Consider the following 55,505-nt stretch of genomic DNA (forward strand, 5'->3'; position numbering starts at 1 on the left):
CGCCGTCATCACGGGCGGCGCCGGATTCGTCGGCTCCCACCTGTGCGCCGCCCGTGATGACGGCGTGTTCCCAGCTCCGTGAGAGGGCGGTGGTCATCTCGGTCTCTCCTCCGTCAGCGGCGTCACGGCCCGGCGCGACGGTGTACGCCTCGCGCCGCGGAAGGTGGCCGGAGGCCGTCGAGCCCACGCTCAGCGTCCGCCGCCGGTGCGACCACGGCACGACCGCGTACGGCAAACCGGTGAGTCACGGAGGGTGAGGGGTTGGGGTTACCAGCTGTTAACGCAGGTCGGGGCAGAGGGAGCCGCGGGGAGTCGGCAATGGGGCGGGCCTGCGGGCAGCGCTCAGGGCCGACGGCCGAACCGCGTCGGGGCCGCGGCCACCGCGGGCGTACGGACCGGCACCTCCGCGCGGACGGACACCGCCGAAGGCCGGCGGACCGAGGCCGCCGGGAGCCGGCGGCGCTGGGCCGTCAGGGGCGGGGCCCCGTGTCAGGCGATCAGTGTGCGGCCCGGGTGCAGGCGGGCGAGGAGTTGTGCCTGGTGGAGGCCGGCCACGGGGGCGAGCAGGTCGGGGTGGCGCAGGAGGGCGGCGGCGCGCTGGTCGCTGTCGTCGGGTGCGACGAGCCGGCGGAACTCGGCCGGTGTGCCGGTGCTGTGGCTGCCCTCGGCGAGCGCGGCCACCGCCAGGGCGGCCAGCTCCGGGTCGGTGAGCAGACTGGCCGCCCAGCTCGCCACGACCTCGTCCACCCAGGTGCGCCAGGCGTGCGCGTCGACGTCGTCGCCGAGGGACGCGTCCGCGCCGGTGAGCCAGTCCAGCCGCGCGGAGCCCCCGGGGCCCGCCATGCCGACCAGCGCGGCGTCCATCTCCGTCGGGTACCTGAGCCACGCCGCGACCGTCACGGCCTGCCGGGCCTGCACCTCGCACAGCGCGGAGGCGAGCGCGCCGCCGGAGGCGGGGAAGGCGCGGGTCAGCCACTGGGCGGTCGCCGCTATGACAGGAGAGAGATCTGCTTGCACTGCCGGGCCGTCCGAAAGGGGGTGGGAAGCGGGGGGATCTGCCCGTAGACGGTAGCCGCCGCTCCGCGTACCCGGACGTGATCGGGGCCTCGTCCAGGATGTGTCCTCGGCCACATCGAAAACGGGACGAATGGGCAGGGCCGGTGATCCCGTTTCGCCGGGAGGGGCCCGGGCACTCGCCACGCATCGTCTTCCGCAAGCCGGCGGTCGGGGCAGGGCCGGAGCAGGACAGGAGCAGTGCCATGACGGAACAGCGAACGGATCCGCCGGGCGCCCAGCGTGCTGCCGCCACCGACATGTCGCTGCTGGGCGTCTACCTCAACGACCATCTCGCCGGCGCCACCGCCGGGACGGCGCGGATACGTCACCTGGTGCGCTCGTGCCGGGGTACGGCGCTCGCCGACACCCTGGCCCCGGTCGCCGCCGAGATCGCCGAGGACCGGGCGAGCCTGCTCCACATCATGCGGCGGCTCGACGTCCCGGTGCGGCGCTACAAGGTCTACGCGGGCCGGGCGGCGGAGCAGGTGGGCCGGCTGAAGAGCAACGGCAGCCTGGTACGCCGGTCCCCGCTGAGCACACTGTGGGAGCTGGAGGCGCTGGGTCTGGGGGTGGAGGGCAAGTCGGCCGGCTGGCAGACGCTCCGCGACCTGGCCGCCACCGACACGCGTCTCGATCCGCGGCACCTCGACGACCTCATCGAACGGGCCCGGCGGCAGCGCGCCACGCTGGCGGAACTGCGCCACGGTCAGGTTCAGGTCGCCTTCCGCGAGTCCTGACGCGCAGGTCCCGCCGCCGGACCCGATTCACCAGAACCTGCTGCTGAGGGCCGGCTGATGCGACAGTTCCACGGCGTCCCGCAGCCGCAGCGCGACGCTGATGGTGGCCCGCAGGGCGGAGGGCCGTACGCTCTGGGCGGTCTCCGTGGCCAGGACCAGCAGGCAGGCCGCCGCCTGCTCGACGACCGACGCGGGGAGGACGAAGTCGGTGTCGGCGGCCGCGCGGAACGCCTTCAGGGGGACCGCGGCCCCGTCGATGGACCGGTGTGCGGCCTGCTCCAGATGCTGTGCGGCCTGTTCGCACACGGGGGCGGGCAGGGCGATGGTGCGCTGGAACGGTGAGCTCGTCATACCCCGACTGGTCCCCCGCCGGTGGCCGGTTCTGTCGGCGGGCGGCGCGATTTCACCGTCCCGCGTGACCGGGGGGTGGCGAATGTCCCGGAATCGAAACGGCCGCCGGGCGGGGCACAACGGCGGCCGGGAACGAGAGGTCTACACCTGCGATCGGCTTCCCGCGCCAACGGTCCGCCGCGGCGCGGGGAGCACGCAGAAGAGACCACAACGGGGGTATCCAGAATGTTCCGCAACGTTGCGCGCCCGACCCGCTGGCGCCTGTTCGCAGTCGGTTGTGTCGCCGCCCTGGGCATCGGCGCGGCGGCCGTTCCGGCCGCTGCCGCGTCCGCCGTCGACGCCAACGACCGGTACACCGCCCAGGAGATCCACACGTTCCTCGAGGACTTCTACGGGGAGCAGGGGCCCGGGGACTTCGCCCGTAAGTACGGGATCTCGCCGCAGTTGAAGGAGAAGGTCGCCGCCAACCCGGAGTTCGATGTCCTGCTGTGCGCGCAGAACATCCCGGTGTCCATCGACGTCGGTGCGGTGACCACGGCCCAGTCGGCACGGGTCGGCTGGGCGACGGTGAGCACGTACTGGAACGGCGGGTCCGACAAGGCCGACTTCAGGGCGTACGTCGACCTCGACGCGACGCGCCCGATCCAGTTGCTGGACGTCGATTGCGGGTCCGAGGGCTGAGTTCCGGGCCTCTGGGGGTGCGGTCGTACTCTGGGTGTTCGATCAAGCTCGAACCCGAGGGAGGAGCGCGAATGACCGCCCCTGCGGATGTCGTGGCCCGGCTCACCGGGCGGGCGGTCACCGGGGAACGGCCGCTGTCCGGGGGCCTCGCCGAGGTCACGCTCGACGACGGGCGGGTGGTGATCGTCAAGCGCGCCGAGGGTCCTGGGGCGGTGCGGGCCGAGGCGGCCGGGCTGCGCTGGCTGGCCGGCGCCGGCACGGTGCGGGTACCGGCCGTGCACGGCCACGACGGGAACTGGCTGGTCATCGACCGGGTGACGCAGGGGCGGCCGAGCCGGGAGGCGGCGGTCCGCTTCGGCCGCGACCTGGCCGCCCTGCATGCCGCCGGGGCGCCCGCGTTCGGCGCGCCGCCGCCGGACGGGCCGGCGGACGCGTACATCGGGCTGGCCCCGATGCGCAACGAGCCCGGCACGGCCTGGCCGGGCTGGTACGCCGAGCATCGCGTGCTGCCCTATCTGCGGCGCGCGGTCGACCAGGGCACCGTCCGCCCCGGCGAGGCGGCCGACGTGGAGCGGCTGTGCGAGCGACTGCCGGAGCTGGCGGGGCCCGCCGAGCCGCCCGCGCGGCTGCACGGCGACCTGTGGAACGGCAACGTGCTGTGGGCGGCCGACGGGGACGTCCGGCTGATCGACCCGGCCGCGCACGGCGGGCACCGCGAGACCGATCTGGCGATGCTGCGACTGTTCGGCTGCCCGCACCTGGAGCAGGTGCTGGACGGCTACCAGGAGGAGGCGCCGCTCGCCGAGGGCTGGGCGGACCGCGTCGGCGTACACCAGCTGTTCCCGCTGCTGGTGCACGCCGTGCTGTTCGGCCGGAGCTACGCGGAACAGGCCCTCGCGATGGCCCGTACCGCCCTGTCGAAGTGACCGGTCAACGGATCACGACGTGCCGTTCGTCCGGCACGCAGTGGGTCATGGTGAGGCCCTCGACGTCCCGTGGCGGGTTCTTGCCCAGGTTGGCCAGGCGTTCGCGGTCCTCGTCCGTGAGGTCCTGGCTCGCCAGCGGCTCCAGACCGGCGACGTCCTCCGGGCCGATGCCCAGCCCCTCGCCGACGCTCAGCCCCAGGTCGTTCTCGACCAGCAGGAAGTGCCAGACCATGCGCTCCTGCACGGCGCGGTCGCACTGGGACAATTGACCGATGAAGTTCTTCACCAGGTCGTCCCGCTCCCAGTCCTCCAGCAGCAGGTAGCGCTGCCCGGCCTGCAGGTAGTCGTTGGTGCGGGGGATGCGCTTGCGGGTGAGCCGCCCCTCGATCACGGGTCCCTGCTCGTCGTGGGTCGGATAGCGGGCCTCGCGCAGACCGCCGGTGATCGACGGCTCGTAGTTGACCTGCGGGTTCTCACCACCGCCGTCGACGTGGTACGCCATCTGGCCGTCGCGCTGGTTGGTGCGCACGTCCGCGTTCTTGGCCTGGTTGACGGGCAGTTGCAGATAGTTCGGGCCGACCCGGTAGCGCTGGGTGTCGCTGTAGGAGAAGGTCCGGCCGACGAGCATCTTGTCGTCGGAGAAGTCCAGGCCGTCGACGAGGACGCCGGTGCCGAAGGAGATCTGCTCGTTCTCGGCGAAGAAGTCCCGCGGCATCCGGTCGAGCACCATCCGGCCCACCGGCTTCGGCGGGAAGTCCTGCTCGGGCCAGGTCTTGGTGTCGTCCAGCGGGTCGAAGTCGAGCTCGGGGTGGTCGTGGTCGTCCATCATCTGGACGAGCAGCTCCCACTCCGGGTAGTCGCCGCGGGCCACCGACTCGTACAGGTCCTTGGTGGCGTGGCCGAGGGAGTCGGCCTGGACGCCCGCCGCGTCCTCCTCGGTCATGCTGCGCACGCCCTGCTTGGGCATCCAGTGGTACTTGACCAGTTTGGTGTCGCCGTCGGCGTTGACCCACTTGTACGTGTTGACGCCGAAGCCCTGCATATGGCGGTAGTCCGCGGGGATGCCGCGCGGGCTGAACAGGTTGACCAGCATGTGCATCGCCTCGGGCGTCTGCGACATGAAGTCGAAGATGCGGCGGGGCTGCTGCTCGAAGGTGACCGGGTCCGGCTTGAGGGCGTGGATGACGTCCGGGAACTTGATGGCGTCACGGATGAAGAAGACGCCGAGGTTGTTGCCGACCAGGTCCCAGTTGCCGTCCTCCGTGTAGAACTTGACCGCGAAACCACGTGGGTCGCGGGCGGCCTCGGAGGAGTCGCGTCCGCCGATGACGGTGGAGAAGCGGACGGCCACGTCGGTGCGTTTGCCGCGTTCCTGGAAGAGTTTGGCCCGGGTGTAGCGGCTGATCGGCTCGTCGCCCCAGGTGCCGTAGGTCTCGAAGTGACCGTAGGCGGTGACGCCGCGGGCGTGCACGACGCGCTCGGGGATGCGTTCCCGGTCGAAGTGGCTGATCTTCTCGAGGAACTGGTAGTTCTCCAGCGTGGCGGGGCCTCGGGCGCCGATGGTGCGCTGGTTCTGGTTGTCGTAGACCGGATGGCCCTGGCGGTTGGTGAGGACCTCGCGGTCGTCGCCCGGAGCGGGACCGGTACCGGATACGTCCGTCATATGCGTGGGCTCCTTCGGCTCATGGCCGGCGGCCGACCGGGGCGGCGCCGCGAGCGGCCGCCCGGCCGGTCATGGCGGAACGCCCGGGTACCCGGCGGAGCAGGGTCAGTCACGTGCCGAAGGTTCCAGGGCCTGCCCTCTTGGGGATGCACGATCAGGGCGTGAACCGGGGCCCGGTCAGGGGCCGCTCACGCGTGCCGTCCCGCGCACCACGGACCAGACCTCCGCGAGGAGGGCCCGATGGTTCTCGCCGTACGCGGCGACGGCCGCGAACACCGCGTCGAGAGCCGCCCGGAGCGGGTCGGGTTCGGCGGCGCCGCTCACCGCGGGGAGGGCCATGTGCGGCTGCGACATCCGCACGGACGGGTCCGGCGGGCCGAAGGTGACCGCCATGGCGTACGGGCCGGAGCCGGATCCCTGCGCTGACGCCACGGCGCACGGGCCGGAGCCGGATCCCTGCGCTGCCGCCACGGCGTACGGGCCGGAGCCGGATCCCTGTGCTGTCGCCACGGTGTACGCGCCGGAGCCGGATCCCTGCGGCGTCACCTCGGCGCACGGGCCGGGCCCCGGGACCCGAGGCGTCACCTCGGCGCACGGACCGGAGTCGGACGCCTGCGCTGACGCCACACCGTACGCACCGGAGCCGGACGCCCGCGGCGTCACCTCGGCGCACGGGCCAGACCCCGAGACCCGCGGCGTCACCTCGGCGCACGGACCGGAGTCGGAGACCTGCGCTGACGCCACAGCGCACGCACCGGAGCCGGACGCCCGCGGCGTCACCTCGGCGCACGGGCCAGACCCCGAGACCCGCGGCGTCACCTCGGCGCACCGGCCTGAGTCGGACGCCTGCCAGTTCGCCACGGCGGTCGCCGGGCCCACCACGGCCTGTGCGGCCTGTGCGGCGTCCAGGGGTTGCGGCACGGGCGTGCCCGGGGACGCGGGCCGGCGGAAGGGCGGCCGCTCGGGCGGGACGGCCCGGCCCACCGTCCTGTCCGGGACCCGCGGGTCGGTGGCCAGGGTCTCCCACATGCGGGCGTCGTCGTCGAACGGCGGCGGCAGCGGACGGCCTTCGGACAGGGCCGTCAGCGCGCCCGCGACCCAGTCGAGGGCGGTGAGACCGGCCGCTTCACACGCCCGGCGGGCCGCGAACAGGGCCACCGCGCGCTGAGTGGCGGGGCCGGACGCGTCGATCGCATGGACCAGGGCGGGGTCGAATTCGAGCAGGCCGCGGACGTTGCCGCCGACGTCACGCAGAGCCTGGCTCGGTGACTGTCCGCCCCACTCCCATCGTTCGAAGGCGAGCCGGTGTTCCCGCTCCGCCGTTTCCTCGGCGAGGCGGGCCTGGCGTTCGGCTTCGGCGCGTTCGGCCGGGGTGGGTGGCGGCGGCAGTTCGCGGGCGTAGCGGTGCCAGTAGGCGGCGACCTGCGAGGTCTGTTTCAGGACGCGGTCCGGTGCGGGCGGGGCGGGCCAGAACTGGAGGAGGTAGCAGTCGAGTCGGGGCTCGCCGTCCATCCGGGTGTCCCGCTCGCTCGCCTGGTCCATGCCCTGGGCGCAGTACCGCACCCGGTAGTCGGTCTCCTCCTCGAGATCGAGCTGCCAGGAGTCTCCCCCTCCCCATTCCACCAACGCGCTGTCCGCCGACACCGGGCGGAAGGACACCTCCACCACGTCCTCCCAGGCCGGATCCAGCGGCGGCGCCTGCTCGTGCACCTCGACCGTGAAGCCCACCGAGCCGGTGTGCAGACCGGTGTTCAGCCACAGAGCACCCGGTGTCGCCGCCCCGCACAGTCCCGCACGCTGCCCGGCGAACGCCTCCGCGAGGCCCGGCCCGAAGCAGTCCGGATCGGTCTCGACGTAGATCTGGCCGTAGTGCACATGGACCTCTCCCTCGACCGGTCTGCGCACGATCAGCTCCTCCTCGTTTGGGGATGGGATGGTGAGCTGTCGGCATCGTGGCATCCACCACTGACAATCAGAGCGCGATCAGGGGAGAACGGGAGAGCGGAAGCATGCGGCACGTCTACTGGATCGGGGGCGGGAGCGGCGCGGGCAAGTCCACGATCGCCCGCCGGCTCGCCGCTCGGCACGGCTGGCGCCTCTACGCGACGGACGATGTGATGGGGGATCACGCCCGCCGGACCACGCCCGAAGAGGCGCCGCTGCTGCACGAGTTCATGGCCATGGACATGGACGAACGCTGGGTGAACCGGTCTCCGGAGACCATGCTCGAGACGTTCCACTGGTTTGGCGGCGAGGGCTTCGGGCTGATCGTCGAGGACCTGCTGCGCATGCCGCCGGACGCCTGTGTCGTCGTCGAGGGCTTCCGGCTGCTGCCGCACCTCGTGCAACCCCTGCTCCCCGGGCCGGGGCACGCCGTCTGGCTCCTGCCCACACCGGAGTTCCGGCAGGCCGCGTTCACGAGCCGGGCCACGCCGGGCGGAGGGTTCACGGAGCGGACCAGTGACCCGGAGCGGGCGAGCCGCAACATCGCCGTGCGGGACCACCTGTTCACGGAACGCCTCCGCGAGGAGACCGCACGCCTCCAACTGCCCACCGTCACGGTCGACCTGACGATGTCGGAGGACGAACTCACCGAACGGGTGAGCGGGATTTTCCGGCTCTGATCCCGTACAACTTCCGGTCGGCGCCGGGTGTCTTCATCACCGAACGGAACAACTCCGTCCCGAATCGTTCCAACGGGGGAACACATGAGCCTGGCCCGCAGCCTGACCCGCCGCGGCACGACCGCAGTCCTCACCGTCGCGATGGCGGCCGCCCTCGGCGCCGCCGGCGCCGGGGCGTCCAGCGCGGACTCCGCCGCACCGCAGACCCGGCAGATCGCCTCGTCCGTCCTCGGCTCCGACTACAAGATCACTCTCACCGCGCTGCGTTCGACGCAGGACGAGTACGCCGCCTCGGTGCGTCTCCAGGTGTACACGCAGTCCGACGGCGCCTGGAAGGAGTCGGACCGTGTGACCGTGGGCGACGTGGACGGCTGGTTCTGGTACCCGCTCACCGGCAAGGGCGCCGTCTGTGAGTTCTCGGCCGCGAGCACCGAGCCCGCGCCGCTGACGGTGAGCCTGCTGCGCACGCCGTCCCTCGGCTGCTCCGAGCCGGCCGAGTACGTCGTGAAGGAGGGCAAGGTCTACGCCGGCTGAACCCTGCCGGACACGACAGGGCCCGGACGCCGCCGACCGGCGGAGTCCGGGCCGCGTTGCCCCGGTAGGGCCTCAGCCGCCGTTGAGGCGTGCGCGCAGGAGGTTCTTGCCCAGTTCGGCACCCTTGCGGCTGTCCGCCTGCGCCTTGCGGAACAGGTCCGCGACCTCGGTGTCCTTGGCGCGCTCCGCGTCCTGGATGTAGCTCTCCAGACGCAGGGCGTTGTTCAGGCACGCCTCGACGTACCAGATCAGGTTGTAGTCCTTGTCCTGCGTACCGGTCACGCCGCCGGTCTCCGTCTCGCTGGTCATTCGAGCCTCCTTCTTGCGGAGCGGACCTCTTCAGGCGCCGGACGGGTACCCGTCCTCCGGTCGGACACACAGCCCGCATGCGTCACGTTGCGTGACCGTTCGGTCACGTCCTCGCCGGACGGGCGGCCGACCCGACGGTCAGACCCGTACGGACCACCAACTCCCCTCCTCCGTACGGCAATACCGACAGTTGTCACAGAAGCGAACAGACACTGGTCAGTTTCAGAACGAAGTGCCGTTCCACCGTGCGAAAGCGGTCGATGACAGTGTGTACTGTGCTGCGGGTGGCTCGTGAGAGCACCTCGGACTCCGCCCTGCCCGACTCTCCCTGGACTCGACTCGATGATCGAATTACCGGACCTGGTCGTCGGCGGTCTCGCCGTCGGCACACTGTCCGCGTTCGCCCTCGGCGGCGGGTTGCTGCGCTCACGGCGGCAACTGGCCGCACAGCGCGCGAAGACGGCCGCCCTGCGGGCACAACTCGACGGCACCACACGGGCGTTCACGGCCGAGGTCGAGCACCTGGCGGCGCGGCGCGTGCCCGCCGCCGCCCGGCAGGCGGCCCATCCGCACGTCGCGGTGCCCGGCCCGCTCGGTCCGCAGCTCTCCGGTTCGCCCCTGGGTCTCGCGCTGGAGCAGGTGCTGAAGGGGCTGCACGCCGAACTCGCCGCGCAGCGCACCCGGATCGACGCCGCCGCGCAGGCCGGGATGCGTGGCGCCACGCGGGAGATCCAGGCGGCGCTGTACCGGTTGCAGGACGCCCTGCGGGGTCTGCAACAGCGCTATGACGACCCGGAGTTGGCGCAGACGCTGTTCGAGCTGGACCACGAGAACGAGCAGTCGCTGCGGCGCGCGCAGATCGCCGCGGTGGTGTGCGGGGCCTGGGTGGGGCTGGCCCGGGAGGAGTCCCACCTCGTGGACGCGGTGACGGGCGGTCAGGCCCGGCTCGCGGGCTACCAGCGCGTCCGGATCCACAACCACCTTCAGGCCGGGACGGCCCTGGTGTCGCACGCCGTCGAACCGGTCGCCATCATCGTCGCCGAGCTGCTCGACAACGCGCTGCGGCACTCCGCGCCCGACACCGACGTCGTGGTCAACCTGGAGGCGGTCCACCACGGTGTCTGCGTCACCGTCGACGACGCCGGGCTGGGGATGACGCAGGACGAACGGGCCCGCGCCCAGCGGATGGTGGCCGGCTCGGAACCGATCCTGCTCACGGAGCTCGGCGATCCGCCGCGCATGGGACTCGCCGCCATCGGCCAGCTGACCCGGCAGTTCGAGCTGAGCGTGGACCTGTCCTCCCCGTCCCCGTACGGCGGCGTGCGGGCGGTGCTGCGGGTCGACAGCCACCTGCTGACCCGCATCGATCCCGACGAAGTGCCTCCCGCGGCCAGCGCCCCGCGCTCGACACGCAGGGCGGGGCGGGACACGGCGGACGGTGCCGCCTCGTCCCCCGGTGGCGCGTCGTCCCCCAGCGACGCGCCGGGCGCAGCCGCCCCTGCCGCCCCGGCCTGCGAACCCGATCCGGCCCCGGCCTCCGCCGCCAGGAAGCCCGGGCAGCCGTCCGCCCCCACCTCACCCGACGATCACGGCTACGGCACGGACCAGGACGACGAGGACTCCGCCCCGGCCCCGGGCCACCACGGCCCCCGTGACAACGGCGGACTCCCCCAGCGGCGTCGCCGCAGCCGGGCCACGCCCCTGCCGGGCACCCCGGCCGCCGCGCCCGCACCCGCACCGCAGCGCCGCCCGCGGCGTCCCGAGGAGTCCGCCGCCGCCCTCGGCGCCCTCCAGTCCGGCACGGCGGCCGCACGTTTCGCCGCGCGGCCGAACACCGGCGCCCCTCCAGCCGTATCTGAGGGTGCCCCGGCCGCGACCACGGCCGACGGGCCCGACGAGACCGGCCGAGACCAAAACGACCACGAAGGGGGAACGGCTCGATGACCAGCCGCGCAACGGGGGACACGGCCTGGGTGCTCGAACCGGTTCTGGAGGTGCCGCACGTCGTGGCCGCCGTCCTGCTCACCCGGGACGGGCTCGTGACCGGCTACACCGACGCGCTGTCGCAGCCGTCGGCCGAGCGGGTCGCCGCCATCACCAGCACCGTGCAGGGCGCCTGCCGTACCGCGGCGGCGGCGTTCGCCGACACCGACCGGGCCGACATCCGGCAGGTCGTCATCGAGTCGGACCACGGCTATGTGCTCATCGTCCCGACGGACCACGGCACCTGCGTGGCCGCGTACGGCGACCCCGAGGTGCGTCTGGACCTGCTCGCGCACCGGGTGCACTCGCAGGTCGCGCGGCTGGGTGAGAAGGCGATGGCCGCCGGGCCCCGAGGCGCCGACGGCGGCACGCCGGCATGACCGGCCGCCGAGGCGGCCGTCCCCTGGTTCCCGCGTATCTGTCGACCGGCGGTGTGGCCCGGCCCAGCCGTGCGCATCTGGAGCGGCTGTCGGTCCTCACCGGCAGCGGCGAGCCGGCTCCCGCCGATCTGCCCGCCGCGCAGGCGGCCCTGCTGGAGGAGCTGGAGTACGGGTCGCTGACGGTGGTGGAGGCCGCGGCCCTGCTGCGGCTGCCCGTCTCCGCCGTGCTGGTGCTGGCCGCCGACCTCGTCGACCGCGACCTGGTGCTGGCCCGCGCGCCGATCCCGCCCGCCCGGCGCTTCGACCCCGACCTGCTGAAGAGAGTGGCCGATGGCCTCCGCGACCTCAAGCACCGTTGACGCCGCCTCCGGCGGCGACGGCATCCATCTCCCGGACACCGCCCGCGACCTGGTGAAGATCCTGGTCACGGGGCCTTTCGGGGTGGGCAAGACCACCCTGATCGACTCGGTCTCGGAGATCCGCCCGCTGCACACCGAGGAGCAGCTCACCGAGGCGTCCGCGCAGGTGGACGATCTCGCCGGGGTCCGGGACAAGTCGACCACCACGGTCGCCATCGACTTCGGCCGGATCAGCCTGCCGGGCGGGATCGTGCTGTATCTGTTCGGCACGCCCGGCCAGGAGCGGTTCCGGTCGCTGTGGGGCGACATCGCCCATGGTGCGCTCGGCGCGCTCGTGCTGGTCGACGCCCGCCGGATCGACGCCTCGTTCGACGTGCTCGGGCTGGTCGAGGAGACAGGGCTGCCGTACGCGGTCGCCTTCAACACCTTCCCGGACGCGCCGCGGCACCACACGCCCGAGCAGTTGCGCGCCGCCCTGGACCTGGAGCCGACGACCCCCATGGTGACCTGCGACGCGCGGGAGGCGAACTCCTCGATCGACGCCCTGCTCGCCCTGGTCCAGCACCTGATCGACCACCGACCCGCGGAGTACCGGTGACCCACCCGTCCCCTGCCGAGCAGGCCTTCTCCCGCGCGGTGCCCGTCCGCCTGTGGGAGGACGGCTTCGCCCACGACCCCCGCCCGTACTACGCCGCCCTGCGCGCCCAGGGCCCGGTCGGCTGGGCGGAACTCGCGCCCGGTGTGCCGGCGTACGTCGTCACGGACCGGCGGGCGGCGCTGGACCTGCTGCACGACACGCAGAACTTCTCGCACGATCCCCGGCCGTGGCAGGCGACCGTTCCCGACGACTCCCCCGTGCTCGGGATGATGCGCTGGCGGCCCAACACCCTGTTCGCCGACGGTGCCGCGCACATCCGCTACCGCACCACCCTGATCGACGCCTTCGACCTGGTGGAGCCGCACGACCTGCGGGAGCGCGTGCACCGGGCGGTGCATCTGCTGGTGAGCCGGATCGGGCCGCGGGGCGAGGCCGACCTGGTCGGCGAGTTCACCCGGCCGTTGATGGCGCTGGTGTTCAACAGCCTGTTCGGCCTGCCGGACAGCGCCAGCGACCGGCTCGACGCCGCGCTGGGCAAGCTGATCGAGGGCGGCGCACAGTCGGCGGAGGGCGAGGCGGAGTTCGCCGGGTACGTGCTGGAGCTGATCGCGGCCAAGACCGAGCGGCGCGGCGACGACCTGCCGAGCTGGCTGCTGGACCATCCGGCGGGGCTGACCCCCGAGGAGGTCACCTGGCAGGTGTTCCTCACGCTCGGCGCGGGACACGAGCCGACGGCCAACCTGGTGTCCAACGCGCTGTCCAGGATCCTCGGCAACCCGGCCTACTACTCGACGCTCACCAGCGGCGCCCGCCCGGTGACGGACGCGGTGCTGGAGGTGCTGCACCACGAGACGCCGCTCGCCAACTACGGCATCCACTACGCCCGCACGCCGGTCACCTTCCACGGCGTGTGGATCAGGGCCGCGGTGCCGGTGGTGATCTCGTACGGGGCGCTGGCGCAGGCCACCGAGCAGGAGCGCGGCGCGGACCGGCACCCGGGCGACGCCTCCCACCTGTCCTGGTCGGCGGGCCCGCACGCCTGCCCGGTCAAGCAGCACACGCTGCTCATCGCCACCGAGGCGATCGAACGGCTCACGCAGTGGCTGCCCGACCTGGAACCCGTGCTGCCCCGCGAGCGTCTCACCTGGCGGCCCGGCCCGTTCCACCGCTCGCTGACGGCGCTGCCCGTCCGTTTCACTCCCCGCTCCCCCGATCAGCCAGGAGGACGAACGTGACCGTGACCGACCGCATCGCACTCGACCCGTTCGGCGCGGACATCGCGGGCGAGTGCGCCCGGCTGCGCGCCCTCGGCCCGATCGTGCCCGTGGAGCTGCCCGGCGGGATCCCCGCCTGGGCGCCCACGCGCTACGACACGCTGAAGGAACTCATCCTCGACCCGCGGGTCAGCAAGGACCCGCGGCTGCACTGGCGGCTGTGGCCCGAGATCGGCGAGCACCCGTCCTGGGGCTGGATCGTGGGCTGGGTAGGCGTGGTGAACATGCTCTCCACCTACGGCGCGGACCACACGCGGCTGCGCAAGCTGGTGGCGCCCAGCTTCACGCACCGGCGCACCGAGGCGCTGCGGCCCCGGGTGGAGGCGATCACCGCGGAGCTGCTGGACGCGCTCGACGCGGCCGACGGCGAGGTCGTGGACATCAGGGAGGGATTAGCCCATCCGCTGCCGATGCGGATCATCTGCGAACTGTTCGGTGTCCCCGACGAGTTGCGCCAGGACACCGCCCGGATGATCGCGGCCCTGATGGACACCACCGACCCGAGTCCGGAGCACGCGGCGTCCGTCCAGCGGCAGATCGGCACGGTGCTGCCCGCGCTGATCGCGCACAAGACCGCGCACCCCGGTGACGACATGACCACGGAGCTGATCCGGGTCCGGGACGAGGACGGCGGCCGGCTCAGCGACGAGGAGTTGCTGTACACACTGCTGCTGGTCATCGGGGCCGGTTTCGAGACCACCGTCAATCTCGTCGGCAACGCGGTCGTGGCCCTGCTCCGCCACCCCGAGCAGCTCGCCGCCGTACGGTCCGGGGAGATCGGCTGGGACGCCGTCGTCGACGAGACGCTGCGCGCCCACCCGTCGGTCGCCTCGCTGCCGCTCCGGTTCGCCGTCACGGACCTCACCGTCGGCGACGTCACGATCCCGGCCGGAGACGCCATCCTCACGACGTACGCCGCCGCGGGGCTCGACCCCGAGCACTACGGGCCGGACGCCGGCGTCTTCGACGCCACGCGCGCCGCAGACGACCATCTGTCGTTCGGGATCGGGGTCCACCGCTGCATCGGGGCACCGCTGGCCCGCCTGGAGGCGCTGACCGCGCTGCCGGCGTTGTTCGACCGGTTCCCCGGCCTGAGCCTGGCCGCCGGTGACGAGGGCCTGCGGCAGGTGGCGTCCTTCATCGCATTCGGCTGGCAGGAGATTCCCGTGCGGCTGCGCGGCTGAGGCAAGCGAAGGGCTGCCGCCCCGCGGGCAGCGCGCGAGAGCGCGACCGGTCCCCCGTTCCGGTCGAGCCCCCGCGGTTCGTCGAACCTACGTCGCCGGCCGAGGCCCTGTGAATCGTGTCGATGCCCGTTGCGCGCTCAACAGGGCTCACCCGTGCACAGCGGAGTCCGGATGGCCCGGTTTCGTCCCGTCGGGACCTGGCCAACCGGTTGCCCATGCGGCACAGACGGTCAGTCGTGGCGGCGGAAAGCCGGCAGATCGAGGTCACCGACGGCCAGGTGGGCCAGCACGACCTCGTACAGGTCGGTGCCCGCGGCGAGCAGTTGGCGTTCGAGGACGGGCTCGGCGCTGCGGACGTGCTCGCGCACGGTCTGCGGGTGCATGCCCAGGATCTGCGCGGCCCGTTCGGCGTTGCCGCCGGCGGTGATCCAGGTGCGCAGCGTCCGGCGCGGGTTCCTGGCGTCCGCGTCCAGCCGGCCGAGCAGGTCCTGGGCCCAGGTGCGTACGGCGGGACCGGACAGCAGGTCGGAGAGCCGGAGCGTGGAGTTCCCGGTGTCGTCGGGGTACTGGGCGTCGGGCAGGCCGATCTGGGTGTTGAGCGCCAGGTGGACGACGGCCCGGACCGTGAGGTCGGCGAAGTCGGTGCCGAGCAGGGTCTCCACGCGTTCCATGCGGGCGCGGACGGTGTTGCGGCTGACGCCGAGGACCTTGGCGGCGCTGACGGCCGTGAACTCCAGGCCCAGGCGGGTGGTGGCGAGGAGTTCGGCGCGGGTGTGGTGCGGCAGGGTGTCGAGCGGGCGCAGCACCCGGGCCGTCCAGCCGCGCAGCGCCCCCGGGTCCATGAGGCGCTCGGGACGGGTGCGCTCGGCGTAGACCGCCGTCTTGTCGGGCCGGAAGTGGGCGACCGCGAGGGCGCTGACGGCCTGTCCGTACGCGGTGGCGGTCCGGGCGAGGCTCTGCCGGACGCTGCCGCCGAGGAAGATGTCCGGGTGCCGGCCGACCAGGGACCGCAGGGTCTCGCCGGTGCTGTCGCGGGGGCTGACGACGATCACATGGCCGTCCATGGCCGGACAGCGCACGACCAGGGCGTCCTCGCCGGTGCCGTCCAGGCACTCCTCGGCGATGCGGTCGCGTACGGCGGCGTCGGACTCGACGACGTACACGCACGCCGTGTCGGCGTCGAGCAGTCCGGGCCAGAGCCCGGCGGCGACGCGGCGGGCGGCGATGGTGTCCTCGACCATCAGCAGTTGCAGGATGGCCAGGCGCAGGTCGGAGGTGGCCCGGCGGAGCCGGTGCCCGGCCGCGGTCGACTCGCGCGCGGTCAGCAGGAGCTCGATCACCTGGGCGGTGTGGGTGACGACGTCGGCGGCCCGGCGGTCGAAGGGGGTCTCGCGGGAGACGGCCAGGACGCAGGTGTGGGACGGGTGTTCCACCCTGACCAGGCGCTGGTGGCGCTCCTGGCTCTCCCAGGCGGCGGAGGCGATCCGGCCGGCGGTGATGTCCGTGACGAGGCCCTCGTCCAGCGGGAGCCGGGTTCCGGCGATGAGGTTGCCGGCGGCGTCCTGGAGGGCCACGGATCCGCGCACGGTGCCGGCGAGCCAGCCCACGACCCGGCGCACGTCGCGCCCCGCCGGGCGCAGGTGGTCGAGCAGTTCCTCCGCCCACGCCGGGCCCTGCCCGGCCGGTGTCCGCTGCTGCCGGTTCCCGTCCTCTCGGCCAGCCACCTCGGCCTTCCCCTCGTTGCCCGCGCCGCCTCCGGCGCACCGGTCGGGGACGTTACCCCACACGTCCCGCGCTCTCGTCCCGGGCATCCCGGGCGGACCCGCCCGGCGCCCTCCCGCAGGCCGGCACCCCGCCCTGCGCCACCGCACCGCGCGGGCGGCATAAGCTCGACGGATGGCGAAGTACTACGACGTGCACCCCGACAACCCCCAGCCCCGCACCATCGGCCAGATCGCCGACAGCATCCGTGCGGACGCTCTTGTCGCCTACCCCACGGACTCCTGTTACGCACTGGGCTGCCGTCTGGGCAGCCGTGACGGCATCGAGCGGATCCGTACGATCCGCAAGCTGGACGACCGGCACCACTTCACTCTCGTGTGCCAGGACTTCGCGCAGCTCGGCCAGTTCGTGCGGATCGACAACGACGTGTTCCGCGCGATCAAGGCGTCGACGCCCGGCAGCTACACGTTCATCCTGCCCGCGACGAAGGAGGTGCCGCGCATGCTGCAGCACCCCAAGAAGAAGACGGTCGGCGTGCGGATCCCCGACCATGTCGTCACCCAGGCCCTGCTCGCCGAGCTCGGTGAGCCGCTGCTGTCCAGCACCCTGCTGCTGCCCGGCGAGGACGAGCCGATGACACAGGGCTGGGAGATCAAGGACCTGCTCGACCACGTGCTGGACGGGGTGGTCGACTCCGGTGACTGCGGGACCGAGCCGACGACGGTGATCGACTTCTCCGGCGGGGAGGCCGAGATCGTGCGGCACGGCGCGGGCGACACGTCACGGTTCGAGTAAAGCGCGCGCCAAGGGGCGTGCACACCCTGCCGTGTGCCGGGGGGTGGGCGAAATGCCCCGCGAAGCGGCGTGTCACGATGCCCGTGATCCGCCCGGCTCACGCGGACGGGTTCCTGGCCGACACCGCAGAGAGGCAGCCCACTCATGACCGCCGTACAGGGAACCGCTGTCGACATCCCCACCGAGGACGGCACCGCCGACGCGTATCTGGCACATCCCGCCGACGGGGCCGCCCACCCGGGGGTCCTGCTCTACATGGACGCCTTCGGACTGCGTCCGCGGCTGCGGTCGATGGCCGACCGGCTGGCCGGCGAGGGCTACACGGTGCTGGTGCCCAACGTGTTCTACCGGCACGGCCGCGCCCCGCTGTTCGATCTGCCCGAGTTCATCGACCCGGGGGCGCGGCCGGAGATCTTCGAGCGCATCATGCCGGTCATGCAGGCCCTGACGCCCGAGCGGGCGATGCGGGACGCCGGTGCCTATCTGCGCCTGCTGGCCGAGTCCTCCGCGGTGGCCGACGGTCCGGTCGCGCTGACCGGTTACTGCATGGGGGCGCGCCTGTCGCTGCTCACGGCCGGGACCTACCCGGAGCGGGTCGCGGCCGCGGCCGGCTTCCACGGCGGGCGGCTGGCGACGGACACACCGGACAGCCCGCACCTGGTGGCCGGCAATGTCACCGCCGAACTGTACTTCGGCCACGCCGACCAGGACCCCTCGCTGCCCCGGGAGCAGATCGAGCGCCTGGAGGAGGCCCTGACCGCGGCGGGCGTCCGCCACCGGTGCGAGGTGTACACGGGCGCGCCGCACGGTTTCACGCAGTCCGACACCGCGTCGTACCACAAGGAGGCCGACGAGCGGCACTGGGCGGCGCTGCTCGACCTGCTGAAGCGCACATTCTGACCTCAATCGGCCCCTGTTCGACAGGACTTGCCGCCCTACCGGCGGTAAGGGCTTGCTCTCCCGCGATCCCTGCGCGTAGACCTTGCGGAACATCAGGCATGACTCGGGGGGAGTTGGGCCCATGGAGGGCACGGTCGACGGGTTCCGCTACGGTGCGGTGACCCCGGTGGCGGCGTATCTGATGGCCTGTCTGGGAGGGGCGCTGGGGCTGCGGTGCATCGTGCGCTCACTGCTGAACTCGCGGTCCTGGAAGCCGGGTTGGCTGGCGTTAGGCGCCGCCTCCATCGGATGCGGGATCTGGACGATGCACTTCATCGCCATGACCGGCTTCCACGTGGAGGAGACCCGGGTCCGTTATGACGCGGCCACGACGGTGCTCAGTCTCGTCGTGGCCGTCGCCGTCGTGGGCATCGGCGTGTTCATCGTCGGCTACCGCGGCCCGGGCCGAGGCACCCTGGCGGTCGCGGGTGTCGTCACCGGACTGGGGGTGGCGGCCATGCACTACCTGGGCATGGCGGCGCTGCGGCTGCACGGCGACGTCGGCTACGACCCGGTCGGCGTGGTGCTGTCCGTGCTGATCGCCATCGCCGCCGCGACCGCCGCGCTGTGGTCGGCCGTCACGGTCCGCGGTCTGGTGACGAGCCTCGGGGCGAGCCTGGTGATGGGCGTGGCGGTGTCCGGGATGCACTACACGGGCATGGCCGCCGTCAGCGTCCATGTGCACGACACGACCGGCGGGACGTGGGAGGGCGACTCGGCCCTGTCGCTGCTGCTGCCGATGCTGCTGGGGCCGGTCGTCTTCCTGCTGCTGGCCGGGGTCGTGATCATGTTCGACCCGCTGCTGGTCCACGGCGAGCGGGCCGGGAACCGGAACCCCGCCCCGCCTCCGAGCGGCTCCGCGGGCATCCGGGCCGCCCGCGCCGTTCCCGGGCCGCGTACGTCGTGGCACGACACGGACTCGCCCGCCCGCGGCCGGTGAACGACCCGCCTGCGGACGGCTCGAAGATCATTGTTACGGTGCAGCGGTGTCCGACTCCTCACGCCACACTGCCGAGGGCGCCGGCTGGGGCACCGGTGAACGCGGCGCGTACCGGCAGTTGATGCCCCGGCAGGTCGAGAAGATCTCCTGGCTGGACCCGAGAATGCTGTGGGCCGCCCGCAACGGCGTGCTGGCCTCCTGGTTCGGGGATCCGACCGGCCGCACCCGCGGCCGGTGGGTGGCACAGCGCGCGGCCGCCGGCGCACCGGCCGACAAGGTGATCCGGCGCGACGACCCGGACCGCTTCTCGTTCCTGGTCATCGGCGACACCGGCGAGGGCGACGACCCCCAGTACGCCGTCGTGCCGGGCCTTCTGAAGACCGGTCAGGACACCAGCTTCGCCGTGCTGGCCAGTGACGTGATCTACCCGGTGGGCAGCGCGGACGACTACGGCACCAAGTTCTTCCGCCCGTACCAGGACTACCAGGCGCCGATCTACGCGATACCCGGCAACCACGACTGGTACGAGGACCTCGGCGGCTTCATGCGTGTCTTCTGCGACGACGCCCCGCCGCTGCCGCCCGAGCCCCGGCCCCGCCCGCTGACCCGTGCCTGGCTGCGGTCCCTGCTGTGGCACCGGCCGCGACCGGACGACGGTCACGACCTCGCCGAGGCCCGGAAGTTGCGCCCGGCACCCGCCCAGCAGGCCGTCCAGCCGGGCCCGTACTGGGCGATCGACGCCGGACCGGTGCGGATCATAGGCATCGACACGGGCCTGCTGGGCACCCTCGACGCCGAGCAGGGCGCCTGGCTGCGCGAGGTCTCCCGGGGGTCCCGCCCGAAGATCCTCGTCACCGGGTCGCCCCTGTACGTGGACGGCAAGCGCGAGCCGTGCGCCATCGAAGGGGGCGGCACCGTCGACGACATCGTCCGCGCCCCGGAGCACCACTACGTGGCGGCGATAGGCGGCGACATCCACAACTACCAGCGCTACCCGGTCCGGCTGGACGACGGACGCACCATCCAGTACGTGGTCGCGGGCGGCGGCGGGGCGTTCATGCACGCCACCCACACCATCCCCCGCGTCGACGTCGCGAACGTGACCGAGCGGGACTTCCGCTGCTATCCGCTGCGCGGCGACTCCCTCGCCTTCTACAGCCGGCTCTACGGCCGCCGGCTGCGCATGCCCCGCTTCTTCACGCTCACCGAGTCGGAGGCGACGGCCGTGATCGCCGAGCGCCTGGGCATCCCGCCGACCCGCGTCCCGGGCGCGGCCACCCGCGTCACCCGGCGCGTCCGGCTGGTCGCCGGGCTGCTGGGCACCGGCCGCCGGCCCGACCGGGCCAGGCGGTTCCGGCTGCCCGTGCGCAAGATCTACACGTCGCTGTTCTCGCCGGGCTCGGCGACGTACAGCCCGCCGTTCTTCAAGTGCTTCCTGCGCCTGGACGTCTCCCCGGAGTCGGTCCGGCTGCGCTGCTTCGCGGCGACCGGCAACCGCGCCCAGGAACTCGCCCCGCCGGTCGAGGACGAGGTGACGATCCCGCTGCGCTGACCCGCGGGAACCGGCGCGGCGGGAACAGCACGGGTCGCTGCCGGGTTGGCACCGGCGTAGGCCATTGAACGTTCAATGATGGAGGGCTCGTGTCACCGACCCCACGACCGCTGCGCAAGCTGGGCTTCCTGACCATCGGGCTGTTCGACGAGGCGGATCCGCGGCGCGGCCACGAGTCCACGCTGGAGATCATCGAACTGGGCGAGCGGCTCGGCTTCGACAGCGCGTGGGTGCGCCACCGCCATCTCCAGTACGGCATCTCCTCCCCCGTCGCCGTCCTGTCCGCGGCCTCGCAGCGCACCCGCCGGATCGAACTCGGCACGGCGGTCATCCCGCTCGGCTGGGAGAACCCGCTGCGCCTCGCCGAGGACCTGGCCACCGTCGACCTGCTGTCCGGGGGCCGGCTCAACCCGGGCGTCAGCGTGGGCCCGCCGATGCACTTCGACCAGGTCAAGGGCGCGCTCTACCCGGACACGGCCGACGCCGAGGACTTCGGCTACGGGCGGGTGGAGCGGCTGCTGGACGCCGTGCGGGGCGAGCCGGTGACGGACTTCAGCGGGACGGAAGGGTTCGAGACCTTCTCCGGCCGGGTGCAGCCCCACTCTCCCGGCCTGGGCCGCCGCCTGTGGTACGGCGGCGGCAGCCTGCGGTCCGCCCGGTGGGCCGGCGAGCACGGCATGAACCTGCTCACGAGCAGCGTCGTCAAGGCCGAAGACCCCGACGGGCCCCACGACTTCGCGGAGATCCAGCTCTCCCACATCCGGGCGTTCCGCGCCGCCCACCCGGACGGCGAGGCCGCCCGCGTGTCACAGGGTCTCGTCGTCATCCCCACGGACTCCGCCTCGCCCGGGCAGCGCGCCCGCTACGAGAAGTACGCCGCCGAGCGCACGCCCCGTACGGCCGCACCGCAGGGCCCGGCGCGGCTGCTGTTCGCGCCGGACCTGGTGGGCACGTCGGAGGAGATCGCCGAACGGCTGCACGCGCACGCGGCGTTCCGGGAGGTGGACGAGGTCGCGTTCGCGCTCCCGTTCACCTTCGAGCACGAGGACTACGTCCAGATCCTCACCGACATGGCAACCAGGCTCGGCCCGGCTCTGGGATGGCGACCGGGCGTCTAGCGCACCACGCGGTGGCGGAGGTAGACGAAGCGCGAGCTGAAGGTGCGGGTCTCGACGAGTTCGAGATCCACCCGGCGCTCGTCCCGAGGAAAGAACGGAATGCCACCGCCGACGAGGACCGGGTAGACCACGGCCCGGTACTCGTCGATCAGACCCGCCGCGGCCGCCTGGGCGGCGAGCGTCGCACCGCCGATCGCGATGTCGCCCTCCCCCGGCTCGGCCCGCAACCGCTCGATCTCCTCCGCCACGGTGCCCGAGGCCAGCTGGGCATGGCCCTCGACCGCCGACAGCGTCGTGGAGAACACCACCTTCGGGAGCGGCTTCCACAGCGCGGTCCACTCGAGCTCCGCCTCGCCGAGCGAGGGATCCTGGTCGGCGGTCTCCCAGTACAGCATCGTCTCGTACAGCCGTCGTCCCATCAGGTGGACGCCGACGTCCCGGATCTCGTCGATCCAGAAGCGGAAGACCTCCGGGTCGGGCGCCGTCCAGTCGAAGCCGCCGTCCGGCCCGACGATGTAGCCGTCCAGTGAGACGCTCATCGAATACGTCACGCTGCGCATCGGTGTCCTCCTGAGTAAGGGGTTCGACAGTACGACCACGGGACACCGCGAAACTCATCGCGACGCGCGGATCGCCTTCGTGTCACCAACGCCCGGGCGCGGTCCCGGTGATCGGCTCCGACGCCCTGCCGTCCACCCCGGCGGGCACGTCCCCGGCGAGCATCACCCGGTGCATGATCCGCGGGTGCTCGAGGTGTGCCGTGTCGCCGGGAGCCAGGTGCATCGTGGCGCGGTTGTCCCAGAACGCCACGCTGCCCGGCTCCCAGCGGAACCGGACCGTGTACTCGGGCCGCACCGCCTGCTCCAGCAGCATCTGAAGGATCGCGGCGCTCTCGGGCCGGGAGAGGCCGGCGATCTGCTCGACGTAGTAGCCGTTGACGTAGAGGACCCGCTCGCCCGTCTCCGGGTGGACGCGCACCAGGGGGTGCAGCGAGGCGACCTGGCGGTCCAGCAGGTGACGGACGTAGGCGTCGTCGCCGGGCCGGGGCTGGTAGCCGACGCCGAGCCGGTGCTCGGCCCGCAGCCCGTCGACGAACTGCCGCAGCGGCGCGGAGAGCCCGGCGTACGCCGCCGCGAGATTCGACCAGGTGGTGTCGCCGCCGTAGGGCGGCACGGTCTCGGCGCGCAGGATCGTCGCGGCGGGCGGGTCGACGCGGGCGCCGTGGTCACAGTGCCAGCCGCGCAGCAGGGTGTGGCGGCGGCGCCCCAGCCACTCGTCGTGCTCCATGCCGAACCGACCGCCCAGTTCCAGCCGGTCGGCGGTCGTCTCGATCTCGGGGAAGTCCGCGGGTGAGGCCTTGCCGCGCCGCGGCAGCACCACCGTCTCCCCGAACCGCCGCGCGAACGCCACGTGCCCGGCGTGGTCCAGCCGCTGCCCCCGGAAGAACACCACCTTCCACCGCAGCACCGCCGCCCTGATCGCGGCGACCACGGCGTCGTCCAGGTCCGCGGCCAGGTCGACCCCGCTGATCTCGGCGCCGATGTGCCCGGCGACCGGCTTCACCTCCACCCCGGTCTCCCGCACCGCCTCGTCCGTCATCGGGCTGTCCGTCGTCATGCGCACTCCGCTGGTCGTGGGCGTGGTCGTGCCTACCGGAAGATCGTGACAGCGATTCCCGCCCGGGGCGACACCGCACCAGCGCCCACGCCCCTCACACCTCGAACTCCCGGATCACGGTGTTCCGGAACACCGCCCTCCCGTCGACCGTGAACAGCGCGAGCCCGGTGTCGACCAGGTACGGGAAGACCGCCGACGCGTGCGCGTACCGGCCGTCGTCGAGGAACAGTTCCACGGATGTGCGGTCGACCAGGATGCGCAGGCTCACCGTGCGCCGGGCCGGGTCGAAGGGGCTCCGGCTCTCCTGCCATCTGCCCGACAGGTCGGGTGACACGGAGGGGGGGCGGTTGAGGTAGGCGTAGTCGCGGTGGACGCCGGCGTCGATGTGCCGGACGCCGTCCGGGGAGCGCCGCAGCTGCACGCCCGCGCCCGTGAGCTGGTCCCAGGTGACCTCGCAGGTCAGTTCGTACGCGGTGCCCCGGTAGTCGAGGACGCGGGTGCCCTCGACCACCAGGTCGCCGAGCCGCACCGTGCGCGTTACGTACCGGTCGAGCGCGGTGACCGGCCGGGATGCCAGGTGGTAGGTGCCGTCGGCAGCGCGCTTCAGCGTGATCTCGCGGACGATCGAGTCGGTGCCGTTGAAGCCGTCGCTGTCGATGGTGGGCGTGATGTGGGCGTAGTCCCAGTTGTTCAGCCAGCCGATCGCGTAGCGCGTCCGCTCGTCGAGGGCGCCGTTCGCCGTCCGCTTCTCGAAGGTGACGGCCCCGTACCAGTCCCAGCCGTGGTCGAGCCACTGCGGCTCTTCGGCGTCGGCCGTGAAGGCACTGCCGTCGAAGGAGCCCGTCCAGTACGCGTACGTGTTGGGCAGCCCGGCTCCCTTGCCGTTGGCGCTCACCCCGAGCACCCACTTGGCCGTGCCGTCCGCGGCGCGGATCCGGAACAGGTCCGGGCACTCCAGCACGCCGATGCCGCTCTTGACGAAGCCGCTCCCGTACGTCCAGGACTTGAGGTCGGCGGAGTGGTAGAAGCCGACCTTGTCGTTCTCGGCAAGGGTCATCACCCACCGGCCGCGTTCCTCGTCGCGGATCACCTTCGGGTCGCGGAAGTCGCGCACGCCCGGGTTGGGCAGCACCGGGTCGGTGCCGTGCGGGGTGAACGTCCGTCCGCCGTCGGTGGAGTAGTACAGGTACTGCGCCTGGTCGCTCGGGCCGTCGTGCGGCGACATGGTGGCCAGGACGACGACCGCGCCCGCCCCGAAGCCCGCCGTGTTCTCCGTGTCGACCACCGCGGAGCCCGACCAGACGTCGCCGTTGGGGGTGGTGTCCTTGGGCACGGCGATCCCCCGGTCGGTGAAGGAGACCAGGTCGGTGCTGGTGGCCAGCCGCCAGGCGGTGCCGATCGCGCCGGACAGGTAGTCGGCGTTGTGCAGGTAGAAGTAGTGATACGTGCCGTCGATCCAGACCGGGCGCTGCGGGTCGTTCTTCCACTGCTCGGGGACGGTGAAGTGGTAGGCCGCGCGGTAGCTCGCGCAGCCGTTGCGTGGCCTGGCCTCCGCCGTGCCCGCCGCCGCGGGCAGCAACGCGCCGGCCGCGCCCACGGCCGACCCGGCGAACAGGGCCCTCCTCGTGATCCCGCCCATCACACCTCGTTCCTCTCGTCGGAAACGGTGACTCATGTGCATCAGGACTGTGGGACCTAACTCGTTAAAGGTCAAGCGGTCCCGCTGTCTTGACACACCTGGGCGGCGCTCACATCATCTGGGGCATCAGTCCTCAACTAACACGAGTTAGGCCCCACGATGACCGACTCGCACCTCACCCGCCGCACGCTGTTGCGGTACGGCGCCTACGGCGCGGGTGCCGCCGCCCTGGGAGGCACCGCCGCGAGCTGGGAGCGGCTCACCGGAGCCGACATCCCCGGACGTGACGACGGTTCCCTCGTCGTCGCCACACTCGGCCCCGCCTACGGGCCGGAGGCCATCCGCACGCTCCGCGAGGGCTTCCGCGAGCTGCACCCCGACATCAAGCTGCAGATCAACGCGGTGCAGGCCGTGGACTGGTCGGACTTCTTCGCGAAGATCCTCACGCAGGTGGCCGCCGGCACCGCACCGGACCTGGTGTACGTCGCCACCGAGGGCGTGCAGCTGTTCGCGCAGCGGCTCGGGGTGGCCCTGGACACGTGGGTGAAGCGGGACGCGGCCGAGCTGAAGGAGTACTTCGCCGATGTCCACCCGTCCCTGGTGGAGTCGATGATGTACGAGGGCAGCCTCTTCCAGCTGCCGGTGGAGTTCAACGCGGCCGACATGTACCTCAACCGCCAGGTACTGCGGCGGGCCGGGGCGCAGTACCCGCCCGCCGACTGGACCCGCGACGACTTCACGTCGTTGCTGCGGGACATGAAGCAGGCGAGCGGCTCGCGCTTCACTCCCTACTTCTGGACCAACCGGCTGTGGGGCGGCGTGGTGCCCTGGCTGTTCGCGAACGGCACCAATCTGCTCGCGGAGTCCAAGGCGCCCGGCGGCGAGTGGCTGTGGGACTCCTTCTACCCGGCCGGCCAACGCGCGGGCCGCGGGGGCGGCTTCCGGTGGACCACGCCGCAGGCCACGCACGACCGGGTGGAGGAGGTCTACGACTATCTCGCCTCCCTTGTCCGCGACGGCCTGTGCACCCGGCCCGAGGGCGGCAACGGCCAGAACCTCATCGGCGTGTTCTCCACCGGCCGGGTCGGTGTCACTCCGGCGGGCGGCTTCTGGGCGGGCGGCCTGCACCTGGCGGGGATGGAGCGGGACGGGTTCGACGTGCAGTACTTCCCACGCTGGCGCACCCAGCGCATGCAGTACGGCGCGGCGGGATACGCACTGCTGCGCACCTCGAAGAGGCAGGAAGAAGCCTGGGAGTTCATCAAGTACGCGGCCCGCAAGGACACCCTGTCCCAGCTGTTCACGACGAACCAGACAACCCCGGCCCGCCGCTCGATGCTGACCGCCGGCCGCTACGAGGAGACCGGCCCGACGCACTGGCAGGTCTTCTACGACACCCTCGACCGGTTCCCCCACACGGGACCCATCCCGGCGCCGCCGCAGGTCGCCGAGGTCGAGCAGCTACTGCTCAAGCACACCGGCACGGCCCTGGCCTCCTCGCGCTCGGTGCGTCCCGCGCTGCGCCGGTTGCAGGGCGACCTGGAGAAGGCCATGGAGCGTGACGCATGACGGACACCCGGATACCGCCCGCCCGAGCCGAACGGCACGAGGCCCCGCCCGCCGAGAACGCACCGCGTCGCTCGGCCCGCGACCGCGGCACCCGACTGCTGGCCACACTGTTCCTGGCCCCGACGATCGTCGGCATCGTCGTCTTCACGGTCGTCCCCATCGCCGGCTCGGTGGTGCTGAGCTTCTTCCACTGGAACGTGATCGACTCGCCGCGCTTCGCCGGCGGCTCCAACTACGGCGCGGTCTTCGGTGACGAGACCGTGCTGGTGTCCTTCCGCAACACCCTCGTCTTCATGGTGCTCGCGGTGGCGCTGCAACTGCTCGTCGCGCTGGCGCTCGCCCTGACGCTGACCGGGCGGATGCCCGTGTGGCTGCGGTCGGTGTTCCGCTCCGCGTTCTTCTTCCCCCTGGTGTTGTCCGCCGCGTCGATCTCCGTGGTGATGAAGTACCTGTTCAACCAGGACTTCGGGGTGATCAACTGGCTGCTCGGCTTCGTCGGGATCGCGCCGGTGCCGTGGCTGACGTCGGAGAACGCGGCGATGGCGACGGTGGTCCTGGTCTACGTCTGGCAGCAGTTCGGCTTCTCGTTCCTTCTGTTCGTCGGCGGTCTGAACAACATCCCGAAGGAGATCCACGAGGCCGCCGCCCTGGACGGCGCGACCGGCCTGCGCAAGCACCTCTCCGTCACGCTGCCGCTGCTGTCGCCGACGCTGCTGGTCGCCTCGGTGGTCGGCATCATCAACGCGCTCCAGGTCTTCGAGCAGCCCTACGTCCTGACCAACGGCGGTCCCGGCGACTCGACCCGCACGGTCGTGATGGTGATCTACGAGACCGCGTTCGAGCAGCTCCGCTTCGGTGAGGCCTCAGCGGTGGGTGTGCTGCTGTTCGTGCTGATCATGGCGGTCACGGCCCTCCAGTTCCGGCTCAGCCGGCGTTTCGTCCACTACCAGTGAGCCGGGTGAGTCCCTTGAGCCAAGCAACCCTGTCCTTCAGCCGTGCGCGCCACGGGCTGGCGCCGTGGGCGCGGATCGCCGGACTGACGGTGTGCGCCCTGCTCACGCTCGGTCCGGTGGTGTGGACGGTGTCCACGTCCCTGCGCACACCTGCCGAGGCGTTCGACCTGCCGCCGCAGCTCATCCCGTCCGACCCGTCGACCGAGGCGTACCGGGGGGTGTTCGGCCAGATCGACGTGTGGCTGCTCGCCCTCAACTCCACGCTGGTCACGGGTCTGATCGCGGTCGGCCAGATGATCACGGCGGGGCTGGCCGGATACGCCTTCGCCCGCCTGGAGTTCCGCTTCAAGAAGCCGCTGTTCGCCCTTGTCCTGGCGACGATGATGGTGCCCTTGCAGGTCACGATCGTGCCGGTGTTCCTGGTCCTGAAGTCGATGAGCCTGACCGACACCCTGCTCGGGCTGATCATCCCGGCCTTCCCTACGGCGTTCGGCACGTTCCTGATGCGGCAGTACTTCCTGGGCATGCCCAAGGATCTGGGTGAGGCGGCGATGCTGGACGGTGCCGGCCCCTGGCGGACGTTCCGGTCGGTGTACGCCCCGCTGGCCGCGCCCGGCCTCGCGATCGTCGGGGTCCTGGCCTTCAACTACCACTGGAACGAGTTCTTCCGGCCGCTGATCCTCGAAACGTCCGGCCAGAACTACACGTTGCCGCTGGGACTGGTCTCCCTCCAGGGCAACCTCGGCACCGGCTCCGTCTCCGTGGTGCTCGCCGGTGTCGTCCTCTCCATGATTCCCGCCGTCGCCGTGTTCGCCGTCGGTCAGCGCCCTCTGCGTGAGGGCATCACGTCCGCAGGAGTCAACCGTTGAGCCTCGCCGCTCCCCCGCAGGACCCGCACGCCCCGCGCTTCCGGGTCCGCCCGCCCGCCAACTGGATGAACGACCCCAACGGGCCGTTCCGCTGGCGCGGCCGCTACCACCTCTTCTACCAGCACAACCCCGACGCCCCGGTGCACGCCAACGTCCACTGGGGCCACGCCTCCAGCCCCGACCTCGCCCACTGGGAGCACCACCCGATCGCCCTCACCCCGACCCCGGGCGGCCCGGACGAGGCGGGCTGCTGGTCCGGGTGCGTCGTCGACGACCGCGGCGTGCCGACGGCCGTCTACACCGGGGTCGACCGTGACCACAGCGGGCTCGGCACGATCTGTCTGGCCCGGGCGGCGGATCCGGACGACCCCGCGCTGGCCGACTGGACTACCCTGCCCACGCCGGTGTTGACGGGCCCGCCCGAGGACCTGGACGTGGTGATGTTCCGCGACCCGTTCGTCTTCCGCCACGGCGGCCGGCGCCGGGCGCTGGTCGGCGCGGGGCACGCGGACGGTACGCCGTCGGTCCTGCTGTACGACTGCGACGACCTGACCGACTGGCGCTTCGCGGGTGTGCTCCTGGACGGCCGGGACCCGGCCGCTGCCGCGGTGTTCGGCGACCGGGCGACGGGCTGGGAGTGCCCGCAGCTCTTCGCGACGCGGGGCGGCGAGTGGGTGCTGGTCGTCTCCCTGTGGGACGGCGACCCGTGGACCACCGGCTACCTGACGGGACGTCTGGATGCGGACCTGCGCTTCTCCGCCCGGGCGGGCGGAATGCTCGACCACGGCCGCGACTTCTACGCGCCCGCCGTGCTCCAGGAGCCGGGCCGGGCCTTGATGTGGGGCTGGTCGTGGGAGGCCCGCGAGCAGGGCGAGGCCGGCTGGGCAGGCGTCCTGACCGCGCCCCGGGTCGTCGACGTCCATCCGGACGGGGCGCTGCGGGTGACCCCGGCCCCGGAGCTGCGCCGGCTGCACGCCGACGAACCGTTCGTCACCGCCCCGGGCCGGGCCGCGCTGCCGGCGGCCTACGACCTGACGGTGAGCGCCCGCGGTCACACCACCGTGAGTCTGCTGCGCTCGGCCTCGGGCGCCGAGCTGACGGTCCGGCTGGACCCGGGCGAGGGCACCGTGGCCCTGGACCGTGGCGACTGGCCCCGTGCGAAGGCCGGGGCGCCGGTCGTCGTCCATGTGCCGCCCGACGAGGAGCTCACGGTACGCCTTCTCGTCGACGGCTCGCTGTACGAGCTGTTCGTCGGGGACCGGGCCATGGTCACCGAGCGCGTCTACCACCGGCCTGACGACATACGGGAGTTGACGGTGCCGTCCGGCGCGGCCGTCACCGGATGGGAGCTGGTCCCACCGACGCACGGCTGATCACCGGGCAGGCCAGACGCCGCACGGTGGCGGGCGGGGTCCGGCCGGTGACGATGGAGTCCAGCAGGAGCCGGGTGGCGGCCTCGCCCATCTCCCGATGGGGCAGCGCGACGGTGGTGAGGGGCGGCGTGAGGTACGCGGCCATGTGCTCCTGGTCGTCGTAGCCCACCACCGACAGGTCGCCGGGTACGGCGATCCCGAGCCGGGTCGCGGCGTGCAGGACGCCTGCCGCGACCCGGTCGTTGTAGGTGAAGATCCCGGTGGGCCGGAGGTCGGCCGGGGTGCCGTCGAGGAGGCGGACGGCACCCTCGTAGCCGCCGGAGATCTCGCCTCCGGTCCGGACGACCCAGTCCCTGGGCACGGTGATGCCCTCGGCGCGCAGCGCGTCGCGGAAGCCGCGCAGCCGCTCGGCCGAGGCGATGTCGTCGTGCCCGCCGACGACTGCGACCCGCCGGTGCCCCTGTTCCAGCAACAACCGGGCCGCCGTACGGCCGCCGGCCCGCTCGGCGGGGATGACGGCGGGCAGTGAACCGTCCTCGGGCAGGCAGTTGGCCAGCACGGAGTGGGTGCGGTGCAGGCCCTCGGGGACGCGGACGCGGCGCAGCGACATGGCCGCGTAGATGATGCCGTCGACGCGCCGGTCGAGGAGTTCGGCGACCGCCGCGTCCTCCTTGGCCGGGTCGCCGCCGGAGTCGACGGTGAGGACCAGGTGCTGGCCGGCCCAGGCGGTGTCCATGGCGCCGCGCAGCAGCCGCCCGGCGAACGGTGAGGAGGCGATCTCGTCGGTGACCAGGCCGATCACGGCCGTACGGCTGCGGCGCAGACCGCGGGCGACGGGGTCGGGCCGGTAACCGAGCTGGACCGCGGCCTGCCGGATGCGCTCCTGCGTGGCGGGCGAGAGGTTGCCCTGGGCGCGGCCGTTGAACACGAAGGACACCGCGGTGTGCGACACGCCGGCGAGCCGGGCGACGTCCCGCGAGGTGGGACGCCCCGGTCGTGCCGCCGGCTTCTCCTCGGCGCTGCCCATGCCGTCCGCCGTCCTCATCCCCCACCCGTCCGGTTGATCATTGCTCACCCTATCCGTGACGCTGGAGGGACGACACAGGCAGACGCCACAGGCAGTCCACACAGTCAACGGGAAGGTCCGACGGTGATCAGCATCCCGACGCACACGCTCAATGACGGTACGACGCTCCCCGCCCTCGGCCTCGGCACCTGGCCGCTCGGCGACGACGAGGCCCAGCAGGCGGTGCTCTCGGCCCTGGAGGCGGGCTACCGCCTGATCGACACGGCGACGAACTACCGCAACGAGACGGGGGTCGGCCGGGCCGTGGCCTCCGGGGTGGTGCCGCGCGAGGAGATCGTCGTGACGACGAAGCTCCCGGGCCGGCACCACGGCTACGAGGAGACGCTCGCCTCCTTCGAGGAGTCCCGGACCCGTCTGGGCCTGGAGTACGTCGACCTGTACCTGATCCACTGGCCGCTGCCGCGCGTGGACCGGTACGTCGACTCCTGGAAGGCCATGATCAAGCTGCGCGAGGAGGGGCTCGTCCGGTCGATCGGCGTCTCGAACTTCACGGCCGGGCACATCGAGCGGCTGGAGAAGGAGACCGGGGTGCTGCCCTCGGTCAACCAGATCGAACTGCACCCGTTCCTGCCGCAGGACGACCTGCGCGCCTTTCATGCGGCCAAGGGCGTCCTGACCGAGAGCTGGAGCCCGCTGGGCCGGGGCACGCCCCTGCTTCGGGACCCCGCGGTGGTGCGGATCGCCGAGACGCACGGGGTGGCGCCCGGGCAGGTCGTGCTGCGCTGGCACATGCAGCTGGGCGCGGTGCCCATCCCGAAGTCGGCGAACCCCGAGCGGCAGCGCGAGAACCTCGACGTCTTCGGCTTCGAGCTGAGCGAGGACGAGATGACCGCCATCGCGGACCGGGCGCGGCGGCGGGTCGGCGGGGACCCCGAGGTGCACGAGGAGTTCTGACGGGTACCCGGGGCACCCTGGGCAGGAAGGAGCCGCAGGTGGCTGAGCGTGACCGGCTGCGGGACTACCGCGGCAAACGCGACTTCGACCGGACCGGCGAGCCCCGGGGCAGCGGGGAGTCCGCCGGGGACCGGCCCCGGTTCGTGGTGCAGATCCACGACGCGAGCACGATGCACTTCGACTTCCGGTTGCAGGTGGACGACGTCCTGAAGTCCTGGTCGATCCCCAAGGGCCCCTCGGCGGACCCGAAGGACAAGCGGCTGGCCGTGCCCACGGAGGACCATCCGCTGGAGTACGAGGAGTTCGAGGGCGTGATCCCCCGCGGTGAGTACGGCGGCGGCACGGTGATCGTCTGGGACCACGGCACGTACGAGCCGCTGAGCCACGACCGCAAGGGACGGCCGGTGGACTTCGCCGAGTCGCTGGAGCGGGGGCACGCCACGTTCCGGCTGAGCGGGGCGAAACTGCGCGGCGAGTACGCCCTGACCCGGTTCCGCGGTGACGGCAGTGGTGACGGCGAGGAGGCCTGGCTGCTGGTGAAGCGGGCCGGGGGCCGGGCGCGTGCGCACGGGGCCCCCGACCCGCGCCGGGCACGTTCGGCCGTGTCCGGGCGCACCCTCGCCCAGGTCGCCTCGGACGCGGCCGGGGAGTGACGGAGATGGCCGGTCTCCTCGACACCCTGCCCGAGGGACAGCGGCGGCAGCTCGGGGCGGCCCGTCCGGGGGCGGAACTGGCGGCGCGCCCGATGCTCGCCACGCTGAGCGACCGGCGCGAGTTCTCGGACGCGGACGAGGAGTGGGTGTTCGAGCGGAAGCTGGACGGCATCCGGGTGCTGGCGGTCCGGGACGGGGAGCGGGTGACGCTGCTGTCGCGGTCGGGCCGCCGGCTGAACGACACCTACCCTGAGATCGTGGACGCGCTCGCCGCACAGGCGTGCGCGGACTTCGTCCTCGACGGGGAGATCGTCGCGTTCTCGGGCGGGCGCACCGACTTCTCCCGGCTCCAGCAGCGCATGGGCCTGACCCGGCGTCAGGACGTGGCGGCGAGCCGGGTGGCCGTGACCTACTACGTGTTCGACCTGCTCCGGCTGGACGGGGCCGACACCAGGGGCCTGCCGCTGCGGGCTCGCAAGTCGCTGCTGCGCCGGGCTGTGGCGTACCGCTCCCCGCTCCGGCTGACGCCGCATCGCAACGCGGGCGGCGCCGAACTGCTGGCGGACGTGTGCGCCCGGGGCTGGGAGGGCCTGATCGCCAAGCGCGCCGACGGTGTCTACGAGCCGCGCAGGTCGTCGGACTGGCTGAAGCTGAAGTGCTCCCAGGGGCAGGAGTTCGTCGTCGGCGGTTTCACCGAACCGGCCGGGAGCCGGGTGGGGCTCGGCGCGCTGCTGCTCGGCCACTACGCGGGCGGGCGGCTGCGGTACGCGGGCAAGGTCGGCACGGGTTTCGGCCGGCGCACGCTGCTGGACCTGCGCGAGCGGCTCGACGGGCTGCGCGTGTCCGGCTCACCGTTCGACGGGCCGGTGCGGGAGGCGGGCGCGCGCTGGGTGCGGCCGGAGCTGGTGGCCCAGATCGCGTTCTCCGAGTGGACGCGTGACGGCATGCTGCGCCACCCGCGGTACCTGGGGCTGCGGGACGACAAGAAGCCACGGGACGTGGTGCGGGAGCGCCCGTCGGGGCACGCCGCCGCGTGAGCGGCCCGGTCAGAACAGCGGTGTGAGCGACTGTTCGCACCAGATCGTCTTGCCCCGGGTGGTCTGCCGGCTGCCCCAGCGCTGGGTGAGCTGGGCGACCAGCAGCAGTCCGCGGCCGCCCTCGTCGTCCTGGTGGGCCCGCCGCAGATGCGGGGAGGTCGAACTGCCGTCGGAGACCTCACAGATGAGGGCCTGGTCGCGGATCAGCCGGAGCTGGATGGGCTCGGCGCCGTACCGGATGGCGTTGGTGACGAGTTCGCTGACGACGAGTTCGGTGACGAAGGCCGTCTCGTCCAGGCCCCACGCGGTGAGCTGCTCGGTGGCGGCCTGGCGGGTGGCGGCCACGTGCGCGGGGTCCGGCGGGACGTCCCAGGTGGCGACCCGGTCCGCGCCGAGCGCCCGGGTACGGGCCAGCAGCAGGGCCACGTCGTCGCTGGGCTCCTCCGGCAGTACGGCCTTGAGCACGGTGTCGCACAGGGCGTCGAGCGAGTCGGCGGGCGCGGTCAGGGCGCGGCACAGCTCGTCCGTGGCGTGGTCGACGTCGCGGTCGCGGTCCTCGATGAGCCCGTCCGTGTAGAGGGCGACGACGGAGCCCTCGGGCAGTTGGAGCTCCGTCGCCTCGAACGGCAGCCCCCCGACGCCCAGCGGGGGCCCCGCGCTCATGGGGATCAGCCGCGCTGACCCGTCGGGCAGGACCAGGGCGGGGGCGGGGTGCCCGGCGGCGGCCAGGTTCAGCCGGCGCGTGACGGGGTCGTAGACGGCGTACAGGCAGGTCGCGCCGAGTTCGGCGACCTCGTCACCGTCGTCGTCCGACGCGAGATGGGTGACCAGGTCGTCGAGGTGGGTGAGGAGTTCGTCCGGAGGCAGGTCCACGTCGGCGAGGGTGCGTACCGCCGTGACCAGGCGGCCCATGGTCGCCGAGGAGGGGATGCCGTGGCCCACGACGTCACCGACGACGAGCGCGACCCGGCTGCCGGACAGCGGGATCACGTCGAACCAGTCGCCGCCGATGCCGGCCGCCGAGCCGGAGGGCAGATAGCGGTGGGCGACCTGGACGGCGGCCTGACCGGGCAGTCCCCTCGGCAGCAGGCTGTGCTGGAGGGCCAGCGCGGTGGTGCGCTCGCGGGCGAAGCGGCGGGCGTTGTCGACGCAGACCGCGGCGCGGCTGGCGAGTTCCTCGGCGAACACGGCGTCGTCGGCGGCGTAGTCGTCGACCTGCCGGATGCGCACGGCGACCGCGACGCCGAGGGTGGTGCCGCGGGCCCGGAGCGGCACCGCCATCATCGAGTGGACGCCCTGGCGGTAGGGGCTGCCCTGCGGGGCGCGTGTGTTGCGCTCGGCGACCCAGCGCATGAAGGACGGCTCCCCCGCCTGGCTGACGATCGCCCGGCCCTCCCGCATCGCCCGCGCGATGGGGGAGAACGAGGGGTAGGCGTCCACTTCGCCCAGGTGGACGGCGGCTTCCGGGGTGCCCTCGGTGACGGAGCCGTGGGCGACGCGGCGCAGCACGATGTCGTCCGTGGGGACGGCCGGCGACTCCTCCGCGCCGAGGACCCAGTCGAACAGGTCCACGCTCGCGAAGTCGGCGAACCGGGGCACCACGACCCCGATGAGCTCCTCGGCCGTGCGCACCACGTCCAGGGTGGTGCCGATGGCCGCCGCGGCCTCGTTCAGCAGGGCCAGCCGCTGCCGCGCCCAGTACTGCTCGGTGCTGTCGAACGCGGCCAGGGCGGTGCCCAGGAGCTCGCCGGAGTGGTCGCGGACCGGCCACATCTCGGTGACCCAGGCGTGCTCCCGGTTCAGGGCCGGGGCGCCCGTGTAGCTCTCGTAGCGGAGCGGGCGGCCGGTCTCGACGACGTGCCGGAGGTGCCAGTTGAAGCCCTGGCTGTGCTCGGCCTCCTCGACGGTCTCCGGGAAGTGCCGCCCGAGCAGGGTCTCCTCGGGCACGCCCATCACATGGCAGGCGGCGTCGTTGAGCCGCAGATAGCGCTGGTCGGTGTCGAACACGGACATCGACATGGACGCCTGCTGGAAGGCCTTGCCGGCCAGGGACGTCTCGGCGCTGCCGGGGGGTTCGGCGGTGATCACGAAGCCCTCCGGTGCCCCGTCCCGGCCGGTCACGGCGGAGGCCGTGACGCGCAGCCCGACCAGATAGCCGTCGTGGTGCCGCACCATGACGGTGCCCGACCGCGCGGACAACGCCTCCGGCGGCACGTCCTCGGCGAGCAGTTCCCGTACGGACCGGCCCACGGCCTCTTCGGCGGGGTAGCCGGTCAGTCGCCGGGCACCCTCGCTCCACCCCGTCACGGTGCCGCGGGCGTCGATGATCGCAGCAGCGGAGGCGTCCTCCATATCGTCCAGGATTATCCCTTTGCCGCCCCTTATCAACCGTGACGGAGCATTCGTGACGGTGTCAGCTCCGGTGCGCGCGCAGGGCGGCCAGTGCCCGGTCGGCGTGCACGTTCATGCGCAGTTCGCTGCGGACGACGTCGAGGACGGTGCGGTCCTGCCCTATGACGAACGTGGTGCGTTTGGTCGGGGCCAGGGAGAAGCCGCGTTTCACGCCGAACCGCTCGCGGACCGTGCCGTCGGTGTCGGACAGCAGGGGCATGCCGAGGCCGTGCTGTCCGGCGAACTCCTGCTGGCGCTCGACGGTGTCCCCGCTGATGCCGACGGGGCGCGCCCCGACGGCGGCGAACTCGGCGGCGAGATCGCGGAAGTGGCAGGCCTGCGCGGTGCAGCCGGGGGTCAGGGCGGCCGGGTAGAAGAAGAGCACGACCGGCCCCTCGGCGAGCAGCCCGGACAGGCTGCGGACGGTGCCGGTCTCGTCGGGCAGGGCGAAGTCCTCGACCGTGTCCCCGGCCTCCACGCGCGCGGTCACGACCGGCCCCGCGCGTTCCGTGCGACGCCGCGGGCCCAGAGCACGAGGGGCAGCTGGAGCGGCAGGCGCCCGAAGGCCGCGGCCTTCTGCGGCGCGGGGCGGTGGCGCCAGTCGGCCGCCATCTTCACGTTGGCGGGGAACACCCCGACGAAGAAGGCCGCCGTGGCCAGCGCGGCGGCCTTGCGGGTACGCGTCAGCGTCAGGCCCGCGGCCAGCGCGAGCTCGGCGGCTCCGCTGACGTAGGTCCAGGTCCTGGGCGTGCCCGGCAGGCCGCTCGGGATGGTCGCGTCGAACGGGCGTGGGGTGGCGAAGTGGGCGATACCCGCGGTGGCCAGCAGGCCGGCGAGCAGCAGGGGCGAGCGTTCGGACCGGGACACGGTTCCTCCTCTGATGACCTGCCGCGCGATATTACTGGACGGTAGAAAGGTCAGTTCGCCGGGTCCTGCCGATGCCGTTGGTGAGCACCCGGGGTGTAGCCGAACGAGCGGCGGAAGACGTCGATGAAGGCGCTGGCGGAGGACCAGCCGCAGCGGTGGGCGACGGTCGTGACGGGCAGGCCGTCGGCCAGCATCCGCAGGGCGTGGTAGAGCCGTGACTGGGTGCGCCACTGCGGGAACGTCATGCCGAACTCGCTGCGGAAGAGCCGGCTGAGGGTGCGCTCCCCCACGCCGGTGGCGGCGCCGAGGGCGGCGAGGGTGCCCGCGCCCGCCGGGTCGGCGTGCACGAGCGCGCAGACGGCGGCCAGGCGCGGGTCGGCGGGCGTGGGCAGGCGCAGTGGCTGCTGGGGCGAGAGGCGCAGCTGGTCGCACAGGACGGCGCGCAGCCGGTGCCGCTCGGGGCTGTCGTCGCCGGGGTCGCGGGTGTAGGCGAGGATCAGCTCGCGCAGCAGCGGGCTGACGACGAGGACGGCAGGGTGGGCAGGCGGGACGTCGCGGACACCCCCCAGGGGGTTGTCGTCCGCGGGCAGGCCGATCAGGTGCAGGTCGAGCCGGCCGTGGGCGCGGTGGGCGTGCACGGTGCCGGCCGGGACCCAGATGGCGCGGGTGCCGGGCGCGAACCAGGTGCCGGCGTCGGTGGTGACGGCGACGACGCCGGAGCCCGCGTAGACGATCTGGTGGTCGTCGTGCCGGTGCGCGTCGATGCGGTCGCCCGCGGTCAGCCGCTGGGCGCGGGTCGGGGCCGTCGGCATGTGGCGGATGTTCGGCACAGTCCGGCAGATTATCGGAAGCGGGCCGGGCACCCCGGCGGCGACGATCTCCGGGTGACCGCTTCCCGCCGCAACCGGCCCGTCGCTCTGATGTCCCTGGGACACGCCTGCGTGGACGTCTACCAGGGCGCCGTGGCCGCTCTGGTGCCGTACTTCGTCGCCGAGCGCGCCTACTCCTACGCCGCCGCCTCCGGCGTCGTCCTGGCCGCCTCCCTGCTCTCGTCGCTGGTGCAGCCGCTGTTCGGGGTGCTCACCGACCGGTGGGCGATGCCGTGGCTGCTGCCGCTCGGCGCGCTGACAGCCGGGGCGGGCGTCGCCCTGAGCGGGGTGGCCGGCTCCTACGCATGGACCCTGGCGGTCGTCGCCGTGTCGGGGGCCGGGGTGGCCGCCTACCATCCGGAGGCCGCCCGGGTGGCGCGGGCCGTCGCGCACGGCCGGCACACGGCGATGAGCTGGTTCTCCTTCGGCGGCAACGCCGGTTTCGCCCTGGCACCGCTGCTGGTCCTCGCCGTGATGGCGATCGGCGGCCTGCGCGCCTCTCCCCTGCTGGCCGTCCCGGCGGTGGCGGGAGCGGCACTGTGCGCGGCGGCGGTGCGCGCGACCGCGTCCGGCGCGGCGCAGGCGGTCGCGCCCGTCCTCGCGGGCCGCGACGACTGGCCGGCCTTCCTGCGGCTGTCCGGGGCCGTGATCTGCCGCTCGGTCGTGTTCGTCGGTCTGAGCGCGTTCGTCTCGCTGTACGTGCGGGAGCGGACCGGGGGCGGGGAGCCGGCCGGTACGGCGGCGCTGTTCGTGCTCTACGCCGGTGGTGCGGTGGGCACGCTGGCCGGGGGGCGGCTGGCCGAGCGGTACGGGCGGCTGGCGGTGGTGCGCCGGTCGTACGCGCTGACGGTGCTCGCCGTGGCCGGTCTGGTCCTGGTGCCGGGGCCGCTGGTGTACCTGTTCGTCGCGCTCGCGTCGGCGGGCTTGTACGTGCCGTTCTCGCTGCACATCACCCTGGGCCAGGACTGTCTGCCCCGGCGGGTGGGCACCGCGAGCGGGGTCACGCTGGGGCTGACGGTGAGCGTCGGCGGCCTCGCCGCGCCCCTGCTCGGGGTGCTGGCCGATGCGACGTCCCTGCGGACGGCCCTGCTGCCGCTCATCGCCCTGCCCGCGGTGGGGCGGCTGCTGCTGTGCCGGCTGCGCGAGCCCGCACCGCCCGGTCCCGCGGTCGCCGAGCGCGCGGGTCCGCGCGATCCGGCCGCACGGTGACCTGAGGGGGTCAGGCCCGGCCGGCGGGGGCGGACCGGTCCTCGGGCTCCTCGTCGACGGCGTGGGCGAGGAAGTCGTCGACCATACGGTGGAAGAGCGTGGCGAGCTGCCGCAGCTCGTCGGGGGACCAGTCGGACAGGGCCATCTGCATGCCGCGGACCCCGACCTCGCGGACCTTGGCGATGGCCTGCCGGCCGGTGTCGGTGAGCTCGATGCGCTGGGCGCGGCGGTCGTCGGGGTCGGGCACGCGGGTGACGTAGCCGGACTTCTGCAACTGCTGCACCGTGCGCGTGACGTGCGAGGCCTCCACTCCCAGCCGGGCGGCGAGCTCCCCCGGCCGCAGCGGCTCGGAGTCGGCGACCTGCCGCAGCAGCGCGACGGCGGCCCGGTCGAGCGGCACCCCCGCCAGGGCCATCAGCCGGTCGTGCTGGCGGGCGCGCGTGCTCAGGTACGTGATACGGGTGAGCGCACGCTCGATCTCGATCACTTCCGGGGAGGGGACGTCGGGGAGCGGTGGTGTGGACATGCGAGCCACGTTACCATCTCGTTGCCTAACTCAAGTAATTCACCGATGTCGCCGTTCGGGGGAAAGACGCGGAAACGCGCGTGACCGCAGCCCGGTCCGTCCACAACTCACCCGTGGACCTGCCCCTGATCCCGCCCATGCTCGCGACGCCCGGCACCCTGCCGCCCGCCGCGCAGGACGCGCGCTGGGCCTATGAGACCAAGCAGGACGGCCAGCGGGTGGTGGTCTATTGCCCCGGGGACGGCAGCGTGCTGCTGCGCGCCCGTTCCGGGGAGGACATCACGGCCGCGTACCCCGAACTGCGGCCCTTGGGCACCGCGTTGGGTCCCGTGCCCGCCGTGCTGGACGGGGAGATCCTGGCCCTGGACGAACAGGGCCGGGCCAGCTTCCAGTTGCTCCAGTCCCGCATGGGCCTGGCCCACGCGCCCGCGAGGGCGGCCCGGCGGGCGGCGGAGGTGCCGGTCCACCTCGCGCTGTTCGACCTGATGCACCTCGGGGACCGGTCGCTGATCCGGCTGGCCTACGCACGGCGCCGCGCGGCGCTGGAGGACCTCGGCCTTGCCGGGCCCTCCTGGTCGACCCCGGCCGCGATCGTCGGCCACGGCGCCGAGGCCCTGGCCGCCACGCGCGAGCACGGCATGGAGGGCCTGGTCTGCAAGCGGCTGGACTCGGTGTACGAGCCGGGGGTGCGCTCCCGGGCCTGGATCAAGATCCGCAACATGCGCACCGAGGACGTCCTGGTCGGCGGCTGGCAGCCCGGCAAGGGCCGGCTCACCGGCCTGCCCGGTGCCGTGCTGGTCGGGCAGCGTGCCGCGGGGCGGCTGCGCTACGTCGGGAGTGTGGGCACCGGCTGGAGCGAGGCCGAACGGACGGAACTCGCCGGGCTGCTGCGGGCCGCCGCGACCGACCGCTGCCCCTTCGACCCCGCCCCGCGGGCTCCCGGCGCGCACTGGGTCGTACCCCGGCTGGTCGGCGAGGTCCGCTACAGCACCCGCACCCGGGAGGGGCTGCTGCGGCAGCCGTCCTGGCTGCGGCTCCGGCCGGATCTCGCACCCGAGGAGGCGGCGGCCGACATCCCGGACGACATGGTCTGAAACGGCGCGCGGACTCCGGCTGTTAGGGGGCGGTTCACCTCTGAGATCACCTCTTCCTCTTGGCATGGACGCGTTCAACCTGGAAGCTGAACCTCCCTTTCCCCCACAGCCGTTGGGCTGCGCCCAAGAGGAGGACGCAGTGTCGTCACGCCCGTTCGCACCCCGCAGGAGATGGCTCACCGGAGTGGCCGGTGCCGCCGCCCTCGTCCTCGCCTTCCCCGCCACGGCCTTCGCCGCCCCGCCGCGGGCGCTGCCCGCCAACGCAGACGCGCTGGAGAAGACGTACCAGCCCGCCTACGACTACGACACCGACGGCTGCTACTCCACGCCCGCCATCGGCGCGGACGGCACCGTCAACGGCGGGCTCAACCCGACCGGCGCACTGAACGGCGACTGCCGCGACGCCTCGGACCTGGACAACACCAACGGCTACGCGCGCTCCAAGTGCAACAACGGCTGGTGCGCCATCCTGTACGCCCTCTACTTCGAGAAGGACCAGGCGGTGGCCGGCAGCAGTATCGGCGGCCACCGGCACGACTTCGAGCACGTCGCGGTGTTCGTGCAGGACAACCAGGTCAAGTACGTCTCGACGTCCGCCCACGGCTCGTTCAGCGTGCAGGCGGCGTCGCAGGTCCGCTTCGACGGCACGCACCCGAAGATCGTCTACCACAAGGACGGGGCGAGCACCCACTGCTTCCGTCTCGCCAACGCGAACGACGAGCCGCCCGAGAACCACAAGGGCTCCTGGCAGTACCCGCCGCTGGTCGGCTGGAACGGCTACCCCGCCGGGGTCCGCGACAAGCTCACGTCGTACGACTTCGGCAGCGCCAACTTCGGCCTGAAGGACGCCAACTTCGCGAACCACCTGGCGTCGGCCAAGCCCTCGGGCATCGCGTTCGACCCCTACGCCTGATCTCACGGCCCCGGCCGGTGACCTAGGTCCCCGGCCGGGCCCGGCTTCCGCCCCGCGTCCGATCCGCCGGCGCGGGGCGGGCGCATAGCGTCCCGGTCATGGACGCACACGACACGACAGGGACACTCGAGGAAGCCCTCGAACGGCTCCACGCCTCGGGGCCGGAGCGGCTCGGCCGGCTCACCAACCACGCCCCCATGGTCGTGGAGGCGCTGGCCGCGCACGGGCAGGCGAGCGCCGTGCACCGCTGGCTGGATCTGTACCGGCCCAAGCTGGAGGACTTCCCCACCCCCGTGGCACCGGTGACCGACGCCGACTGGCGCGAGGCGCTGGGAGATCCGCGCCGGGCCGCCGACTGGATCGGGTATTTCGGCCACGCCCTGGCGCAGCAGCCGTGGCGGGACGTCCTCGCGGCCTGGTGGCCCCGGCTGCTGCCGGGGCTGTACGGCGGCTCCACGCATCCGGTGATCCGCGTCGGCCACGCCGTACGAGCGCTGGAAGCCGGCGAGAGCGCCCCGCGGCTCGCCGAACTCGCCCACGGGCTGGGCTACTGGGCGGCCCGGCACCGTCCCGTGTCCGGCATCGCCGTACTGCCCGCCGCGCCGAGTGCGGCGCGGTCCCTGGACGCCGTGCCGCCGATCGCCGATCCCCGGGGCGGTTTTCCCGACCGGCTGGCAGCCGTACGGCGGCTGCCGCTGTGGGCGAGCGAGGTGACCGACCCGGACACGGCACGCGCACGCCTGGTCGAACTGGTCCGGGCCGCGACCCATCGGTACGCCACCCACGGCCACGGGGAGGAGACCATGCTGGTGCATGCGGCGACGGCCCCCAACGCCGTGCTGCGCGCCCTCGGTTCCCTGCCCCGCGAGCTGTGGGCGCCGAGTCTGCACGCGGCGTGGACCGCGTCCGCGGCGGTCACGGCCATGTACGCCCACGCCGAGCCCCTCTCTCACGTCCCCGCGCCCGGCCGCACCGCCGAGGAGGTGCTGGAACGGGCCCTCGCCCACGGCGACGAACACGTCATCAAGCTCACCGACACCGCCCTCGACGTGGGCGACGAGCGGGCCCTGGCCGCGGCCCTGCGGGCGGTCGAACTGAGCGAGCCGCTCGTCCCGAACTGACGTACGCCGAAGGGCGGTCGGGGGAGGTACGGCACGACCGTGTCCCCGGGAGGGTCTATCGTGTCGGCATGTCCGTCCCCGAACTGATCCGTATCGTCTCCCGCGACTCCCCGATGGCGCTCGCCCAGGTGGAGCGAGTCCGGGACGAGCTGGCCGCCGCCCATCCCGGAGTGCGCACCGAGGTCGTACCGGTGAAGACCACCGGCGACAAGTGGATGGGTGATCTGTCCAAGGTCGAGGGCAAGGGCGCGTTCACCAAGGAGGTCGACGCGGCGCTGCTGGCCGGTGAGGCCGACCTCGCCGTGCACTGCGTGAAGGACGTGCCCGCCGACCGGCCGCTCCCGGCGGGGACGGTGTTCGCCGCGTTCCTCGAGCGGGACGACATCCGGGACGCCCTGATCCACCCGGGCGGGCTCACCCTGGACGAGCTGCCGGCCGGGACGCGGATCGGCACCTCCTCGGTGCGCCGGGTCGCCCAACTGGCCGCCACGCACCCGCATCTTCAGTGCGTGCCGTTCCGGGGCAACGCCAACCGGCGCCTGGCGAAGCTGGCCGCCGGAGAGGCCGACGCCCTGCTGCTCGCGGTCTCCGGCCTGGAGCGCATCGGCCGGCAGGACGTCATCACCGAGATCCTGTCCACCGAGACGATGATGCCGCCCATCGGCGCGGGCGTGCTGGCGCTCCAGTGCCGGGAGGACGACGCCGACCTGATCGACGCGGTGAGCGGTCTCGGCGACCCGGACACCCACCGGGAGACCACCGCCGAGCGCATGTTCCTGCATGTGCTCCAGGGCCACTGCAACAGCCCCATCGCCGGGTTCGCGCGGGTGGACCGCAGCGGCGAACTGTCCCTGCGGGCCTGTGTGTTCACCCCGGACGGCAAGACCCGGCTGAACGCCCACGAGTGGGCGGGCCGGCTCGACCCGGCCACGCTCGGCACCTCGGTCGCCGTGGCCCTGCTGCGCCAGGGCGCCCGCGAGATCATCGACGGCATCCCGCACTGACCCGCGGGACGCCTTGACGCCGGATCAGGCGGTGCCTTCCCCCGCCTGGTCCTGGAGGAAGACGCTCACCTGGTGGGCCAGGCTGTCGCGCAGCGCGCCCTGCTGCGTCCCGGCGGGCCCTTCCTGCGCGCCGATGCCGCCCGACCACAGCCGGCGGTCGGCCCACTCCTCCTCGACGCGCAGCTGGACCTGGACGTCCACGAGGCTGAGGGACGCCTCGGCGCCTGCCGCGTACAGCACGGCGGTGGCCCGGCGCAGCGGGTAGACGTCGAAGCCCTCGATGAACTGCGAGTTGCGCCAGTCGAGGAAGGCACTCTCCCCTTCCGGGCCGATCCGCACGTCGATCTGGCCGTCCTCGAGATGGATGCCGAGGTGCCGGCTGCCGCGGTTCTCGACGGTCACGCGGAGACTGAAGTACGTCAGCCCCTCCGCGGCGTCGTCCCGGCCGCGGGGCGGCTCGGCCAGTTCCAGACGGTGGACGCGGACGCGCAGACCGGCATGCTCGTCGTACTCCTGCCAGTCCCCGACCACGTTCGGCTCGTACACGCTGCCCCTCTCGACCTCTGGAAGCTGCTTCCTATCTGTGGTCCGAGCGCACTGTCAAATGAGCGGAATGCGCTGTGGCCTGGCAGTTCATCCCATTTGATCGGTGATCAAGCCGTGCCCAGCGGTTATCCGGAAACAAACGGAGAAAGCGCTTGCAGCGGCGTGCCGCACATCACTTTCCAGGGTGAAGATCAACGGGCCAGACGGCCCAGCAGGGCCGAGGCGGCACCGACGCCGAGGGTGGCGGCCACGCACAGCACCGCGAAGTCGGAGGCCAGGTGGTGCGGTGTGCCGAGGAGGAGCCCGCGCAGGGCGTCGACCTCGTAGCTGAGCGGGTTGGCCTTGCTGACCGCCTGGAGCCAGTCCGGCATCACGGACACCGGGTACAGGGCGCTGGAGCCGAAGAACAGCGGCATGGTGATCGCCTGCCCGAAACCCATGAGGCGGTCGCGGCTGAGGACGATGCCGGCGATGCCCGACGAGCGCGTCGGCCGGCTCTTCGGGGAAGGTCTCCGGCTCCATGCGGCCGGGATCAGCTCTGTCGCAGAGGCAATCGGTCCAAGGCGGGGGCAGGAGACGTACCCGAAACGGCAGCGGCTTCTGGAAAAGCCCATGCCCACGAATGGGCGTATTGTCGGAATTGTTTCGTGGTCTCCCCGCCCGGGAACGGGCGATGAAGTGCTTCGGACCGGAGGCACGTCCGTGGGAGACGCCCGGGCCCCCGGCGCCCTCCGTGAGGTCCGGGCCCGTGCTTCCCACGGTGTCTGTCCTTTCGGCACCTGCTCAGGGAGGTGCGCACCATGCGTATCGCCGGCAGCACCAGAACGCACCCCCACGACGACGCTCCCGACACCGCCGCGGCGTTCGAACGCCTCGCGCGGCTGCCCGAGGGGCCCGAGCGCAAGGCCCTGCGCGACGAGCTGGTCGAGGCCTGGCTGCCCATGGCCGAGCGGATCGCCGTCCGCTTCCGGGGCCGGGGCGAGGCCCTGGAGGACCTCTACCAGGTGGCTGCCCTCGGTCTCGTCAAGGCCGTCGACCACTACGACCCGGCGCGCGGCAACGCCTTCGAGGCCTACGCCGTGCCGACGGTCACCGGCGAGATCAAGCGCCACTTCCGCGACCACATGTGGACGCTGCACGTCCCCCGCCGGGTCCAGGACCTGCGCAACCGCGTACGGCACGCCGCCAAGGAGCTGTCGCAGACCACCCCCGGCCGCTCCCCCACGGTCGCCGAGATCGCCGAGTACGCCCACCTCACCGAGGGCGAGGTGCGCACCGGCATGGAGGCGCTGGAGTGCTTCTCCGCCCTGTCGCTGGAGGCGGAGATGCCCGGCACGGACGGCTACGCCCTCGGGGACGCGCTCGGCGGGCCGGACCCGGCCTTCGACACGGTCGTCAACCGCGTGGCCGTCAGGCCCTGTCTGGAGGCGCTGCCGGAGCGCGAGCGGATCATCCTCTACCTGCGGTTCTTCAAGGGCATGACGCAGAGCCGCATCGCGGAGCAGCTCGGCATCTCGCAGATGCACGTCTCCCGGCTGCTCAGCAGCTGCTTCGCCCATCTGCGCGAGGAGCTGCTGACCGAGGCCCGGTGACCGCCCTTCGCCTGCGCCGCCGGGGGATCACTGCTCCGGCGGCGCGTCGGGGATCTGGGTCGGTCCGACGCGGTCGAGGGCGTCCTCCAGCTCGGCCCGTATCTCCCGGGGCATCACACCCGTGCGTCCCCACACGAGGATCAGTTCCGCGACGTTGCGCAGCTTGATGTTGGTGTGCTGGGAGACCTCCTTCAGCACGGCCCAGCCCTGGTCGGGCGAGATCCGGCCGAGCACGACGACCATCCCGATCGCCTGGTCCACGACCGCGTGGGAGACGACCGCCTCCTTCAGCTGCCGGACTTCCTCCTGCAACTGGAAGATCCGCTCCGAGCCCCCGTCCGTGGGCATGGTCACCTCCGGGTCCGGTGCGCCGCTGTCCCCATGGCCTCGTGGGGTGCTTGAGTGCCTTGACACAGTGTCCGACGCCTCCATCGTCGTCACTCGGCCCGCCCCGGTGCCACCGGGGCGGTCCGGGCCGGTCCACCACACCGTTTTGCTGTCGTCGCCGGGGTACTCGGCAGGCGCCCACGGGGGTTCCGGTTGGACACTGGTGTCATTCCTCCGGTGGCTGCCAGGCCGACGAGATCAGGACGCGACTGCCATGAACCACGACATCCCCACCCCGTCCGGCACGAAGGACGTCATCTCTTCACACTCCGTGTTCGGCGCACCGTGCTGGGTGAGCCTGACCAGCCGGGACGTCAAGGCGACCGAGGAGTTCTACGGGGCCGTGCTGGGCTGGAAATGGCGGCCCGCCAAACTCGGCGACCGCTTCCGGATCGCGCTGGCGGACGGCTCGCCGGTGGCCGGGATCGCGGGGGTGGCCACCATGTGGCAGATGGCGGTGGCGTGGACGCCGTACTTCGCCGTGCGGAGCGCGGACGACGCGGTGGCACGGGTGCAGGAACGGATGGGCACGGTCGCGGTCGGGCCGATCTCGCTGCCGCCGGGGCGGGCGGCGCTGCTGGCCGACCGGGACGGGGCGTCCTTCGGGATCTGGGAGGGCGACCTGTTCACCGACTGGGAGACCTGGCGCAACGCGCAGCCGGCCTTCATCACGCTGCACACGCGGGACGCCTTCGACGCCGCCATCTTCTACGGCGAGGTCCTCGACTGGGCGTCTCAGAGCCCCGGCTGCTGCGAGGTCCACTACGAGGGCGGGGAGGTCGTGCTGCGCAGCCGCGGTGACGTGGTGGCGCGGATCGAGTCGGGGGCGCTGGAGGCGGCCCCCGACCCGACGATCCGGCCGCACTGGCAGGTCCACTTCAGCGTCGACGACGTCGAGGCCTGCACCCGGGCCGCGGAACTGCACGGTGGCAGCGTGCTGTCCAAGGGCAGCGACGAGGCCGTGCTGCGCGACCACGACGGCGCGCAGTTCACGGTGACGGCGCGCCGGGGCCGCTGACCGATCCGCTGACATCCCCTGGTCGCCGGCAGTCGGTCACCCGGCCTCGGTGCGGGAAGGCCGCGACAGCAGCACCAGGCTGCGTGCGTCGACCGTCAGCACCGTGCCCGCCTTGTGCTCCGCCTCGTCGGGCGGGCCCTCCGGGGCGGCGGTGTCGATCAGGGCCGTCCAGCGTTCGCCGTAGGCGGCGTCCGGGAGGCGGAAGTCGACCGGCTCCCAGTGGCTGTTGAACAGCAGGAGGAACGAGTCGTCGACGACCGGGTGGCCGCACGGGTCGGGTTCGGCGATGGCGTCGCCGTTGAGGAAGACCCCGACGGAGTGCGCGTCGCCGCGCTGCCAGTCGTCGTCGGTCATCTCCTGGGCGTCCGGCGCCAGCCACACCAGGTCGGGCAGCGGCTGGTCCGCGCGGGTCATGGTCTCGCCGAGGAAGAAGCGGCGGCGGCGCAGCACGGGGTGCCCGGTGCGCAGCCGGATGACGTACCGGGTGAACTCCAGCAGGTCGCGCTGCTCCTCGCTGAGCCGCCAGTCGATCCAGGAGCTCTCGTTGTCCTGGCAGTAGGCGTTGTTGTTGCCGCGCTGGGTGCGGCCGAGCTCGTCGCCGTGGCAGAGCATCGGGATGCCCTGGGAGAGCAGCAGCGTGGCGAGGAAGTTGCGCTGCTGGCGGGCGCGCAGCTCCAGGACGGCCGGGTCGCGGGTGGCACCCTCGGCGCCGCAGTTCCAGGACCGGTTGGTGCTCTCGCCGTCCTGGTTGTCCTCGCCGTTGTCCTCGTTGTGCTTGTCGTTGTAGGAGACGAGGTCGCGCAGGGTGAAACCGTCGTGCGCGGTCACGAAGTTGACGCTGGCGCGGGGCCGGCGGCGGCTGTGCTGGTACAGGTCGGAGGAGCCGGTCAGCCGGGAGGCGAACTCGCCGAGCGTGTGGTCCTCACCCCGCCAGAAGTCCCGGACCGCGTCGCGGTACATGCCGTTCCACTCCGACCACAGCGGCGGGAAGTTGCCCACCTGGTAGCCGCCCTCGCCGACGTCCCACGGCTCCGCGATCAGCTTGACGCGGCTGATCACCGGGTCCTGCTGGATCAGGTCGAAGAACGCCGACAGCCGGTCCACCTCGTGGAACTGCCGGGCCAGGGTGGCCGCGAGGTCGAAGCGGAAGCCGTCGACATGCATCTCGGTGACCCAGTACCGCAACGAGTCCATGATCAGCTGGAGCACGTAGGGGTGGCGCATCAGCAGGCTGTTGCCGGTGCCGGTGGTGTCGTAGTAGTGCTCCCAGTCGCCGTCGACCAGGCGGTAGTACGAGGAGTTGTCGATGCCGCGGAAGGACAGGGTGGGGCCCTTCTCGTTGCCCTCGGCGGTGTGGTTGTAGACCACGTCGAGGATCACCTCGAGCCCGGCCGCGTGCAGGGTCTTCACCATCTGCTTGAACTCGGCGACCTGCCGGCCGCGGGTGCCGTGGGCGGCGTAGCCGTTGTGCGGCGCGAAGAAGCCGATCGTGTTGTAGCCCCAGTAGTTGGCCAGGCCGCGGTCGTGCAGCACGCCGTCGTGGACGAACTGGTGCACCGGCATCAGTTCCACCGCCGTGACGCCGAGCGAGGTGAGGTGCTCGACGGCCGCGGGGTGGGCGAGCCCGGCGTAGGTGCCGCGCAGTTCCGCGGGCACCCCGGGATGGGTGCGGGTCAGGCCCTTGACGTGCGCCTCGTAGATCACCGTGTCGGCGTAGGGCCGGCAGGGCCGGGCGTCGTCGCCCCAGTCGAAGGCCGGGTCGGTCACCACACCGAGCATGGTGTGCCCGGCGCTGTCGGCCGGGTCGGGGCCGTCCGGGTTCCGTTCGTAGAGCGAGGGGTGGTTGTCGATCTGCCCGTCGACCGCGCGTGCGTAGGGGTCGAGGAGCAGCTTCGCCGGGTTGCAGCGGTGGCCGGCGGCGGGAGCCCACGGCCCGTGCACGCGGTAGCCGTAGCGCTGGCCGGGGCCGACGCCGGGGAGGTAGCCGTGCCAGACGAAGCCGTCGACCTCGGTCAGCGGTACCCGGGTGTGGGTGCCGTCGTCGTCGACGAGGATCAGCTCGACGCGTTCGGCCACCTCGCTGAAGAGCGCGAAGTTGGTGCCCTCCCCGTCGTAGTCCGCGCCCAGCGGGTAGGGGCGTCCGCTCCACGCGGACGCCCCTTTCCGGGTCTGCCGCCGGGTCACCGGGCGTCCTCCAGGACCTCGTCCGGAGTGCCGGCCGGGCCGGCCAGCTGTGCGACGCGCACCTCGCGGGGCACGTCGAGGCCCTCGCTGAGGTGCGGGAAGGGCGCGGTCGGCACCAGCGGGACGCGTTCGCCGGCCCGGGCGCGCTGCGAGAACCAGATGACCTTGCTGCCGGTCTCGGTGGCGCAGCAGCCCCAGCCGTCGCTCATCGCCGCGAGGTGCTCCAGACAGCCACGAAGCTCCTGGTCCGGGCGCAGAGCGCGGTCGTTGTCCCCGATGGCGGTGATCAGGTGCTGCCCGTTCCACCACATCTCGATCGACGTGTTCTTGTCCGTGGCGTGCTCATCGATCGCCTTGAGCAGCATCTCGGCACCGCCGCAGACGGGCTGGATCAGGTTGTCCAGGTCCCAGAACCTCAGGTGAGCGGCCAGAATGCGGCTGACCTGTCCCACCCGTTCCGGGCTGACTTCCACGTCGAGGTGGTAGTAGCAGGGCACTGCGGTCTTCATCGGTCGGCTCCTCACCGCGAAGCTCAGCTCCTCCTCGCTCCCGCGGTCCTGCGGGACGAGCCCCGAACACGGAACGTGAGCGCGTATCGCTTCTGAGTCACCCTCAGCCTGAGGGTGCTAGCCCGTTCGTGCAACACGAGCGCACAGATGAGGCGCTGGAGCGCCCAAGTGAGCAAGCCTGGGCGATGTCGGCGGCTCAGTCGAGCCGCTATTGGTTGAAGATCCAACAAGACGTTGCGTCGTCACCCGTGCACCATGTGTGAAGAACTCGATCGCCGTTACGGGTCCGTGCCGCTGTGCGCACGGCCGCCGTCCGACCGTCGGGGAGACCGTGCCCCTCGTAGCCCGAAAGGTGATCGGCGCCATGCTGCTACCCGCCAAAGCCGAAGTCGCCCGGCAGTTGCGGCGTTACCGGGCCTGGGAACGCGTGATGCTCGCGGCACCGAACGACCGCACGGTGCGGACCACGTTCGAGGACTCCGGCTACACGCTCTGTGTGCTGATGGGCAAGCGCTGCGCGCGGGAGGCGGCGGACGCGGCCGAGCGGTATCTGCGCACGAACCAGGTCGCCTCGGTCCAGGAACAGAACCAGGTCGCCTCTGCGCCGGAACCGCAGACGGCCTGCGCACACGAACCGCAGGTCACCTATGCGCGCGAACCGCAGGCCGCCTACGCGCAGGACCCGCAGGTCACCTGTCTGCAGGAACAGGCCGAACGGCCCCGTCCGGCCACCGCGGTCCGGCGAAGACCGCCGGCGGCGGAGCGGCGCTCCCCCGCGGGACGGTAGCCGCCTTCCCAAACTTCTTGTCCCCTGGACCGGGCCCGTGGGCCCGGCTTTCGAGCACGGTGGAGGTGAGGACCATGAGCAGGACCCGGGCCATCGGCCGTATCCCGGTACGGGACGTCCGCCCGGCCGTGGAGGGCGGCAACCGGCCGGCCAAGGCGGTCGTGGGAGAGACGTTCGAGGTCACCGCCACCGTGTTCCGGGAGGGGCACGACGCGGTCGCCGCCCATGTCGTCCTGAAGGATCCGGAGGGCCGCCCCGGCCCGTGGACGCCGATGCGTGAGCTGGCCCCGGGCAGCGACCGCTGGGGCGCGGAGGTCACCGCGGACGCCGTCGGCCGCTGGACGTACCGGGTGGAGGCCTGGAGCGATCCGGTGGCCACCTGGCGCCACACGGCGGGCATAAAGGTGCCGGCCGGCATCGATCCCGGTCTGGTCCTCGAAGAGGGCGCCGAACTCCACGAGCGAGCGGCGGCCGGCGTTCCCAGGGAAGCCGGCCGCGGTGTGCTGCTCGACGCCGCGCAGGCGCTGCGCGACGACACGCTGCCCCCGGCGGCGCGGCTGGCGGCGGCGTTGACGCCGGAGGTGGACGAGGTCCTGGCCCGCCATCCGCTGCGGGACCTGGTCACGACCTCCGAGCCGCTGCCCCTGCTCGTGGAGCGGGAGCGGGCCCTGTACGGCTCCTGGTACGAGTTCTTCCCGCGCTCGGAGGGCACCCGGCAGCAGCCGCACGGCACGTTCCGCACCGCGGCCCGCCGGCTGCCGGCGATCGCGGCGATGGGCTTCGACGTGGTCTACCTGCCCCCGATCCACCCCATCGGCACGACCTTCCGCAAGGGCAGGAACAACACCCTCTCCCCCGGCCCCGACGACGTCGGCGTGCCCTGGGCGATCGGCTCGCCCGAGGGCGGCCACGACGCCGTCCACCCCCGGCTGGGCACCCTGGAGGACTTCGTCTGGTTCGTGGACCGGGCCCGGGAGCTGGGGCTGGAGATCGCGCTGGACTTCGCCCTGCAGTGCTCCCCGGACCACCCCTGGGTGCAAAAACACCCCGAGTGGTTCCACCACCGCCCGGACGGCACCATCGCCTACGCGGAGAACCCGCCGAAGAAGTACCAGGACATCTATCCCATCGCCTTCGACGCCGACATGGACGGCCTGATCGCCGAGACCTGCCGGGTGCTGCGGCACTGGATGGATGCCGGGGTGCGGATCTTCCGGGTGGACAACCCGCACACCAAGCCGGTCGTCTTCTGGGAGCGGGTCATCGCGGACATCAACCGCACCGACCCCGACGTGATCTTCCTGGCCGAGGCGTTCACCCGCCCGGCGATGATGCACACGCTGGCCCAGATCGGCTTCCAGCAGTCCTACACGTACTTCACCTGGCGCAACACCAAGCAGGAGCTGACCGAGTACCTCACGGAGCTGTCCGGGGAGGCCGCCTCCTACATGCGGCCGAACTTCTTCGCCAACACCCCCGACATCCTGCACGCCTACCTCCAGCACGGCGGCCGCCCCGCCTTCGAGGTCCGCGCCGTCCTCGCCGCGACCCTCTCCCCGGCCTGGGGCATCTACTCCGGCTACGAGCTGTGTGAGAACACCCCGCTGAAAGAGGGCAGCGAGGAGTACCTCGACTCGGAGAAGTACCAGCTCAGGCACCGCGACTGGGAAGCCGCCGAACGCGAGGGCCGCACCATCACCCCGCTGCTGACCCGGCTCAACACCATCCGCCGGGAACACCCCGCGCTGCACCGGCTCAGGAACCTGCGCTTCCACCACACGGACAACGACGCCCTCATCGCGTACAGCAAGCGCACCGGCTCCGACGTCGTCCTGGTGGTCGCCAACCTCGACCCGCACCACGCCCAGGAGGCCACGGTCTCCTTGGACATGCCGCAACTCGGCCTGGACTGGCACGCGTCGGTGCCGGTGCGCGACGAACTCACCGGCGAGACCTACCACTGGAGCAGGAACAACTACGTGCGCCTGGAGCCCGGGCGGGCTCCCGCGCATGTCTTCCACGTCCACTCGCCGCCCGCCTCGCAGGGGAACGGAGGGGCAGAAACGTCATGACCGTGAACGAGCCCGTGCTGGACACCTTCGAGGACACTCCCGCCAGGGACCGGGACCCTGAGTGGTTCAAGCGCGCCGTCTTCTACGAGGTGCTCGTCCGCTCGTTCCAGGACAGCGACGGTGACGGCGTCGGTGACCTGAAGGGCCTGACCGCAAAGCTCGACTACCTCCAGTGGCTCGGCGTCGACTGCCTGTGGCTGCCGCCGTTCTTCAAATCCCCCCTGCGCGACGGCGGCTACGACGTCTCCGACTACACGGCCGTGCTGCCGGAGTTCGGTGACCTGGCCGACTTCGTGGAGTTCGTGGACGCCGCCCACCAGCGCGGCATGCGCGTGATCATCGACTTCGTCATGAACCACACCAGCGACCAGCACCCGTGGTTCCAGGAGTCGCGCAAGGACCCCGACGGCCCCTACGGCGACTACTACGTGTGGGCCGACGACGACAAGGGCTATCCGGACGCCCGGATCATCTTCGTCGACACCGAGACGTCGAACTGGACGTTCGACCCGGTGCGCGGCCAGTACTTCTTCCACCGCTTCTTCTCGCACCAGCCGGACCTCAACTACGAGAACCCGCGCGTCCAGGAGGAGATCCTGGCCGCGCTGAAGTTCTGGCTGGACCTGGGCATCGACGGCTTCCGGCTGGACGCGGTGCCGTACCTGTACGCGGCCGAGGACACCAACTGCGAGAACCTGCCCGCCACGCACTCCTTCCTGAAGCGGGTGCGCAAGGAGATCGACGCGCAGTACCCGGACACCGTGCTGCTCGCGGAGGCCAACCAGTGGCCCGAGGACGTCGTCGACTACTTCGGCGACTACGCGAGCGGCGGCGACGAGTGCCACATGGCGTTCCACTTCCCGGTCATGCCGCGCATCTTCATGGCGGTGCGGCGCGAGTCCCGCTACCCGGTCTCGGAAATCCTGGCCAAGACCCCGGCCATCCCCTCGGGCTGCCAGTGGGGCATGTTCCTGCGCAACCACGACGAGCTGACCCTCGAAATGGTCACCGACGAAGAGCGCGACTACATGTGGGCCGAGTACGCCAAGGACCCGCGCATGCGCGCCAACATCGGCATCCGCAGGCGCCTCGCTCCCCTGCTGGACAACGACCGGCACACCATCGAACTGTTCACCGCGCTGCTGCTGGCCCTGCCCGGCTCGCCCATCCTGTACTACGGCGACGAGATCGGCATGGGCGACAACATCTGGCTCGGCGACCGGGACGCGGTGCGCACCCCGATGCAGTGGACGCCCGACCGCAACGCCGGGTTCTCCACCTGCGACCCGGGCCGCCTCTACCTGCCGGCGATCATGGACCCGGTCTACGGCCATCAGGTCACCAACGTCGAGGCGTCGATGTCGTCGCCGTCGTCGCTGCTGCACTGGACCCGCCGCATGATCGAGATCCGCAAGCAGAACCCGGCCTTCGGCCTCGGCTCGTACACCGAACTGTCGTCCTCCAACCCCGCGGTGCTGGCCTTCCTGCGCGAGTACGAGGACGACCTGGTGCTGTGCGTGAACAACTTCGCGCGGTTCGCGCAGCCCACCGAACTCGATCTGCGCGAGTTCGCCGGGCGCCATCCGGTGGAGCTGTTCGGCGGGGTCCGCTTCCCCGCGATCGGCGAGCTGCCGTATCTGCTGACCCTCGGGGGCCACGGCTTCTACTGGTTCCGGCTCACTCGAGTCGCATCCCGCATCGGCCGGCGACTGTGAGCACGCGCCGACGAAAGGAGGCGTGACCATGCCGAAGACCGCATCCCTCGGCCCGGGTCTCACGCGCCTGGCCGAGCCCATGGAGTCGCTCGGCGGGCTGCTGCGCGACTGGCTGCCCCGGCAGCGCTGGTTCGCGGGCAAGGACCGGCCCGTCACGGAGCTCGGTCTGCTGTCGATGACCGAGCTGTTCCCGGGCTGTCTGCACCTGCTGGTCCACGCCGGTCACGCCGGTCACACGGGTGTGCCGTCCCCGGGCGGCGCTCCCCCGGCCGGCGACTGCTACCAGCTTCTGCTCGGCGTGCGGGAGCATCCGTCGCCACGTCTCGGGCGGGCGCTCATCGGGCGGGTGCAGGACGGGCCGCTGGCCGGTCTGACGGTCTACGACGCGCTGCACGACCCCCGTTCGGCCCAGCTCCTCCTGGACCGGCTGCGCCACCCCGGCACCGCCGGTCCCCTGCGGTTCGACTGCCACCCGGACCAGCCGGTGCCCGGCGGACTGGTGCCGCGGCTGCTGGACGCGGAGCAGTCCAACTCCTCGCTGGTGTACGGCGACGAGTACATCCTGAAGGTCTTCCGGCGCATCCAGCCGGGCGTCAACCCGGACCTGGAGGTGCCGGGCGCGCTGGCCCGGCAGGGCTGCCACCGGGTGCCCGCGCCCGTGGCCTGGTTCCAGACGAAGCATCCGTTCAAGGCCACTCTCGGCGTGCTCCAGCCGTATCTGCGGGACGCCTCCGACGGCTGGACGCTGGCGCTGCACGCCCTGGCCGCCGGCGACGACTTCACGGCCCAGGCCCGGGCGCTGGGCGCGGCCACGGCGGAGGTGCACCTTGCCCTCGCCTCGGCCTTCCCGGTCGGCGAGCCCGGGGAGAACGGGCGTACGGCGGCCGCCATGACCGAACGGCTGGCCGCCGCCGCGCACTGCGTGCCCGCGCTCCAGCCGTACGTGCCGGGCCTGCGGACCGCGTTCGCCGCCCTCACCACCTGCGACGCCGGGCCGCCCGCCCAGCGCATCCACGGCGACCTGCACCTGGGTCAGGTGCTGCGGGCCGGACGCGAGTGGTTCGTCATCGACTTCGAGGGCGAGCCGTCCCGGCCGCTCTCCGAACGGCGCAGCGCCCACTCCCCCGTGCGGGACATCGCCGGGATGCTGCGCTCCTTCGACTACGCCGCCCGGCAGCGCCGCCCCTGGCGCCCGGAGTGGGCGCGACGCTGCCGCGAGGCCTACTGCGCGGGCTATGCCGCCCGCGCCGGCTGGGACCCGCGCAAGAAGCACGGACTGCTCCGG

At 72.3% G+C, this 55,505-nt stretch carries 53 protein-coding genes and 1 pseudogene (1 of these 54 running past the window's edge); 34 read left to right on the forward strand and 20 right to left on the reverse strand.

The window, feature by feature from the left end; all coding sequences use genetic code 11:
- Positions 1-489 precede the first annotated feature (489 nt).
- Complete coding sequence (locus CCL05_RS02640; RefSeq protein ID WP_086558846.1) at positions 490-1,017, reverse strand: hypothetical protein; 528 nt, start codon at positions 1,015-1,017, stop codon at positions 490-492.
- A 242-nt stretch (positions 1,018-1,259) separates the two neighbouring features.
- Between CCL05_RS02640 and CCL05_RS02645 the strand changes: the two genes are divergently transcribed.
- Positions 1,260-1,793, forward strand: coding sequence for a hypothetical protein (locus CCL05_RS02645; protein WP_086558847.1), 534 nt, complete (start codon positions 1,260-1,262; stop codon positions 1,791-1,793).
- A gap of 27 nt (positions 1,794-1,820) precedes the next feature.
- Here the strand turns inward: CCL05_RS02645 and CCL05_RS02650 are convergent, their stop codons facing one another.
- Positions 1,821-2,144, reverse strand: coding sequence for a hypothetical protein (locus CCL05_RS02650; RefSeq protein WP_086558848.1), 324 nt, complete (start codon positions 2,142-2,144; stop codon positions 1,821-1,823).
- Between the two features lie 225 nt (positions 2,145-2,369).
- Between CCL05_RS02650 and CCL05_RS02655 the strand changes: the two genes are divergently transcribed.
- Together CCL05_RS02655 and CCL05_RS02660 are read left to right on the forward strand one after the other, a co-directional pair.
- Complete coding sequence (locus CCL05_RS02655) at positions 2,370-2,825, forward strand: hypothetical protein (protein ID WP_086558849.1); 456 nt, start codon at positions 2,370-2,372, stop codon at positions 2,823-2,825.
- Between the two features lie 71 nt (positions 2,826-2,896).
- Positions 2,897-3,751 carry a fructosamine kinase family protein gene (locus tag CCL05_RS02660; RefSeq protein ID WP_086558850.1) on the forward strand — a complete coding sequence of 285 codons (855 nt, stop codon included), beginning with the start codon at positions 2,897-2,899 and terminating at the stop codon, positions 3,749-3,751.
- A 4-nt stretch (positions 3,752-3,755) separates the two neighbouring features.
- On the opposite strand, the gene CCL05_RS02665 is transcribed toward CCL05_RS02660, so the two are convergent.
- Both CCL05_RS02665 and CCL05_RS45835 read right to left on the reverse strand, forming a co-directional pair.
- A complete protein-coding gene (locus CCL05_RS02665; RefSeq protein WP_086558851.1) occupies positions 3,756-5,414 on the reverse strand; it encodes a catalase in 1,659 nt (552 codons plus the stop codon).
- Between the two features lie 177 nt (positions 5,415-5,591).
- The gene (locus CCL05_RS45835) at positions 5,592-7,319 is read right to left on the reverse strand and encodes a hypothetical protein (protein ID WP_244204133.1); all 1,728 of its coding nucleotides are present in this window, start codon (positions 7,317-7,319) and stop codon (positions 5,592-5,594) included.
- 104 nt (positions 7,320-7,423) lie between these two features.
- Between CCL05_RS45835 and CCL05_RS02680 the strand changes: the two genes are divergently transcribed.
- Positions 7,424-8,038 carry a P-loop NTPase family protein gene (locus CCL05_RS02680; protein ID WP_086558852.1) on the forward strand — a complete coding sequence of 205 codons (615 nt, stop codon included), beginning with the start codon at positions 7,424-7,426 and terminating at the stop codon, positions 8,036-8,038.
- An 84-nt stretch (positions 8,039-8,122) separates the two neighbouring features.
- On the forward strand, positions 8,123-8,572 hold the full coding sequence (locus CCL05_RS02685) for a hypothetical protein (RefSeq protein WP_086558853.1): 450 nt from the start codon (positions 8,123-8,125) through the stop codon (positions 8,570-8,572).
- A gap of 72 nt (positions 8,573-8,644) precedes the next feature.
- Here the strand turns inward: CCL05_RS02685 and CCL05_RS02690 are convergent, their stop codons facing one another.
- Positions 8,645-8,881, reverse strand: coding sequence for a hypothetical protein (locus CCL05_RS02690; protein ID WP_020276938.1), 237 nt, complete (start codon positions 8,879-8,881; stop codon positions 8,645-8,647).
- Positions 8,882-9,223: 342 nt separating this feature from the next.
- On the opposite strand from CCL05_RS02690, the gene CCL05_RS02695 reads away from it, so the two are divergent.
- Genes CCL05_RS02695 through CCL05_RS02720 form a run of 6 tightly spaced genes read left to right on the forward strand, consistent with a single transcriptional unit; the run spans position 9,224 to position 14,659 of the window.
- Positions 9,224-10,825, forward strand: coding sequence for an ATP-binding protein (locus CCL05_RS02695; RefSeq protein ID WP_086558854.1), 1,602 nt, complete (start codon positions 9,224-9,226; stop codon positions 10,823-10,825).
- Entirely contained in the window at positions 10,822-11,244 is a 423-nt protein-coding gene (locus tag CCL05_RS02700; RefSeq protein WP_086558855.1) for a roadblock/LC7 domain-containing protein, read from the forward strand. The genes CCL05_RS02695 and CCL05_RS02700 overlap by 4 nt, the downstream gene beginning before the upstream one ends.
- On the forward strand, positions 11,241-11,603 hold the full coding sequence (locus CCL05_RS02705) for a DUF742 domain-containing protein (protein ID WP_086558856.1): 363 nt from the start codon (positions 11,241-11,243) through the stop codon (positions 11,601-11,603). Before CCL05_RS02700 ends, CCL05_RS02705 begins: the two co-directional genes overlap by 4 nt.
- Positions 11,575-12,201 (forward strand): GTP-binding protein, encoded by a 627-nt coding sequence (locus CCL05_RS02710; protein ID WP_086558857.1) that lies wholly within the window; start codon positions 11,575-11,577, stop codon positions 12,199-12,201. Before CCL05_RS02705 ends, CCL05_RS02710 begins: the two co-directional genes overlap by 29 nt.
- Positions 12,198-13,436: a cytochrome P450 family protein gene (locus CCL05_RS02715; RefSeq protein ID WP_086558858.1), complete on the forward strand. Its 1,239-nt coding sequence runs from the start codon at positions 12,198-12,200 to the stop codon at positions 13,434-13,436. The genes CCL05_RS02710 and CCL05_RS02715 overlap by 4 nt, the downstream gene beginning before the upstream one ends.
- Positions 13,433-14,659, forward strand: a complete 1,227-nt coding sequence (locus tag CCL05_RS02720; RefSeq protein ID WP_086558859.1) for a cytochrome P450 family protein — start codon at positions 13,433-13,435, stop codon at positions 14,657-14,659. Before CCL05_RS02715 ends, CCL05_RS02720 begins: the two co-directional genes overlap by 4 nt.
- A 230-nt stretch (positions 14,660-14,889) precedes the next feature.
- On the opposite strand, the gene CCL05_RS02725 is transcribed toward CCL05_RS02720, so the two are convergent.
- Entirely contained in the window at positions 14,890-16,383 is a 1,494-nt protein-coding gene (locus tag CCL05_RS02725; RefSeq protein ID WP_086558905.1) for a helix-turn-helix domain-containing protein, read from the reverse strand.
- A 172-nt stretch (positions 16,384-16,555) separates the two neighbouring features.
- Here CCL05_RS02725 and CCL05_RS02730 point away from each other — a divergent pair, with 172 nt between their 5' ends.
- From CCL05_RS02730 to CCL05_RS02750, 5 genes are all read left to right on the forward strand, one after another.
- Complete coding sequence (locus tag CCL05_RS02730) at positions 16,556-17,176, forward strand: L-threonylcarbamoyladenylate synthase (protein WP_167409495.1); 621 nt, start codon at positions 16,556-16,558, stop codon at positions 17,174-17,176.
- 144 nt (positions 17,177-17,320) lie between these two features.
- Positions 17,321-18,076, forward strand: a complete 756-nt coding sequence (locus CCL05_RS02735; RefSeq protein ID WP_086558860.1) for a dienelactone hydrolase family protein — start codon at positions 17,321-17,323, stop codon at positions 18,074-18,076.
- 121 nt (positions 18,077-18,197) lie between these two features.
- On the forward strand, positions 18,198-19,055 hold the full coding sequence (locus tag CCL05_RS02740) for an MHYT domain-containing protein (RefSeq protein WP_086558861.1): 858 nt from the start codon (positions 18,198-18,200) through the stop codon (positions 19,053-19,055).
- A gap of 46 nt (positions 19,056-19,101) precedes the next feature.
- Positions 19,102-20,607 (forward strand): metallophosphoesterase family protein, encoded by a 1,506-nt coding sequence (locus tag CCL05_RS02745; RefSeq protein WP_086558862.1) that lies wholly within the window; start codon positions 19,102-19,104, stop codon positions 20,605-20,607.
- A gap of 89 nt (positions 20,608-20,696) precedes the next feature.
- Complete coding sequence (locus CCL05_RS02750) at positions 20,697-21,725, forward strand: LLM class flavin-dependent oxidoreductase (protein ID WP_086558863.1); 1,029 nt, start codon at positions 20,697-20,699, stop codon at positions 21,723-21,725.
- Here CCL05_RS02750 and CCL05_RS02755 read toward each other — a convergent pair.
- The 3 genes from CCL05_RS02755 to CCL05_RS02765 all read right to left on the reverse strand — a co-directional run bounded on the left by CCL05_RS02755 (position 21,722) and on the right by CCL05_RS02765 (position 24,981).
- On the reverse strand, positions 21,722-22,285 hold the full coding sequence (locus CCL05_RS02755) for a dihydrofolate reductase family protein (RefSeq protein ID WP_086558864.1): 564 nt from the start codon (positions 22,283-22,285) through the stop codon (positions 21,722-21,724). The two genes, CCL05_RS02750 and CCL05_RS02755, sit on opposite strands and share 4 nt — an antisense overlap.
- An 82-nt stretch (positions 22,286-22,367) precedes the next feature.
- A complete protein-coding gene (locus tag CCL05_RS02760) occupies positions 22,368-23,342 on the reverse strand; it encodes a TauD/TfdA dioxygenase family protein (RefSeq protein WP_086558865.1) in 975 nt (324 codons plus the stop codon).
- A gap of 94 nt (positions 23,343-23,436) precedes the next feature.
- Positions 23,437-24,981, reverse strand: coding sequence for a glycoside hydrolase family 32 protein (locus CCL05_RS02765; protein WP_086558866.1), 1,545 nt, complete (start codon positions 24,979-24,981; stop codon positions 23,437-23,439).
- Between the two features lie 159 nt (positions 24,982-25,140).
- On the opposite strand from CCL05_RS02765, the gene CCL05_RS02770 reads away from it, so the two are divergent.
- The 4 genes from CCL05_RS02770 to CCL05_RS02785 are packed head-to-tail and all read left to right on the forward strand — an operon-like array spanning position 25,141 to position 29,745.
- Positions 25,141-26,550, forward strand: a complete 1,410-nt coding sequence (locus tag CCL05_RS02770; RefSeq protein ID WP_086558867.1) for an extracellular solute-binding protein — start codon at positions 25,141-25,143, stop codon at positions 26,548-26,550.
- Complete coding sequence (locus tag CCL05_RS02775; RefSeq protein WP_086558868.1) at positions 26,547-27,503, forward strand: carbohydrate ABC transporter permease; 957 nt, start codon at positions 26,547-26,549, stop codon at positions 27,501-27,503. The genes CCL05_RS02770 and CCL05_RS02775 overlap by 4 nt, the downstream gene beginning before the upstream one ends.
- Positions 27,504-27,517: 14 nt before the next feature.
- A complete protein-coding gene (locus CCL05_RS02780) occupies positions 27,518-28,372 on the forward strand; it encodes a carbohydrate ABC transporter permease (RefSeq protein WP_086558869.1) in 855 nt (284 codons plus the stop codon).
- A complete protein-coding gene (locus CCL05_RS02785; RefSeq protein WP_086558870.1) occupies positions 28,369-29,745 on the forward strand; it encodes a glycoside hydrolase family 32 protein in 1,377 nt (458 codons plus the stop codon). The genes CCL05_RS02780 and CCL05_RS02785 overlap by 4 nt, the downstream gene beginning before the upstream one ends.
- Here CCL05_RS02785 and CCL05_RS02790 read toward each other — a convergent pair.
- Positions 29,708-30,772, reverse strand: coding sequence for a LacI family DNA-binding transcriptional regulator (locus CCL05_RS02790; protein WP_086558871.1), 1,065 nt, complete (start codon positions 30,770-30,772; stop codon positions 29,708-29,710). The two genes, CCL05_RS02785 and CCL05_RS02790, sit on opposite strands and share 38 nt — an antisense overlap.
- A 123-nt stretch (positions 30,773-30,895) precedes the next feature.
- Between CCL05_RS02790 and CCL05_RS02795 the strand changes: the two genes are divergently transcribed.
- The 3 genes from CCL05_RS02795 to ligD (CCL05_RS02805) are packed head-to-tail and all read left to right on the forward strand — an operon-like array spanning position 30,896 to position 33,416.
- Positions 30,896-31,726 (forward strand): aldo/keto reductase, encoded by an 831-nt coding sequence (locus CCL05_RS02795; RefSeq protein ID WP_086558872.1) that lies wholly within the window; start codon positions 30,896-30,898, stop codon positions 31,724-31,726.
- A gap of 38 nt (positions 31,727-31,764) precedes the next feature.
- Complete coding sequence (locus CCL05_RS02800; protein WP_086558873.1) at positions 31,765-32,379, forward strand: DNA polymerase ligase N-terminal domain-containing protein; 615 nt, start codon at positions 31,765-31,767, stop codon at positions 32,377-32,379.
- Positions 32,380-32,384: 5 nt separating this feature from the next.
- Positions 32,385-33,416 (forward strand): non-homologous end-joining DNA ligase, encoded by a 1,032-nt coding sequence (gene ligD, locus CCL05_RS02805; RefSeq protein WP_086558874.1) that lies wholly within the window; start codon positions 32,385-32,387, stop codon positions 33,414-33,416.
- A gap of 9 nt (positions 33,417-33,425) precedes the next feature.
- Here the strand turns inward: ligD (CCL05_RS02805) and CCL05_RS02810 are convergent, their stop codons facing one another.
- From CCL05_RS02810 to CCL05_RS02825, 4 genes are all read right to left on the reverse strand, one after another.
- A complete protein-coding gene (locus tag CCL05_RS02810; protein WP_086558875.1) occupies positions 33,426-35,768 on the reverse strand; it encodes a SpoIIE family protein phosphatase in 2,343 nt (780 codons plus the stop codon).
- 61 nt (positions 35,769-35,829) lie between these two features.
- Positions 35,830-36,297: a peroxiredoxin gene (locus CCL05_RS02815; protein WP_086558876.1), complete on the reverse strand. Its 468-nt coding sequence runs from the start codon at positions 36,295-36,297 to the stop codon at positions 35,830-35,832.
- Positions 36,294-36,674 (reverse strand): DoxX family protein, encoded by a 381-nt coding sequence (locus CCL05_RS02820; protein ID WP_086558877.1) that lies wholly within the window; start codon positions 36,672-36,674, stop codon positions 36,294-36,296. Before CCL05_RS02820 ends, CCL05_RS02815 begins: the two co-directional genes overlap by 4 nt.
- Before the next feature lie 50 nt (positions 36,675-36,724).
- On the reverse strand, positions 36,725-37,504 hold the full coding sequence (locus CCL05_RS02825; protein WP_107400413.1) for an AraC family transcriptional regulator: 780 nt from the start codon (positions 37,502-37,504) through the stop codon (positions 36,725-36,727).
- 90 nt (positions 37,505-37,594) lie between these two features.
- Between CCL05_RS02825 and CCL05_RS02830 the strand changes: the two genes are divergently transcribed.
- The gene (locus CCL05_RS02830; RefSeq protein ID WP_086558908.1) at positions 37,595-38,752 is read left to right on the forward strand and encodes an MFS transporter; all 1,158 of its coding nucleotides are present in this window, start codon (positions 37,595-37,597) and stop codon (positions 38,750-38,752) included.
- A 10-nt stretch (positions 38,753-38,762) separates the two neighbouring features.
- Here CCL05_RS02830 and CCL05_RS02835 read toward each other — a convergent pair whose 3' ends face one another.
- Positions 38,763-39,278: a MarR family winged helix-turn-helix transcriptional regulator gene (locus tag CCL05_RS02835; protein WP_086558878.1), complete on the reverse strand. Its 516-nt coding sequence runs from the start codon at positions 39,276-39,278 to the stop codon at positions 38,763-38,765.
- A 113-nt stretch (positions 39,279-39,391) separates the two neighbouring features.
- On the opposite strand from CCL05_RS02835, the gene ligD (CCL05_RS02840) reads away from it, so the two are divergent.
- The 4 genes from ligD (CCL05_RS02840) to hemC all read left to right on the forward strand — a co-directional run bounded on the left by ligD (CCL05_RS02840) (position 39,392) and on the right by hemC (position 43,410).
- Positions 39,392-40,372, forward strand: a complete 981-nt coding sequence (gene ligD, locus CCL05_RS02840; RefSeq protein ID WP_086558909.1) for a non-homologous end-joining DNA ligase — start codon at positions 39,392-39,394, stop codon at positions 40,370-40,372.
- Positions 40,373-40,511: 139 nt separating this feature from the next.
- The gene (locus CCL05_RS02845) at positions 40,512-41,285 is read left to right on the forward strand and encodes an NPP1 family protein (RefSeq protein WP_086558879.1); all 774 of its coding nucleotides are present in this window, start codon (positions 40,512-40,514) and stop codon (positions 41,283-41,285) included.
- Between the two features lie 98 nt (positions 41,286-41,383).
- On the forward strand, positions 41,384-42,406 hold the full coding sequence (locus CCL05_RS02850; protein WP_086558880.1) for a questin oxidase family protein: 1,023 nt from the start codon (positions 41,384-41,386) through the stop codon (positions 42,404-42,406).
- A 68-nt stretch (positions 42,407-42,474) separates the two neighbouring features.
- On the forward strand, positions 42,475-43,410 hold the full coding sequence (hemC, locus tag CCL05_RS02855; RefSeq protein WP_086558881.1) for a hydroxymethylbilane synthase: 936 nt from the start codon (positions 42,475-42,477) through the stop codon (positions 43,408-43,410).
- Between the two features lie 24 nt (positions 43,411-43,434).
- Here the strand turns inward: hemC and CCL05_RS02860 are convergent, their stop codons facing one another.
- Both CCL05_RS02860 and CCL05_RS02865 read right to left on the reverse strand, forming a co-directional pair.
- Positions 43,435-43,956: a hypothetical protein gene (locus CCL05_RS02860; protein ID WP_086558882.1), complete on the reverse strand. Its 522-nt coding sequence runs from the start codon at positions 43,954-43,956 to the stop codon at positions 43,435-43,437.
- Between the two features lie 191 nt (positions 43,957-44,147).
- Positions 44,148-44,438: pseudogene (locus tag CCL05_RS02865) on the reverse strand (ABC transporter permease); the annotation flags it as partial.
- Between the two features lie 318 nt (positions 44,439-44,756).
- Here CCL05_RS02865 and CCL05_RS02870 point away from each other — a divergent pair.
- Positions 44,757-45,548 (forward strand): RNA polymerase sigma factor SigF, encoded by a 792-nt coding sequence (locus CCL05_RS02870; RefSeq protein WP_086558883.1) that lies wholly within the window; start codon positions 44,757-44,759, stop codon positions 45,546-45,548.
- 27 nt (positions 45,549-45,575) lie between these two features.
- Here CCL05_RS02870 and CCL05_RS02875 read toward each other — a convergent pair whose 3' ends face one another.
- Entirely contained in the window at positions 45,576-45,896 is a 321-nt protein-coding gene (locus CCL05_RS02875) for an ANTAR domain-containing protein (RefSeq protein WP_208641333.1), read from the reverse strand.
- A gap of 253 nt (positions 45,897-46,149) precedes the next feature.
- On the opposite strand from CCL05_RS02875, the gene CCL05_RS02880 reads away from it, so the two are divergent.
- Positions 46,150-46,953, forward strand: coding sequence for a VOC family protein (locus tag CCL05_RS02880; RefSeq protein ID WP_086558885.1), 804 nt, complete (start codon positions 46,150-46,152; stop codon positions 46,951-46,953).
- Between the two features lie 36 nt (positions 46,954-46,989).
- Here CCL05_RS02880 and glgX read toward each other — a convergent pair whose 3' ends face one another.
- Positions 46,990-49,137 (reverse strand): glycogen debranching protein GlgX, encoded by a 2,148-nt coding sequence (gene glgX, locus CCL05_RS02885; RefSeq protein WP_086558886.1) that lies wholly within the window; start codon positions 49,135-49,137, stop codon positions 46,990-46,992.
- On the reverse strand, positions 49,134-49,646 hold the full coding sequence (locus CCL05_RS02890) for a pep a2 (protein WP_086558887.1): 513 nt from the start codon (positions 49,644-49,646) through the stop codon (positions 49,134-49,136). Before CCL05_RS02890 ends, glgX begins: the two co-directional genes overlap by 4 nt.
- 364 nt (positions 49,647-50,010) lie before the next feature.
- Between CCL05_RS02890 and CCL05_RS47370 the strand changes: the two genes are divergently transcribed.
- From CCL05_RS47370 to CCL05_RS02910, 4 genes are all read left to right on the forward strand, one after another.
- A complete protein-coding gene (locus tag CCL05_RS47370) occupies positions 50,011-50,433 on the forward strand; it encodes a DUF5133 domain-containing protein (protein ID WP_086558888.1) in 423 nt (140 codons plus the stop codon).
- A 74-nt stretch (positions 50,434-50,507) separates the two neighbouring features.
- A complete protein-coding gene (locus CCL05_RS02900; protein WP_086558889.1) occupies positions 50,508-52,505 on the forward strand; it encodes an alpha-1,4-glucan--maltose-1-phosphate maltosyltransferase in 1,998 nt (665 codons plus the stop codon).
- A complete protein-coding gene (gene treS / locus CCL05_RS02905; protein ID WP_086558890.1) occupies positions 52,502-54,220 on the forward strand; it encodes a maltose alpha-D-glucosyltransferase in 1,719 nt (572 codons plus the stop codon). The genes CCL05_RS02900 and treS overlap by 4 nt, the downstream gene beginning before the upstream one ends.
- 28 nt (positions 54,221-54,248) lie before the next feature.
- Positions 54,249-55,505 carry the 5' portion of a maltokinase N-terminal cap-like domain-containing protein gene (locus CCL05_RS02910; protein ID WP_086558891.1) on the forward strand. Its footprint extends 114 nt past the window's final position, so 1,257 of the gene's 1,371 nt are visible here — the first part of the coding sequence; it begins with the start codon at positions 54,249-54,251; its stop codon lies beyond the right edge, outside the window.

The sequence above is a fragment of the Streptomyces africanus genome, assembly GCF_002150735.1.
Taxonomy (GTDB): Bacteria; Actinomycetota; Actinomycetes; order Streptomycetales; family Streptomycetaceae; genus Streptomyces; species Streptomyces africanus.

What these genes read in the sequence shown, in the direction of transcription:
- CCL05_RS02705 (WP_086558856.1), top strand. Translation starts at nt 11,241, where the DNA reads ATGACCGGCCGCCGAGGCGGCCGTCCCCTGGTTCCCGCGTATCTGTCG.
- CCL05_RS02700 (WP_086558855.1), top strand. Translation starts at nt 10,822, where the DNA reads ATGACCAGCCGCGCAACGGGGGACACGGCCTGGGTGCTCGAACCGGTT.
- CCL05_RS02755 (WP_086558864.1), bottom strand. Translation starts at nt 22,285, where the DNA reads ATGCGCAGCGTGACGTATTCGATGAGCGTCTCACTGGACGGCTACATC.
- CCL05_RS02740 (WP_086558861.1), top strand. Translation starts at nt 18,198, where the DNA reads ATGGAGGGCACGGTCGACGGGTTCCGCTACGGTGCGGTGACCCCGGTG.
- CCL05_RS02765 (WP_086558866.1), bottom strand. Translation starts at nt 24,981, where the DNA reads ATGGGCGGGATCACGAGGAGGGCCCTGTTCGCCGGGTCGGCCGTGGGC.
- CCL05_RS02760 (WP_086558865.1), bottom strand. Translation starts at nt 23,342, where the DNA reads ATGACGACGGACAGCCCGATGACGGACGAGGCGGTGCGGGAGACCGGG.
- CCL05_RS02835 (WP_086558878.1), bottom strand. Translation starts at nt 39,278, where the DNA reads ATGTCCACACCACCGCTCCCCGACGTCCCCTCCCCGGAAGTGATCGAG.
- CCL05_RS02660 (WP_086558850.1), top strand. Translation starts at nt 2,897, where the DNA reads ATGACCGCCCCTGCGGATGTCGTGGCCCGGCTCACCGGGCGGGCGGTC.
- CCL05_RS02655 (WP_086558849.1), top strand. Translation starts at nt 2,370, where the DNA reads ATGTTCCGCAACGTTGCGCGCCCGACCCGCTGGCGCCTGTTCGCAGTC.
- CCL05_RS02680 (WP_086558852.1), top strand. Translation starts at nt 7,424, where the DNA reads ATGCGGCACGTCTACTGGATCGGGGGCGGGAGCGGCGCGGGCAAGTCC.
- CCL05_RS02850 (WP_086558880.1), top strand. Translation starts at nt 41,384, where the DNA reads ATGGACGCACACGACACGACAGGGACACTCGAGGAAGCCCTCGAACGG.
- CCL05_RS02735 (WP_086558860.1), top strand. Translation starts at nt 17,321, where the DNA reads ATGACCGCCGTACAGGGAACCGCTGTCGACATCCCCACCGAGGACGGC.
- CCL05_RS02645 (WP_086558847.1), top strand. Translation starts at nt 1,260, where the DNA reads ATGACGGAACAGCGAACGGATCCGCCGGGCGCCCAGCGTGCTGCCGCC.
- CCL05_RS02890 (WP_086558887.1), bottom strand. Translation starts at nt 49,646, where the DNA reads ATGAAGACCGCAGTGCCCTGCTACTACCACCTCGACGTGGAAGTCAGC.
- CCL05_RS02830 (WP_086558908.1), top strand. Translation starts at nt 37,595, where the DNA reads ATGTCCCTGGGACACGCCTGCGTGGACGTCTACCAGGGCGCCGTGGCC.
- CCL05_RS02650 (WP_086558848.1), bottom strand. Translation starts at nt 2,144, where the DNA reads ATGACGAGCTCACCGTTCCAGCGCACCATCGCCCTGCCCGCCCCCGTG.
- CCL05_RS02730 (WP_167409495.1), top strand. Translation starts at nt 16,556, where the DNA reads ATGGCGAAGTACTACGACGTGCACCCCGACAACCCCCAGCCCCGCACC.
- CCL05_RS02880 (WP_086558885.1), top strand. Translation starts at nt 46,150, where the DNA reads ATGAACCACGACATCCCCACCCCGTCCGGCACGAAGGACGTCATCTCT.
- CCL05_RS02665 (WP_086558851.1), bottom strand. Translation starts at nt 5,414, where the DNA reads ATGACGGACGTATCCGGTACCGGTCCCGCTCCGGGCGACGACCGCGAG.
- hemC (WP_086558881.1), top strand. Translation starts at nt 42,475, where the DNA reads ATGTCCGTCCCCGAACTGATCCGTATCGTCTCCCGCGACTCCCCGATG.
- CCL05_RS02770 (WP_086558867.1), top strand. Translation starts at nt 25,141, where the DNA reads ATGACCGACTCGCACCTCACCCGCCGCACGCTGTTGCGGTACGGCGCC.
- CCL05_RS02875 (WP_208641333.1), bottom strand. Translation starts at nt 45,896, where the DNA reads ATGCCCACGGACGGGGGCTCGGAGCGGATCTTCCAGTTGCAGGAGGAA.
- CCL05_RS02775 (WP_086558868.1), top strand. Translation starts at nt 26,547, where the DNA reads ATGACGGACACCCGGATACCGCCCGCCCGAGCCGAACGGCACGAGGCC.
- CCL05_RS02900 (WP_086558889.1), top strand. Translation starts at nt 50,508, where the DNA reads ATGAGCAGGACCCGGGCCATCGGCCGTATCCCGGTACGGGACGTCCGC.
- CCL05_RS02810 (WP_086558875.1), bottom strand. Translation starts at nt 35,768, where the DNA reads ATGGAGGACGCCTCCGCTGCTGCGATCATCGACGCCCGCGGCACCGTG.
- CCL05_RS02685 (WP_086558853.1), top strand. Translation starts at nt 8,123, where the DNA reads ATGAGCCTGGCCCGCAGCCTGACCCGCCGCGGCACGACCGCAGTCCTC.
- CCL05_RS02710 (WP_086558857.1), top strand. Translation starts at nt 11,575, where the DNA reads ATGGCCTCCGCGACCTCAAGCACCGTTGACGCCGCCTCCGGCGGCGAC.
- treS (WP_086558890.1), top strand. Translation starts at nt 52,502, where the DNA reads ATGACCGTGAACGAGCCCGTGCTGGACACCTTCGAGGACACTCCCGCC.
- CCL05_RS02790 (WP_086558871.1), bottom strand. Translation starts at nt 30,772, where the DNA reads ATGGGCAGCGCCGAGGAGAAGCCGGCGGCACGACCGGGGCGTCCCACC.
- CCL05_RS02690 (WP_020276938.1), bottom strand. Translation starts at nt 8,881, where the DNA reads ATGACCAGCGAGACGGAGACCGGCGGCGTGACCGGTACGCAGGACAAG.
- CCL05_RS47370 (WP_086558888.1), top strand. Translation starts at nt 50,011, where the DNA reads ATGCTGCTACCCGCCAAAGCCGAAGTCGCCCGGCAGTTGCGGCGTTAC.
- ligD (WP_086558874.1), top strand. Translation starts at nt 32,385, where the DNA reads ATGGCCGGTCTCCTCGACACCCTGCCCGAGGGACAGCGGCGGCAGCTC.
- CCL05_RS02695 (WP_086558854.1), top strand. Translation starts at nt 9,224, where the DNA reads ATGATCGAATTACCGGACCTGGTCGTCGGCGGTCTCGCCGTCGGCACA.
- CCL05_RS02870 (WP_086558883.1), top strand. Translation starts at nt 44,757, where the DNA reads ATGCGTATCGCCGGCAGCACCAGAACGCACCCCCACGACGACGCTCCC.